Source organism: Chryseobacterium sp. TB1-D10 (assembly GCF_059803555.1).
On sequence record NZ_JAPFHB010000004.1, the window covers coordinates 226,569 to 284,239 of the forward strand.

Annotated in this window: 50 protein-coding genes, 5 tRNA genes and 1 pseudogene (2 of these 56 cut by a window edge); 17 read left to right on the forward strand and 39 right to left on the reverse strand. The window is 36.7% G+C overall.

The features are described from left to right. On the reverse strand, positions 1-396 hold the 5' portion of the coding sequence (locus tag OPU68_RS07575) for a TetR/AcrR family transcriptional regulator (protein ID WP_498473421.1). It extends 198 nt beyond the left edge of the window; the window shows 396 of its 594 coding nt (coding positions 1-396); it begins with the start codon at positions 394-396; the stop codon falls past the left edge of the window. Positions 397-671: 275 nt separating this feature from the next. Between OPU68_RS07575 and OPU68_RS07580 the strand changes: the two genes are divergently transcribed. Beyond that, positions 672-1,877 (forward strand): RsmB/NOP family class I SAM-dependent RNA methyltransferase, encoded by a 1,206-nt coding sequence (locus OPU68_RS07580; protein ID WP_498473422.1) that lies wholly within the window; start codon positions 672-674, stop codon positions 1,875-1,877. Positions 1,878-2,063: 186 nt separating this feature from the next. Here the strand turns inward: OPU68_RS07580 and OPU68_RS07585 are convergent, their stop codons facing one another. After that, on the reverse strand, positions 2,064-5,393 hold the full coding sequence (locus OPU68_RS07585; RefSeq protein WP_498473423.1) for a T9SS type A sorting domain-containing protein: 3,330 nt from the start codon (positions 5,391-5,393) through the stop codon (positions 2,064-2,066). Positions 5,394-5,550: 157 nt separating this feature from the next. Between OPU68_RS07585 and OPU68_RS07590 the strand changes: the two genes are divergently transcribed. After that, the gene (locus OPU68_RS07590) at positions 5,551-6,603 is read left to right on the forward strand and encodes an NAD(P)/FAD-dependent oxidoreductase (protein WP_498473424.1); all 1,053 of its coding nucleotides are present in this window, start codon (positions 5,551-5,553) and stop codon (positions 6,601-6,603) included. Between the two features lie 51 nt (positions 6,604-6,654). Here the strand turns inward: OPU68_RS07590 and OPU68_RS07595 are convergent, their stop codons facing one another. Together OPU68_RS07595 and OPU68_RS07600 are read right to left on the reverse strand one after the other, a co-directional pair. Then, positions 6,655-7,104, reverse strand: coding sequence for a DoxX family protein (locus OPU68_RS07595; RefSeq protein ID WP_498473425.1), 450 nt, complete (start codon positions 7,102-7,104; stop codon positions 6,655-6,657). 52 nt (positions 7,105-7,156) lie between these two features. Beyond that, the gene (locus OPU68_RS07600) at positions 7,157-7,723 is read right to left on the reverse strand and encodes a Crp/Fnr family transcriptional regulator (protein ID WP_498473426.1); all 567 of its coding nucleotides are present in this window, start codon (positions 7,721-7,723) and stop codon (positions 7,157-7,159) included. 55 nt (positions 7,724-7,778) lie between these two features. On the opposite strand from OPU68_RS07600, the gene OPU68_RS07605 reads away from it, so the two are divergent. Further along, entirely contained in the window at positions 7,779-8,111 is a 333-nt protein-coding gene (locus OPU68_RS07605; protein ID WP_498473427.1) for a 2Fe-2S iron-sulfur cluster-binding protein, read from the forward strand. A gap of 86 nt (positions 8,112-8,197) precedes the next feature. On the opposite strand, the gene OPU68_RS07610 is transcribed toward OPU68_RS07605, so the two are convergent. Beyond that, positions 8,198-9,631 (reverse strand): M20/M25/M40 family metallo-hydrolase, encoded by a 1,434-nt coding sequence (locus tag OPU68_RS07610; protein ID WP_498473428.1) that lies wholly within the window; start codon positions 9,629-9,631, stop codon positions 8,198-8,200. A 147-nt stretch (positions 9,632-9,778) separates the two neighbouring features. Here OPU68_RS07610 and OPU68_RS07615 point away from each other — a divergent pair, with 147 nt between their 5' ends. The 4 genes from OPU68_RS07615 (at position 9,779) to OPU68_RS07630 (ending at position 11,800) form a co-directional block, all read left to right on the forward strand. Then, on the forward strand, positions 9,779-10,321 hold the full coding sequence (locus OPU68_RS07615) for a lipocalin family protein (protein WP_498473429.1): 543 nt from the start codon (positions 9,779-9,781) through the stop codon (positions 10,319-10,321). 30 nt (positions 10,322-10,351) lie between these two features. Continuing rightward, positions 10,352-10,480 (forward strand): hypothetical protein, encoded by a 129-nt coding sequence (locus OPU68_RS07620; RefSeq protein WP_498473430.1) that lies wholly within the window; start codon positions 10,352-10,354, stop codon positions 10,478-10,480. A 100-nt stretch (positions 10,481-10,580) separates the two neighbouring features. Further along, positions 10,581-11,492: a DnaJ C-terminal domain-containing protein gene (locus OPU68_RS07625; protein WP_498473431.1), complete on the forward strand. Its 912-nt coding sequence runs from the start codon at positions 10,581-10,583 to the stop codon at positions 11,490-11,492. Positions 11,493-11,494: 2 nt separating this feature from the next. After that, positions 11,495-11,800 carry a chaperone modulator CbpM gene (locus OPU68_RS07630; protein WP_498473432.1) on the forward strand — a complete coding sequence of 102 codons (306 nt, stop codon included), beginning with the start codon at positions 11,495-11,497 and terminating at the stop codon, positions 11,798-11,800. On the opposite strand, the gene OPU68_RS07635 is transcribed toward OPU68_RS07630, so the two are convergent. After that, positions 11,797-12,408 carry a hypothetical protein gene (locus tag OPU68_RS07635; protein WP_498473433.1) on the reverse strand — a complete coding sequence of 204 codons (612 nt, stop codon included), beginning with the start codon at positions 12,406-12,408 and terminating at the stop codon, positions 11,797-11,799. The genes OPU68_RS07630 and OPU68_RS07635 overlap by 4 nt on opposite strands. Positions 12,409-12,474: 66 nt before the next feature. On the opposite strand from OPU68_RS07635, the gene OPU68_RS07640 reads away from it, so the two are divergent. Together OPU68_RS07640 and OPU68_RS07645 are read left to right on the forward strand one after the other, a co-directional pair. Next, on the forward strand, positions 12,475-13,437 hold the full coding sequence (locus tag OPU68_RS07640) for a YpdA family putative bacillithiol disulfide reductase (protein ID WP_498473434.1): 963 nt from the start codon (positions 12,475-12,477) through the stop codon (positions 13,435-13,437). Between the two features lie 115 nt (positions 13,438-13,552). Further along, entirely contained in the window at positions 13,553-14,581 is a 1,029-nt protein-coding gene (locus tag OPU68_RS07645) for a L,D-transpeptidase (RefSeq protein ID WP_498473435.1), read from the forward strand. A 214-nt stretch (positions 14,582-14,795) separates the two neighbouring features. On the opposite strand, the gene OPU68_RS07650 is transcribed toward OPU68_RS07645, so the two are convergent. The 7 genes and pseudogenes from OPU68_RS07650 to OPU68_RS07680 all read right to left on the reverse strand — a co-directional run bounded on the left by OPU68_RS07650 (position 14,796) and on the right by OPU68_RS07680 (position 22,981). Next, complete coding sequence (locus OPU68_RS07650; RefSeq protein WP_498473436.1) at positions 14,796-16,085, reverse strand: aldehyde dehydrogenase family protein; 1,290 nt, start codon at positions 16,083-16,085, stop codon at positions 14,796-14,798. A 345-nt stretch (positions 16,086-16,430) separates the two neighbouring features. Beyond that, positions 16,431-17,027 (reverse strand): hypothetical protein, encoded by a 597-nt coding sequence (locus tag OPU68_RS07655; protein ID WP_498473437.1) that lies wholly within the window; start codon positions 17,025-17,027, stop codon positions 16,431-16,433. A gap of 28 nt (positions 17,028-17,055) precedes the next feature. Next, a complete protein-coding gene (locus OPU68_RS07660; protein WP_498473438.1) occupies positions 17,056-17,700 on the reverse strand; it encodes an HD domain-containing protein in 645 nt (214 codons plus the stop codon). A gap of 36 nt (positions 17,701-17,736) precedes the next feature. Further along, positions 17,737-18,600, reverse strand: a pseudogene (locus OPU68_RS07665) (alpha/beta hydrolase family protein). Positions 18,601-18,656: 56 nt separating this feature from the next. Next, positions 18,657-19,565, reverse strand: a complete 909-nt coding sequence (locus OPU68_RS07670; protein WP_498473439.1) for a PfkB family carbohydrate kinase — start codon at positions 19,563-19,565, stop codon at positions 18,657-18,659. A gap of 74 nt (positions 19,566-19,639) precedes the next feature. Continuing rightward, positions 19,640-20,284 (reverse strand): DUF4241 domain-containing protein, encoded by a 645-nt coding sequence (locus OPU68_RS07675; RefSeq protein WP_498473440.1) that lies wholly within the window; start codon positions 20,282-20,284, stop codon positions 19,640-19,642. A gap of 78 nt (positions 20,285-20,362) precedes the next feature. Further along, a complete protein-coding gene (locus OPU68_RS07680; RefSeq protein ID WP_498473441.1) occupies positions 20,363-22,981 on the reverse strand; it encodes a valine--tRNA ligase in 2,619 nt (872 codons plus the stop codon). Positions 22,982-23,102: 121 nt separating this feature from the next. Between OPU68_RS07680 and OPU68_RS07685 the strand changes: the two genes are divergently transcribed. From OPU68_RS07685 to OPU68_RS07695, 3 genes are all read left to right on the forward strand, one after another. Then, a complete protein-coding gene (locus OPU68_RS07685; RefSeq protein ID WP_498473442.1) occupies positions 23,103-23,597 on the forward strand; it encodes a DUF1573 domain-containing protein in 495 nt (164 codons plus the stop codon). 84 nt (positions 23,598-23,681) lie between these two features. Continuing rightward, complete coding sequence (locus OPU68_RS07690) at positions 23,682-24,560, forward strand: PPK2 family polyphosphate kinase (protein WP_498473443.1); 879 nt, start codon at positions 23,682-23,684, stop codon at positions 24,558-24,560. Positions 24,561-24,647: 87 nt separating this feature from the next. Next, positions 24,648-25,991, forward strand: a complete 1,344-nt coding sequence (locus tag OPU68_RS07695) for a DNA recombination protein RmuC (RefSeq protein WP_498473444.1) — start codon at positions 24,648-24,650, stop codon at positions 25,989-25,991. A 279-nt stretch (positions 25,992-26,270) separates the two neighbouring features. On the opposite strand, the gene hemB is transcribed toward OPU68_RS07695, so the two are convergent. Continuing rightward, the gene (gene hemB, locus OPU68_RS07700; protein WP_498473445.1) at positions 26,271-27,257 is read right to left on the reverse strand and encodes a porphobilinogen synthase; all 987 of its coding nucleotides are present in this window, start codon (positions 27,255-27,257) and stop codon (positions 26,271-26,273) included. 112 nt (positions 27,258-27,369) lie between these two features. Here hemB and OPU68_RS07705 point away from each other — a divergent pair, with 112 nt between their 5' ends. Beyond that, a complete protein-coding gene (locus OPU68_RS07705; protein ID WP_498473446.1) occupies positions 27,370-27,717 on the forward strand; it encodes a T9SS type A sorting domain-containing protein in 348 nt (115 codons plus the stop codon). Positions 27,718-27,811: 94 nt separating this feature from the next. Continuing rightward, on the forward strand, positions 27,812-29,494 hold the full coding sequence (locus tag OPU68_RS07710) for an OmpA family protein (RefSeq protein WP_498473447.1): 1,683 nt from the start codon (positions 27,812-27,814) through the stop codon (positions 29,492-29,494). On the opposite strand, the gene OPU68_RS07715 is transcribed toward OPU68_RS07710, so the two are convergent. Further along, positions 29,481-29,912 carry a VanZ family protein gene (locus tag OPU68_RS07715; RefSeq protein ID WP_498473448.1) on the reverse strand — a complete coding sequence of 144 codons (432 nt, stop codon included), beginning with the start codon at positions 29,910-29,912 and terminating at the stop codon, positions 29,481-29,483. The two genes, OPU68_RS07710 and OPU68_RS07715, sit on opposite strands and share 14 nt — an antisense overlap. A 53-nt stretch (positions 29,913-29,965) precedes the next feature. Here OPU68_RS07715 and OPU68_RS07720 point away from each other — a divergent pair, with 53 nt between their 5' ends. After that, positions 29,966-31,030 carry an NAD(P)-dependent alcohol dehydrogenase gene (locus OPU68_RS07720; RefSeq protein WP_498473449.1) on the forward strand — a complete coding sequence of 355 codons (1,065 nt, stop codon included), beginning with the start codon at positions 29,966-29,968 and terminating at the stop codon, positions 31,028-31,030. Between the two features lie 396 nt (positions 31,031-31,426). Here OPU68_RS07720 and OPU68_RS07725 read toward each other — a convergent pair whose 3' ends face one another. The 10 genes from OPU68_RS07725 to OPU68_RS07770 all read right to left on the reverse strand — a co-directional run bounded on the left by OPU68_RS07725 (position 31,427) and on the right by OPU68_RS07770 (position 48,152). Then, entirely contained in the window at positions 31,427-31,732 is a 306-nt protein-coding gene (locus tag OPU68_RS07725; RefSeq protein WP_498473450.1) for a DUF3467 domain-containing protein, read from the reverse strand. Positions 31,733-31,817: 85 nt separating this feature from the next. Further along, positions 31,818-36,083, reverse strand: a complete 4,266-nt coding sequence (gene rpoC / locus OPU68_RS07730) for a DNA-directed RNA polymerase subunit beta' (protein WP_498473451.1) — start codon at positions 36,081-36,083, stop codon at positions 31,818-31,820. A gap of 110 nt (positions 36,084-36,193) precedes the next feature. Continuing rightward, positions 36,194-40,021: a DNA-directed RNA polymerase subunit beta gene (gene rpoB, locus OPU68_RS07735; protein WP_498473452.1), complete on the reverse strand. Its 3,828-nt coding sequence runs from the start codon at positions 40,019-40,021 to the stop codon at positions 36,194-36,196. A gap of 413 nt (positions 40,022-40,434) precedes the next feature. Beyond that, positions 40,435-40,800 carry a 50S ribosomal protein L7/L12 gene (rplL, locus tag OPU68_RS07740; protein ID WP_063970455.1) on the reverse strand — a complete coding sequence of 122 codons (366 nt, stop codon included), beginning with the start codon at positions 40,798-40,800 and terminating at the stop codon, positions 40,435-40,437. Positions 40,801-40,848: 48 nt separating this feature from the next. Beyond that, complete coding sequence (gene rplJ / locus OPU68_RS07745) at positions 40,849-41,442, reverse strand: 50S ribosomal protein L10 (protein ID WP_498473453.1); 594 nt, start codon at positions 41,440-41,442, stop codon at positions 40,849-40,851. Between the two features lie 17 nt (positions 41,443-41,459). After that, a complete protein-coding gene (gene rplA, locus OPU68_RS07750) occupies positions 41,460-42,152 on the reverse strand; it encodes a 50S ribosomal protein L1 (protein ID WP_498473454.1) in 693 nt (230 codons plus the stop codon). Positions 42,153-42,163: 11 nt separating this feature from the next. Continuing rightward, positions 42,164-42,607 (reverse strand): 50S ribosomal protein L11, encoded by a 444-nt coding sequence (gene rplK / locus OPU68_RS07755; protein ID WP_498473455.1) that lies wholly within the window; start codon positions 42,605-42,607, stop codon positions 42,164-42,166. 397 nt (positions 42,608-43,004) lie between these two features. Further along, positions 43,005-45,434, reverse strand: a complete 2,430-nt coding sequence (locus OPU68_RS07760; RefSeq protein WP_498473456.1) for a TonB-dependent receptor — start codon at positions 45,432-45,434, stop codon at positions 43,005-43,007. Between the two features lie 14 nt (positions 45,435-45,448). Next, a complete protein-coding gene (locus OPU68_RS07765) occupies positions 45,449-46,933 on the reverse strand; it encodes a trehalase family glycosidase (protein WP_498473457.1) in 1,485 nt (494 codons plus the stop codon). Beyond that, positions 46,923-48,152 carry an MFS transporter gene (locus tag OPU68_RS07770; RefSeq protein WP_498473458.1) on the reverse strand — a complete coding sequence of 410 codons (1,230 nt, stop codon included), beginning with the start codon at positions 48,150-48,152 and terminating at the stop codon, positions 46,923-46,925. The genes OPU68_RS07765 and OPU68_RS07770 overlap by 11 nt, the downstream gene beginning before the upstream one ends. Positions 48,153-48,465: 313 nt before the next feature. Here OPU68_RS07770 and OPU68_RS07775 point away from each other — a divergent pair, with 313 nt between their 5' ends. Further along, positions 48,466-49,122, forward strand: coding sequence for a helix-turn-helix domain-containing protein (locus tag OPU68_RS07775; protein ID WP_498473459.1), 657 nt, complete (start codon positions 48,466-48,468; stop codon positions 49,120-49,122). A 55-nt stretch (positions 49,123-49,177) separates the two neighbouring features. On the opposite strand, the gene nusG is transcribed toward OPU68_RS07775, so the two are convergent. The 4 genes from nusG to tuf form a co-directional block, all read right to left on the reverse strand. Next, a complete protein-coding gene (gene nusG / locus OPU68_RS07780; RefSeq protein WP_498473460.1) occupies positions 49,178-49,720 on the reverse strand; it encodes a transcription termination/antitermination protein NusG in 543 nt (180 codons plus the stop codon). Between the two features lie 18 nt (positions 49,721-49,738). Continuing rightward, positions 49,739-49,942 carry a preprotein translocase subunit SecE gene (secE, locus tag OPU68_RS07785; protein WP_498473461.1) on the reverse strand — a complete coding sequence of 68 codons (204 nt, stop codon included), beginning with the start codon at positions 49,940-49,942 and terminating at the stop codon, positions 49,739-49,741. Positions 49,943-49,955: 13 nt separating this feature from the next. Then, positions 49,956-50,026, reverse strand: a tRNA-Trp gene (locus tag OPU68_RS07790). A gap of 54 nt (positions 50,027-50,080) precedes the next feature. Beyond that, the gene (gene tuf, locus OPU68_RS07795) at positions 50,081-51,268 is read right to left on the reverse strand and encodes an elongation factor Tu (protein ID WP_028123380.1); all 1,188 of its coding nucleotides are present in this window, start codon (positions 51,266-51,268) and stop codon (positions 50,081-50,083) included. Between the two features lie 241 nt (positions 51,269-51,509). Between tuf and OPU68_RS07800 the strand changes: the two genes are divergently transcribed. Continuing rightward, complete coding sequence (locus OPU68_RS07800) at positions 51,510-53,024, forward strand: DUF4394 domain-containing protein (protein WP_498473462.1); 1,515 nt, start codon at positions 51,510-51,512, stop codon at positions 53,022-53,024. A gap of 120 nt (positions 53,025-53,144) precedes the next feature. Here OPU68_RS07800 and OPU68_RS07805 read toward each other — a convergent pair. The 10 genes from OPU68_RS07805 to OPU68_RS07850 all read right to left on the reverse strand — a co-directional run. Next, positions 53,145-53,216, reverse strand: a tRNA-Thr gene (locus OPU68_RS07805). Positions 53,217-53,254: 38 nt separating this feature from the next. Beyond that, a tRNA-Gly gene (locus OPU68_RS07810) sits at positions 53,255-53,327 on the reverse strand. 88 nt (positions 53,328-53,415) lie between these two features. Continuing rightward, a tRNA-Tyr gene (locus OPU68_RS07815) sits at positions 53,416-53,496 on the reverse strand. 18 nt (positions 53,497-53,514) lie between these two features. After that, positions 53,515-53,588: transfer RNA gene (locus OPU68_RS07820), tRNA-Thr, on the reverse strand. Positions 53,589-53,709: 121 nt separating this feature from the next. Next, positions 53,710-54,000 (reverse strand): HPF/RaiA family ribosome-associated protein, encoded by a 291-nt coding sequence (locus OPU68_RS07825; RefSeq protein ID WP_498473463.1) that lies wholly within the window; start codon positions 53,998-54,000, stop codon positions 53,710-53,712. Positions 54,001-54,039: 39 nt separating this feature from the next. Next, positions 54,040-54,945 carry a tyrosine-type recombinase/integrase gene (locus OPU68_RS07830; protein ID WP_498473464.1) on the reverse strand — a complete coding sequence of 302 codons (906 nt, stop codon included), beginning with the start codon at positions 54,943-54,945 and terminating at the stop codon, positions 54,040-54,042. Between the two features lie 75 nt (positions 54,946-55,020). Continuing rightward, entirely contained in the window at positions 55,021-55,218 is a 198-nt protein-coding gene (gene rpsU, locus OPU68_RS07835; protein WP_028123384.1) for a 30S ribosomal protein S21, read from the reverse strand. Between the two features lie 475 nt (positions 55,219-55,693). Then, positions 55,694-56,677, reverse strand: coding sequence for a pyruvate dehydrogenase complex E1 component subunit beta (locus tag OPU68_RS07840; protein ID WP_498473465.1), 984 nt, complete (start codon positions 56,675-56,677; stop codon positions 55,694-55,696). A 122-nt stretch (positions 56,678-56,799) separates the two neighbouring features. Beyond that, positions 56,800-57,219, reverse strand: coding sequence for a DUF2147 domain-containing protein (locus OPU68_RS07845; protein WP_498473466.1), 420 nt, complete (start codon positions 57,217-57,219; stop codon positions 56,800-56,802). Between the two features lie 163 nt (positions 57,220-57,382). Further along, positions 57,383-57,671, reverse strand: the 3' portion of a protein-coding gene (locus OPU68_RS07850) for an LTA synthase family protein (protein ID WP_498473467.1). It continues 1,631 nt past the right edge of the window; 289 of the gene's 1,920 nt are visible here — the last part of the coding sequence; its start codon lies off the right edge, out of view; it ends in the stop codon at positions 57,383-57,385.

Sequence of the window (57,671 nt, forward strand, 5' to 3'; positions counted from 1 at the left end):
GTCTTTATATAATATTTCAAGATCTTCTTTTTCTACATCTCTTTTGTGGCAAGTTCCTTTATTAATCTGTGAAACAATGTAAGTTTCCAAATATGGATATTGCAGACTCGTCTGTAAACTACCTTCTATAAAATGTGTTATTTTCTCTTTGAAAGGAAGTTCGGATCGCATTATAATCTCAGACTTTTCCTTTTCTACTTTGTGCGCTTCATCAAAAACTATCTGCACCAAGTTATCTCTGGATCTGAAATAATAATTGATAAGCGTCCTGTTGACACCGGCTTCGTCTGCAATCTCTTGAGTCGTAGCATCAAATCTACCTTGAACAAAGAATAAATTCTTCGTTGTTTCCTTGATTAATTCCTGCGTTTGGTCTTTTTTTTCTTGTTTTGACATTTTTGTTAAACAATTTTGTGCAAATTTATATCAATCATTTGTTTTGACAAAATTGTTAAACAAAATAATTAAACATATTTGAAAAATTTAATACAAATTTAACATAGCCTACCTCACCTGCACTTTTCTTAGGACAAGATCTCGACGATAAAAATTAAATTAAAATCATTAACTTTGCCGATTGAAAAACAGTAATTTTTCTTTTAACATAATGATCAGAAATATTCTGTAAAACTCACATTCTCAAATAGAAATCATAACATTTTATCATCATAATGGAACTTATACACCGTAACCTTCTGATCGGAATTCACGATTGCCTACAGGAAACATTCTTCGAAGACAGAAAATATGCAGATAAAGTCATAGAAAGACTTTTGAAAGCCCACAGAAAATGGGGAAGCGAAGACCGACGCGTAGTTTCCGAGATTTTCTACAACATCATCCGTTGGAAGAAGCGTCTTGAATATTATATGGGCGAAAGTGTAAAGCCGACTAATGTTTATAAAATGATCATTGCATATTTGCTTTGGAGCAAGACGCATTACAAAAAATTCGAGGAATTCGACGGGATCAAAGTCGCTGATATTCTTACTAAATTGAAAAAAGGAACCGTTCCTACAAAAGCTATCGAACATTCAATCCCTGATTGGTTGGCTGAAACTTTGGAAAAAGAATTAGGCAAAAACTGGGAAAAGGAAATGATAGCTCTTAACGAACAAGCGCCAACAGTTCTGCGTGCCAACACCTTGAAAACAACACCAAGAGAATTAATAGCTGATCTGAATGATGAAAACGTAGAAGCTTTCACAATCAAGAATTATCCGGACGCTATTCAATTAGCAGAAAAGAAAAATGTATTCCTAACCTCAGCTTTCAAAGATGGATTCTTTGAAGTGCAGGATGCAAGCTCTCAAAAAATCGGAGAATTATTGGACGTTCAGGAAGGAATGCGTGTTGTAGACGCTTGTGCAGGTGCAGGTGGAAAAACTCTGCATTTGGCAGCTTTGATGAAAAACAAAGGCCAGATTATCGCTCTTGATATTTATGGATGGAAACTGACCGAACTGAAAAGACGTGCAAAAAGAGCAGGCGCTCATAATATAGAAGCCAGGCTAATCTCTGACAACAAAGTCATCAAAAGACTGCACGAGAAAGCTGACAGATTATTGATAGATTCTCCTTGTTCAGGACTTGGTGTTTTGAAAAGAAATCCGGATTCCAAATGGAAAATAGATCAGGCTTTCATAGACAGGATCAAAGGAGAACAGCAGCAGATTTTACAAGATTATTCTAAAATTCTAAAAAAAGGCGGACAGATGATCTATGCAACCTGTTCTATTTTACCATCTGAAAACAATGAACAAGTAGAGAAATTCCTGGAAAACAATCCCGATTTTACGCTTTTGAAAGATCAAAAAATCATGCCTAGCGAAGGCTACGACGGATTCTATATGGCACTCATCAAACGTAATGCATAAAAAAATCCTGACCAATTGCAATAATTGATCAGGATTTAAAAAACACAAATGATGAAGTAGCAAATTTAGATTAAAACGGAAAATAAAATCTTACCAAATGATAAGATTTATTTAAAATAAATTTTTTTCAGCAAAAAAAGTAATCTCAAATCGAGATTGCTTTTTTATCATATGATATACTATATTTTAGTTTTTGATAAATTTAGAATTAATAGTAACCTTATCTGAATATATCTTTATCAGATATAATCCTTTTGAAAGTTCGGAAACTATTATGCTCTTTTCATTTCCAGATTTTGATTTCAAAAGTTTCCCACTTGTATCATAAATCTCAATTTTAGAGATTTTCTGATCTGTTTGGATATTTAGAATATCAGATGTAGGGTTTGGATAAATCACTGTTACAAAAGTTCTGGTTTCCTGATTTCCCAGAACACCGCTTTGTGTAACCACAACAGTTTTTGAATCCACACCACCGTCTCCGCTGATTAAAATATTTGCAGAACGATCATTCCCGGAAGTATTGGTTTGAGCAGCCAGTGTCAGTTTTGCATCACCATTGCCAGAAACTGTGTTCAATCCATTTTTGCCCTGAGATAGTTTAAAAGCTGATAAAGTCAACCAATTTTGATCGCTTGTTGCTGTCCAATTGACATTATTAATCAAATTAAATTCGAATGAATTCGCATTTGCCGGATTGTTCGAAATTGCAGCATTTGTTAAAATCAAATAATTACTCATAGGCGTTAGATATTTCTGATCTAATGTGCCGAAAGTTGCAACATAAAGATTGGTTGCATTTTGATTATTAACTTTATAATTAAGAAAATTATTTTCGGCTGTAAAACCAGACACATTAATCTTGTCGTTTTCAATCACATCTACCAAAGGATAAGAAAGCATTCCTTTATCCGTAGTTTTATAATAAACTAAGTTTCCATTGGTATTTAGTTTCAGTAAAATTTTATTTCCATCTGTTGCATTAAAGGAATATTCTATGGCGTTAATAGTCACTTTATCCTTTACAGAATAATACATATAGATATTTTTATTCTCGTCCAGTCCGAAATTGGCGTAGTTACCAGAATTGCTGTTATTTGATTCCAGGGCTTTTTGCCAGATAACATTTCCACCTGTGCTTACCTTTGAAAAAAATGGCACATACGAATTGACACTTGAATAAGTTTTTGGAATATCTACTAAGTCTAAGCCTAAATATCTTGTGGCACTGGAATCACCATAATAATTACCGGAGACTATAAAATCTGTACCGTCAAAAGCGGCATTATTTGGCCACGCATAAGAAATATTATCGGCAGGCGCATTGGCATAGAAATTCTTTCCAAAAATCACATTTCCTGCATTATCGAATTTCAGCATTAGGTGATCCACACCGTTTATATTGGCAGGCACAGTAACAGAACCAAAAACATAATTTGCATATTCCCCTGTTCCGGCAGAAATGCTGTAAGGCTTGGTAAATACATACAAATTGTTCTGATTATCAAAAACCGGATTAAAAGAATAAAAACCAAACGCTACATTTTTATAATATTTGGAATACATCATATTTCCTGCATTTGAAAATTTGATAACAACAAGAGACAAGCCTCCATCCGCAGGAATATTAAAATTATCCACAGTAAGACTTCCTTCTGTTTGTCCCATCAGATAAATATTCCCTGCAGAATCAGTTGTAACCGCCATTTTGGACAGTCCAGACTGATTGATCTGTTTACTCCAAATCAATTTTCCGTTTTGATCCAATTTGATAAGGACTTTTGAATTGCCTGATGCGGTGTTGAAAGTTGTTGTATTTCCCTGTCCGTCAGAAAAAACGGAAGAGCCTCCTTTAATACCTGCAATGAAATAAAAATTATCGTTATTGTCTGTGCATGCAAAATCCTGGGAAATATTTAATTCGTCAGAATTATTGGCATTACTAAAGTTTGCTGTCCATTTCGTAGTTCCATCTGCGCCGAGTCTAGCAACATATCTTGAGAATACATTCTGACCAAGATTAAATTCATTATTTAAAAATTTACCTTTTCCCTCTGCCAAAGCTGTAAAGAAAATATCAGATTTATTAGATTTTAAATGCTTTTGGAATTGCTTGGAAAAACTACCGCCAATAGAACTGGTTTTCTGCTTTGTCCATAACAAATTGGAGTTATCAGCATTATATTGGGATGTGGTAAAAACCCGGACATTACGATTATCTGTTACCGTATATCCTTTGCTGGAGGCACTCAACCTAAAACCAAGCTTTACCAATTGACTTCCGGAAGAATAATCTCCAACATTATTATAAGACAATAGCGATACGTAATTGAGAATATCTAGCGAAGGAATAGTGGTAGTAGAAGTTCCATTTGGGTTTGTGTAATTGGTAGCAAGCGTAGATCCAACTCTGTTTGTAATATAATTGATTTGTTTAAAGTCGCCGGAATTACCGTAAGAAATTAATTTTGACGAACTCAAATCAGTTCTAATGCTGTAAATTCCTTCCTGGTTAATTGGTGATGATGAACGGAAAAAAGAAACCGCATCCAAATTAAGATCAACCTTTGCTACAAAATCATACAACCTTGTAATGTTATTATAATTTGCATTCGGATTGTAAGTAAAAGAAAAAGTTCCTGTCTCTGTCTTTAGATCAATAGCGCTTCTTGTGTAGAATCCTGTTAATAATAAAGATCCATCTGTAGAAATGGTAATATCCGAAACATCCGAATAGGATTGAAAAGAAGTGCTTTTAGCGGTTCTAAGAGATGACGTAAAATTTGCGTCTTTATCGCCTTTTACAATAAATCCCACAAAACTATCCGTGAAAAACTCTGATCCAAAAACAGCACCTGAACTGGTTGTAGAACCTGCCAAATACAAATCCTGACCTTTTACAGCTATCGTTTTTAATTCAACATTATTGTATAGATTATTATAAATCACACTACCGTCAGCATCATTCAATTTCAGCAGATGATTGCCTCCGTAAACAAAATAGGTATTAGAACCTTCTATTACACACTTTGTTTTGTAAAGAGAATTGTGTACATTTTCAAGATAATTGATCCAGACTGCATTTCCATTGTTATCAATTTTCATCAGAAAGGCATCTGCAGGATTAGCAGAAGTAATTATCTTGCTTCCTACCTTCACATTTCCCTGAAACTGCGCAAAAACATATACATTTTCATTAGTATCTACAAAGACACTTTTTGGACTTATCTTACCTCCATTTCCTGCATCAAAGGTTTTGAACCAGGCATTATTTCCGTTAGAAGCTGCAGATTTTAAAACGAATAGATCATCTAGACCTACATTGGCAGCAGAAAGATTATCAAAGCCAACTTCAGACGAATTAATAGTACCAATATGATAAACAAAACTATCCGTGTTTTCTACAATGGAAAGCCGACTTCCTTTAATTGTATTAAGCTGAATAAATCTAGTATTATCGGGAGCAGTCTGTGCAAATCCTTCATTGAAAAAAATACTGATAAAGAGGAATAACACAAATCTGAAAATTTGCTGAGAATAAAATTTCATGTCATATAATTGTTTTTTTGCAAATATATTTTAATTAAATCCTCGTGACCAAATTAATATCATAATTTCCAATTTATTTAAATAATATATAATCATTAAATTTGCCTCTCCAAATTATATTTCAATGTTTGAAACAGATATCATTATAATAGGTGCTGGTCCAACCGGACTTTTCACTGTTTTCGAAGCCGGATTACTGAAGTTAAGATGTCATTTGATTGATGCACTTCCTCAGCCTGGTGGACAATTGACGGAACTTTATCCTAAAAAGCCAATCTTCGACATTCCTGGATTTCCAAGTGTGGATGCCGGCGTTTTGGTAGATAATCTGATGGAACAAATCAAACAATTTGAACCTCAATTTTCTCTTGCTCAAAAAGCATTAAGTTATGAGAAAACCGAAGACGGACAATTCATCGTGACAACTAGTCGTAACGTCAAAGTAAAAGGAAAAGCGATTGCCATTGCCGGTGGACTAGGAAGTTTTGACCCAAGAAAACCGGAGTTGGAGAATATTGGAAAATTTGAAGAAAATGGTGTTGAATATTTCGTAAGAGACCCGGAAATGTTCCGCGACAAAAAAATCGTAATTGCCGGCGGTGGAGATTCTGCTTTGGACTGGTCGGTTTTCTTGGCAGATGTGGCATCTGACGTGACTTTGATTCACAGAAGAAACGAATTCCGTGGTGCACTGGATTCCGTAGAAAAAGTAACTGAACTGAAACATCAGGGAAGAATCAATCTGATTACACCGGCTGAAGTGACAGGATTGATTGGCGATGATAAATTAACCGGGATTGAAATCCAGAAAGACGGCGAAAAATCACTCTTAGAAACAAATTATCTGATTCCATTATTTGGATTGACGCCTAAGTTAGGTCCATTGTCAGATTGGGGATTGGAAATTGAAAAAAATGCGATCAAAGTGAATAATGCCTTAGATTACCAAACCAATATTGAAGGAATCTATGCAATCGGCGACATCAACACTTATCCGGGAAAATTAAAATTAATTCTTTGCGGTTTCCACGAAGCGACATTAATGGTTCAAAGTGTTTACAACAGAATGAATCCAGGCAAGAAATTTGTCCTGAAATACACCACTGTAAGTGGCGTTGACGGTTTCGACGGAACCAGAAAAGAAGCTGAAAAAGCGGTTGTAAAATCGATCGATTAAAATTAAAAATCATCAATATATTAAAAAGAGAATCCATTGTGATTCTCTTTTTTATTTGACCACAAAAAAATAAGTCCAAACTATCAGCAATATCTGAAAAGGTATTCTAAACCAAAGATAAGATAATCCGTTTCCTCCCAATTCTCCGGTGCGATAATCAATGCCTTTCCACGAAGCATAAATATTGGCAGGAAGCAACATTATAAAAAAAGCTATCAACAGGAAGCCTGCGACGAAACGCAGAGTAGGAAAAAAAACCGCAATAGCTGCCAATATCTCCAAAAGCCCAGTCAAATAAACCAACTCTACACGAAAAGGAACAAAACCAGGAAGCATCATCGCCATTCCTTTTGTGAAAATAAAATGCCCGACTGCCGTGAAAATAAGCATTCCAGCTAAAGCAATCTTTCCCGAAAGTTTATAATCAAAATATCCGTAAAAGAATCTGGTAAAGGCAAGAGCCGGGATGAAAATACAGATCAGAATCAATAAAGGTTTCATATTTTTTTATGCAAATTTATCTTCATTAAGACTGCAAAACAATGAACAAATGTTACTTAATCTGTTTCCGGATTCTGCTTAGCGACTGCGGTTTGATACCGATATAAGAAGCAATATATTTGAGCGGAATATTTTGGATGAGCTGTGGCTGTTGTTTCACAAGGTCTTCGTATTTTTTCTGAGCATTATCCTGCAACAGAGACAACTCTCTTTTCATTTTTTTGACGTAGAGGTCCTCCGCAATCATACGTCCTATTTTCTCTCCAACAGTCGTATTATCATAAATAAAACGCAAATCATCGTGAGAAATCTGCCAGAGAACACTATCCGTAATTGCTTCTATATTGTACCCGGAAGGCTGCCTGGAAAGGAAAGAATCATAACCGCTGACAAAGGAACCGGAAAATGCAAAACCAAATGTAAAATCATAATCTTCTTTTGGAATATTGAAGCGGACTATTCCTTCTTCTATAAAAGACAAAAAATTCTCCTGTTTCCCTATCTCTAGAATTACAGATTTTTTGCTGAATTCTTTTCGATTAAGCTTCGAAATGAACAAATCTGAATCTTCATCTGAGATATCAACTAAGGTCTTAAAATAGTTTTTGATATTTATCATTTAGTTTTAAAACAAATTTAAATAAAGTTTTGTATCAATCTCTTATCTTTGCACTATGTCAGACGTTAATATTACAATCATAGACAGAGACGGCGTTTCTCACACAATTCCCGCACCAACAGATATGGCGATGAGCCTGATGGAAATCGTTCGCGCCTACGAATTGGCACCGGAAGGAACTATCGGAATCTGTGGCGGAATGGCCATGTGTGCTTCGTGCCAATGTTATATCTTGAGTGAAAATGTTCCTCTGCCGGAAATGCTGCCGGACGAAGAAGCAATGCTGGATGAAGCTTACAATGTGAAACCTAACAGCCGACTGGGCTGTCAGATTCCTGTGACAGAAGAATTAGAAGGTTTGATTGTAGAACTTGCACCGGAAGCTTAATTTGAAATTACATTACATCAATAAAAAATAAAGCGAGAACAAAATTAATCTGTTCTCGCTTTATTTTTATTCAATTTAAAAATATATTATTCCAGAATAAATTTCTTAGTAATCACTTTCCCGGATTTGGTTTTGAAAACAGCTAAATAAAAACCAGCGTTAATTTTATTCAAATCGATTTTCCCGACAGAAAGAAGGTTTTTTGATTCCAATAATTGTTTTCCACTCGCATCTACAATGATTACAGAATCCACAGTTTCTTTTCCTAATCTGTAATTCAAAGCTTTGTCTTTCACAAAAATATCTATTGAATTATTTGTAACGTTTGATACAGCCAATACAGAACCTTTTGCAGTTTCGATAATGAATTCCAAACCGAGTTTTGCAAATTTTGCTGCGTGATTTGCACTGCTTCCCATATTGGAAAGTTTGTCATTTGTAGTATGAATGTTTGGATTATACTGTGAAAATGATGCTTCGAAAGGGAAAGCCGCATCGTAGCCATTATCTGCCCAGCTGAAATGGTCAGAACAACCGTAATTGCAGATCGTATTTCCGTAGGTGAAGGCATGTGTTCCTGTTTTGTTGTAATGCTCCATCAATTCTATCAAAAATAAATTAAGATCATTACTGTTATAGGGATCTGTCGTCAAATAAATATCTCTTGGAGAACCTTTGTAATTTGTCATATCAAACTGAACAAACGAAACCACATTTTTGCCATTCAGCGCATAATCCTGTGCAATTTCCGACGAGCCAACCAATCCTATTTCTTCCGCTGCAAAGGCCATAAACTCAACAGTTTTTGCTGGTTTATAATTTACATTCAAAAGAACTCGTATCATCTCTGTGATCGTTGCGACGCCAGATGCATCATCGTCCGCACCTGGTGCAATGGCAGTATTGTTGGTAATAGAATCCATATGCGCACCCACGATGATGAAATCTGCAGGAGCAGTGGATCCGTTAATTGTAAAAACCAAAGAAGGCATCGGTGTTCCAATGTGATTCACGATTCTTACTGAAACATCTGTTCTTCCGGAAGCGGTAATCAAACCCTGCCATTTTGTTTTCAAATCCTGAACTGCAGTCTGAGCTTTTGCACTGGTATGAAAACGGGTTCCATAATTTTCCAAAACCTGAATATGCATTTTGATATTATCCGCACTTACTTTCGCAATTGCAGAATTGACAGCAGCATTTTGGTCGATCGTAAAAGATAGAACTTTATTGGATTTTTTAGCTTTATTAATGGCAGATAACGCTTCTTCTTTTGAAGATTTGTAAACATAACCAGGGCCGTGCGTGACAACATTATGATGAAGAAACTCTGCCGCTTTTTCAGTAAGGAAAATGGCGGATTGATTTCCTGTCGCACCGATAATTTCAATTTCTTCGGGAAATTTTGCTTTCAGCTCTTTTGCATTTTCAGAATCTGTAGTGGCGTAGAACTTATCCGTCTGGGCAAAAGCCTGACTAAACACAACCATAGAAAATATAGAAAGTAGTTTTAATTTCATTGTTGATTAATTCTTTAACTTTTATTTCAGTAAAAATAATCAAATTCTTCAACAAAATACTGAAATTGTTATCATTTCGATTTCGGAGTATCCAATGACGTTATTTTGATGGAATCATTTTTGAATTGGTTCTGTAAATTATGATCTATGAAAAATCCATTCTTAAAAATAGCGGTTCCGATTTCATTAGGAATCTTGGGCATTTTGATTTTAAAATCCTGTTCAGTGGGAATTCCCGAGAAAGCGAATGCTGTCCAAAATTTCGATTCGGAAAAGTATCTGGGAAAATGGTACGAGATTGCAAGATTTGATTTTAAATTCGAAAAAAATATGAATCAGGTCACAGCAACCTATTCCAAAAATGAAGATGGAACTATCAAAGTTGACAACAAAGGTTACGATTACATAAAAAAAGAATGGAAGCAGAGCATTGGCGAAGCCAAATTCATAAATACAGAAAATGAAGCCAGACTGAAAGTTTCTTTTTTCAAACCTTTCTGGGCAGGATACAATGTGATCGATTTGGATCCAGATTACAAATATGCTTTGGTAGCAGGAAAAAATCTGGATTATCTTTGGATTCTCTCTCGTGAAAAAACCATTCCCGAAAATATCAAAACCCGATTTCTGAAGAAAGCAAAATATATAGGTTATGATACTTCTGAATTGATCTGGGTAGAACAGAATTAAAAGATACAAGGCAAAAGAAAAAAGAGTCAAGTGAAAAGAAGTACAAAACGTGAATTTAGCCCCGATTGCAGCGGCATCCTTTTTTTGCTTTGGCTTGAAAAAGGTGTTGGAGAAAAAAGATACAGCGGAAAGCGGGTTGGAAAAGTGAAAAGAAACTGAGAGGTATTGCTCCTAAAAATCATACTTCAGAATGTAGTTTTTTGCCTGAAAATTCACTAACTTTAGATTTGAAAAACGGAACACAAAACTAATTGATCTTATGGCATTTGTAGACTATTATAAAATTCTTGGGCTGGAGAAAAATGCATCTGCGGATGACATCAAAAAAGCTTATAGAAAACTTGCCCGGAAATATCATCCGGATATGAATCCCAACGATAAAGAATCTGAGAAAAAATTCAAGGAACTGAATGAAGCTAACGAAGTTCTGAGCAATCCGGAGAATCGCACCAAGTACGACAAATACGGCGAAAACTGGAAACACGGCGAAGAATATGAGCGTGCACAACAACAGCAAAGACAACAATATTCGGCAAATTCCGGAGGTGGATTTTCGGGAGCTGACTTTGGTGAAGGTGAAGATTTTTCGGATTTTTTCCAGTCGATGTTTGGCGGAGCTGGCGGCGGTTTTGGTAGAAATGCACGAGGAAGTGCGAACGGAAAATTCAAAGGTCAGGATGTTTCAGCTGAATTGAATCTTAATCTGAAAGACGCTGCACAGACACATCAGCAAACCTTTGACATTAATGGTAAAAAAGTAAGAATCACGATTCCGGCTGGTGTTTACGATGGTCAGCAAATCAAACTGAAAGGTCACGGAAATCCGGGAATGAACGGCGGTCCGAACGGTGATCTTTATATTACTTTTAATATCTCTGAGGATAAAGATTTTAAACGTGACGGCGATAATTTGAGAACTTCAGTTGAAATCGACCTCTACACAGCGGTTTTGGGTGGCGATGCGAACATTGAAACGCTGGACGGTTCTGTAAAACTGAAAGTGAAACCAGAAACGCAAAACGGAACAACAGTCAGACTAAAAGGCAAAGGTTTTCCTGTTTATAAAAAAGAAGATGAGTTTGGAGATTTATATGTGACTTACAACGTAAAAATCCCAGCAAACCTGACTGACAAGCAAAAAGAACTATTCCAACAACTTCAAAATTCCTAAAGATGAGCGAGAGAATATCCATTAAAGAAATCATCGAGATCTATAAAATTGATGACCATTTTCTGAACGAATTGATAGCTTCGGAACTGCTGCATCCTGAAACGGAAAATAGCATCCAGTATATTATTTATGAAGAATTGCCTCACTTGGAAAGATTTACCAACTGGCATTATGATTTGGAAATCAATCTTCCGGGAATCGAAATCATTCATAAACTTCTGAATCAAATGGAAGATTTGAGAACTGAAAACAGACGATTGTCAAAAATCTCGCAAGACCTTACAAATTGGGAAGATGCGGAATTCTAAACGGTCCACTGGTTATTAGCAATTGCAATTAGATAATATTGATTTTCAACCTTTTCTAAAACCAAAATCAGACTATTCCAATCCATATAAGAATACTCCACTGTCCCGGCTAAGTAATTTTCCACAGTTACCGCGTTGGGATATTTTTCTTTGATGTTGTTCAGGCTATTTCCTTTGCCTTCAAAATTTTCATAATTAATTTTAGCCTTCGTGAAATCCTTTTTAAAAGTCCAATTTTTCAAATAATCTTTTAGTGAGATAATGTAAATCGCACCGGAACCATCTTTGTGACCAAAGGTGAATTTTTCTTCAGAATCAATATACTTTTCAAATTCTGGTTTTGAAAAACTTTTATCTGCATCCGAGATGAAACTGTACATAGAAAACCGAAGTCCTTTTTCTGGATGAATGTAAGCTGCAAGTTTATTAAACTCGTTATTTTTCAAAAGGTTTAGAATTTCATTATTGAGACTGACAACCGCTTTTTCCTCTGAATTCTTATTTTCAGCAGAAAGTTTTGTTTTAGGTTTTGGGATAATTGCGTTATTCGGATCCACTTTATTACATCCAATTAAAGCAATGATGAATATTAATGCAATGATTTTCATAATTAATTTTTATCAAAAGAATTGCCCTAAAGATACAATCAAAATTTAATCTTCGTAAATTTGGGTATGGAATTATACGATGTTCTTATTGTTGGCGGCGGTCCAATCGGCTTAGCAAGCGCTCTGGAAGCGAAGAAAAATAATTTGAAATATATCATTATAGAGAAAGGAACTGTGGCAAACAGCCTCTACAACTATCCTTTGTATATGACTTTTTTCTCGTCGGCTGACCGTTTGGAGATTGATGAAATCCCTTTTATCACAACCAAACCAAAACCCGGAAGACAGGATGCCTTGGAATATTATCAGGGAATTGCGCGTCAAAAAGAACTCAACATAAGACCTTACGAGAAAGTTCTGAAGATTGAGAAATCTACTTTTTTCCAGGTTGAAACAACCAAGCAAATCTACTTCGCCAAAAACGTCATTATTGCCACAGGTTTTTACGATATTCCAAATATGATGGATATTCCTGGCGAAGATTTGCCTAAAGTAAAACATTATTACACAGAACCTTATCCTTACGCATTTCAAAATGTTGTCGTTATAGGCTCCAGCAATTCTTCAGTAGACGCGGCTTTGGAAATCTACAGAAAAGGTGGGAACGTGACAATGATTATCCGAAAAAACGAAATCTCAAAAAGCGTAAAATATTGGGTAAAACCTGACATAGAAAACCGAATCAAAGAAGGAAGCATCAAAGCATTCTTCGGAGCAGAACTGCTGGAAGTGAAAGAAAACACCGTCATCTTCCGAACTGAAACTGGCGAAATCAAAGAAATAGAAAATGATTTCGTCCTTGCAATGACAGGCTATTTACCTGATTTTGAATTTCTTAAAAACATTGGAATTGATCTGAAAGGCGATTGTCTTAATCCTGCATACAATCCTCAAACAATGGAAAGCAACATCGAAGGAATTTATCTCGCCGGCGTTGTTTGTGGTGGAAAGGACACACATCTTTGGTTTATCGAAAATTCCAGAATCCACGCAAAACAAATCATCAAAAATATTATTAATAAGCAATAAATGATTATTGATATTGATGATGAAATAATTATCAATTCCTTCCTAATAATCTTTTTTCTTTCCAAATGGTATTCTTTTTGTTTATATTCAGGCTGAAAAAAACACTTGTAGTCCCATGAAATTTAAAACCTTACTTCTTTTATTTATCGCTTCCACCTTATTTCTTGTCCAATGTAAAAAGGACGAAAATGTTCCTTCCGAGAAAAAAGACAACCCCATCACTGACATTTTGGGATCTGATGACAAGAAAGAGGAAGAGAAGAAACAAGACGAGAAACCAAAAGTGCCGGATGTTGTTATTCCCAGAAAAGATTTTGGATTTTTCCCTTGGGTTTACAAAAATACAGACTCCGTTTCACAAAAAAACAAAAAAGAATTTACAGGAAAAGCACTTTATACAATCCTTGCTCTCAATCGTCTGGACAGATCCAACATCGGAGCCGCAGACACATTGGTAGTTCCTGCAAAAATCGAAGATGATTTCCTGATATACTCTCCTTTTCCCGGCCATGTGACAAGTCTGGAAAATGTGAAAAAATTCGTGTTTTTCTCGTACCCGATTCAGGCTTACGGCGTCTATGAATACGGCAATATCGTAAAATGGGGACCAACAAGTATGGGTAAAAAAGCAACGAAAACCAAAACAGGTTTGATGTTCGCCAACTGGAAAAAAGAAGTCGCCATCTCCACAGTCAGCGATGAATGGAAACTACGTTGGAATGTCAACGTTGCCAATTTCGACGGCATTGGTTGGCACCAGTACGCAATGCCTGGTTATCCCGCTTCGCACTCTTGCCTTAGAATGCTGGAGGAAGATGCCAAATGGATGTACTCCTGGGTTGACACCTGGGTACTGAACAAAGGCGGCGTGAGCACCAGAGCCAAAGGAACACCACTGATTGTTTACGGTGATTATCCGTGGGGTAAAAGACGTCCTTGGAAAAAACTTCTGGATTCACCGGAAGCAAACAATATTTCCGAAGACGAAATGAACAAAATCATAGAACCTCATCTTGCAACGATTATGAAAGAGCAGGAAAACAGAGACATTGTCATCCAACAGGTTGAAGCAGAAAAAAAAGCAAAAGCAGATTCTTTGGCAGCCATCAGCAGCCAAAATCAACTTTCAGCAAACGTCAAGTAAGTTTTTTAGGAGCTATTTCCCGCTATCCGCTATATCTTTTTTGTCTTACGAATTTTTGTTATTAATTATAAATTTATCACAAAGACAAAAAGGATGCCGCTTCTATCGGGGCTATGGGATTGGTCTTCAATACAATATTTGTCATTCAATAAAACATAAACCCTTTCAAAGATGATTTGAAAGGGTTTATTATTATAAAAAGAATTTGCAATTTTTAAATGTTTCCTACCACGGTTTTTATTTGTGTGAATTCCTTAATCGCATGCAGAGACAACTCAACGCCGTAGCCCGAGGATTTTGCACCACCAAAAGGAAGTCTTGCGTCGGAACTTGTAGATTTGTTGATGGAAACCGTTCCAGATTCCAGATTTTCAATAAAGAACTGCGCTCGTTTTTTATCTTTCGTCCAGACAGAATTTCCTAAACCAAACGGAATATCATTTGCCAATTTCAAAATTTCCTCATCATCTTTTCCAACCATCAGCATTGCCAAAGGACCGAATAATTCCTCCTGAAGAATCGGATTGCCTTCTTTCACCAATATGATTCCCGGGCGAAACTCGCTTTCCGAAATACGTTCCAAGGCTAAAACAACTTCTGCCCCGTTTTTAAGTGCTTTTTTATATTGACTTTCCAATTCGTCTGCCAAATCCGGTCTTGCCATTTTGCTGAGCTTTGTTTCCATTTTGAAAGGGTCAGCCGGCTGATAAGAATTATATTCTTCTATAAATTTCGGAACAAAATCTTTCTCTACTTTATAATGAACGATGAAACGTTTTGCGGCATTACAAACCTGACCTGTATTTTGAAGTTTTCCGCTTGGTGCTTCTATAGCAGCCTTTTCCACATCCGCATCGTCTAGTACAATATAAGCATCACTTCCGCCCAATTCCAAAACAGATTTTTTGATGTTTTTTCCCGCCAAAGCTGCGACGTTGGCTCCTGCTTTTTCACTTCCTGTCAGACTTACGCCTCTCACGAAAGGATTTTCAAGAATTTCTTCGATTTCTTCGTGACCAATTCTGAGATTCTGGAAAATGTAATTGGGAAAACCTGCATCTTTGAAGACTTTTTCGATCGCTTCACCGCTTTCGAAGCAGATGGAAGCGTGTTTGAGCAAGATCACATTTCCTGCAAGAATTGCAGGAACCGCAAATCTTAGGACTTGCCAGAACGGAAAATTCCAAGGCATCACACCAAGAATAATTCCCAACGCATCGTAATGAACTTCAGAAACATCAAATTCGGTTTTTATTTTTTCTGGCTTCAGAACGTTTTCCGCGTTTGCATAATATCTGATCATTCCTGCACTTTTTTCGATTTCCGCAATAGATTGAGAAATTGGTTTGTGCATTTCTGTCGTGATGAGTTTTGCGAATTTGTCTTTGTCTTTTTCCAGAACTTCAGCAAGTTTTAAAAGTAATTTTTGTCTTTCTGTGAAAGGTATTTTTTTCCATTCTAAGAAAGTTTTCTGTGCTGAGTTTATGTTGTTTTTAAGATTCATTTTGAATTATTTTTTGTCTTTTTAGATTACAGTAATTATACTATTACCGGATTGCTAAATGTACAAAGTTGCGAATAAACCGAAAGCTAAATTTTATGCTTTTTATAAATTTTACTGTTAATTTTTATAAATAATTAAATTGGACTTTTAAAAGAATACTTCGATTATGCTCAGCGTGACATTATTAAAATGTGTAATTTTTGGTTTAGACTTTGTGAATTGAAAAACCGTCATTGAAACAGCGAATCATTGCAGCCCGACTTGAACGGAGCTCATTTTTTTGTGGCCGGAAAAGCAAAGGCTAAAAAATAGCGGGAGTGGAAGGCGGATAAAGCTGCCCAAATTCTATCTTTTCTTATTAGTCCTGAAAAGCAAAACCGAATTCAGAAAGATCAGCAGCAAATCCAGAGTTACCCAAATGCTTAGTTTGATGTTTTCGTATTTCAGTTCTTCTACCTTTTCTGTAGCTATGGCAGAGAGTTTCAGACTGTGGTTGATGTAATTGCGGACCTCGATGATTTTGTCTTCGTTTTTGTTCGGAACGGCGACTTGTGAAAAATAAACGAGATTTCCTTTCCCGATGTAACCAACAACCCAAAACTCGTCGGATTTCTGCATATTAAGATACTCAATCCTGAAATATTCCGGACGAATCTGACCTACGTGTTTGGAACTGAACTTTTGATTTTCCGGAACCTGATCCTGAATTCTGATGATATAAAAATCAACAGGCTGAGGTAAATAATTGATGACCTGGATTGCCAAAGAATTTTCCAAAAACTGTGAAACACTCTTTTCAACGAACCAAAAAGTGAAGTAAGCGGTCGCTGAAATGGTAATAATTGTGCGGAGAAGTTTGTTCCAAAAATTCCATTTTTCTCCACGGACAGCCGAAAGAAAAATAGCAAACACGAGTAAAATGAAAAATAGAAATATGATCATCTTAGCAAAGATAACGGTTTCTCTTTAATTAAAAAGTAACATTCCACTCTTTGTAAAACTGATCCAGAAACTGAAGCATAAACTGGTGCCTTTGCTCAGCGATTTCTTTCGCCGTTTTTGTATTGAGAAGATCTTTCAGCAACAAGAGTTTCTCGTAAAAATGATTGATCGTAGTTCCGTTTGACTTCTTATAATCTTCCTTGGATTGATTGAGTTTTGGCTGGATGTCCGGATGGTACATCAGGTTATTTTTGTAACCTCCAAAGTTGAAAGTTCTTGCAATCCCGATGGCGCCGATTGCGTCTAATCTGTCTGCATCCTGAACGATTTTGAGTTCCAAAGGAAGCTCTTTTGGCGCATCGTTTCTATTTTTGAATGACATATTTTCTATGATGAAAATGACTTTATCAATGGTTTCGCCATCTACTTTTTGTCCCGTGAGAAATTCGGTTACGATTTTTGTCGCTACGGTTTCGTCTCCGTTGTGGAATTTTGGATCGGCAATATCGTGCAGCAATGCAGCTAATTCGATAACTAATTTGTCGCCGCCCTCTTTTTCCTGAATATGCAAACTTAGCTTCCAGACGCGTTCTATGTGAAACCAGTCGTGACCGGATTCTGTGCCTTCAAGTTTTTCTTTTACTAATTCTATTGTTTTATTGATTAATTCCATAATTTTTTAAAATGCGAAGTATGCAAGGTTTTATTATTAATATTCTGACTTCGGGCCTACAACTTCCAGCTCTTTATGAACTATATTCCAAAGATTCTTGTTATAACTTCTGAAAAAATTGATGTGTCCGATTTCATTCTTTTCAGATTCGGAAGTTTTTATTAATCTGTAAGTCGGTTTCATATTCGGATACGTATTTTCAAGAAGCGACCGCACACCTTTTTCTGTAAGCCAGGGATCATCTTCCGCTCTGATAACGAAAACTTTTTGCGTCAGGTTTTTGGAAAAATCCTGTACTTTTTCAAGCAATTTATTCGTTGACTTTTTATTAAGGATCAAAACCCGCCAATCGAATGCACTTCCAGACGGCAAAGTTTCTCCCAAACCAAACCAATTTCCAGGGAAATATCCTAAAAGCACCGTCAATAATGGCTGTACAATTCCAAAACCAAGATAGGCTTCTACCTTTGTTTTGAACTTCAGATTTCCGACGTACGCATTTTGAGTTCCGACGAAGATAAATTCTTCAAACATCTCAGAATCTTTGTTCATTCCTAAAATCAAGGCACCCAGTGAATGACCGAGACAAAATTTCTGATGATCCTGAAAATTGGTTTTAATATAATCTGTAACGGCTTAATAATCCTTAGTTCCCCAAATCCTCATTGAAGCATTAAATCCTTTCATCTTTTCAGGCTTTGAAAGTCCAATTCCTCTGTAATCATAAGTGACAACGGAAAAACCCTGATCAGCAAAAAACTGTGCGAATGAGAAATAAACCTGCTGTTTGACACCAGTTGCAGAATTAATCAATAATAATTTATTTACAGAATTTTTTGGCTCAAAAATATGGGCAGACAAAATGCAATTGTCCTCGGTTACAACATCGATACTTTTCATGAAAAGCGATTAGATTTCAGTAAAAGTAAAAAAAATTGTCCTGCTAATTTGAGATATTAATATGCGTGGGATATAAGTTCTTTCATCTCTTCCAAAAACGGCAAGCCCTTCTGGGAACCTCTGTAATCGGCAGCTTTCAATGAAACTTCATTCCCGAATTTAACACAATCCTCGATAGAATTTCCATGCAGCAAAGCAATAGAAAACCCTGATGTAAAAGCGTCTCCCAATCCCATACTGTGGGCTTCTGTACTTGGGTTTTTCCGAAAATATTTCATTTCGGAACCGTCAAAGTAGCTTGTACTGTTGGCACCGTCCCTCACGAATAATTTATTCGGAAGATGCATCATAATTTCATCGTGATTGCCTTCGCCAAAAATGGTTTCCAAATCTGTGCTTTTTGCAACTATGAAACTTGCATAATCAATCACCTGGTCCGAAAGTCTGCTGGCAGGAGCGGCATAGATTCCGATTTTCTTATTCAGTTTTTTTGCTTTTTTGAAAAGATACTCTACGGTTTGCAAAGGAATTTCTAGCTGAGTGAGAATCAAATCGGCATTACTGATATATTTCTCAGCCTCATCAATATCAGCTGGCGCAAGATTATAATTAGCAGCCGGAACTACTGTGATTGCGTTCCCTTCATCAGAAGCTGTAACGTATGCAGTTCCTGTATCTTGATTTTCATCTTCTACAACGTAAGTTACGTTCACTTCTTCATCGTCCAGATTCCTTAGAACCTGCTGTCCGTAAGGATCCATCCCTACGCGGCTTATCAGAGAAGTCTGTGCTCCCAGACGAGAAGTGGCGATGGCCTGATTGGCACCCTTCCCGCCCAAAAAACTTTTCAAATTCTCGGCAAGAACGGTGTTATTGGCTGTGGGAATTTTGGAGGTTTTGAGAACCAGATCTATAGAAGAACTTCCTACAACTACTATTTGCGGTTTTGTATTACTTAGTTTCATTTGTTAACATTCAATGTTTTCAAAGGTCAAATGAAATCGATAATTGTGATTTCAGTACAGGCTAAAGTAATAATTTAATCCATTCCAATTTCTATAAATTCCGAAATTAATTTAACTGGCTGATTTTCTTTGGAATACCCAATATATGTTGCATAAAATCCTTCGCCATAGCCGGTTTCGAAAGCTGCAATGTTTTCCTTTTTACAATCGTACGGTTTCAAGATGGAAAACTGATCGATTGCTCCGTTTTCGTCAAAAAAATGGGAATGGAAAAACTCTTCATAAATTCCTAAAAAGTCAGCTCCTTTTTTATGAAAAAGTTCTTTCTCCAATTGGTTGAGAAGATTCTGAGCATCTTTGTCCATAAAGCTCCCCATACCGGATTCTACAAGATAGCCGTAGATTTCTTCGTCTTTCAAATCTTTGAGGTTTTGATTATCGCACAGAGCCAGTTTCCAATTTTCAGCTATATTATTTTTATCAAAAACAATCTCAGCATAAGCGATACAGTTGGATTCTCTTTCTTTATGAAGTAGAATCGGAAAATCGCCTTTCGGAAATTCCTGATTGAATGCAGAATGGTCCGGCGAAATCAAAGGATCGCTAGCCACGATGAAACCGGAAGAAATATGAATTTCTCCAGCATCATACGTTTCCAAAAGCGGGTTTTCTACAAAATTTTTGGAGAATAATTTTTTTATGTTTTCGATGTGTGTCATTTGTTGATAGATGTTTGATGATGGAAGATGGATGTTTCGGAAAACTGTAAAAACCTCCCACATCTGGCTTCCAACAGCCTACAATGTTTTTAGTTTTTCTTCTAAAAGAACAATTTTATCCTGAGCGTCTTTTTGCTTTTTACGTTCGATTTCTACAACTTCTGGTTTTGCGTTGGCTACAAATTTCTCATTTGAAAGCTTTTTGTCAACAGAGATTAAGAAACCTTTCAGATATTTAATTTCTTCTTCGGTTTTGATTTTCTCTTCACCAAGGTCAAGATTTTCACTCAAAGGAATTGAGAATTCATTAGAACCAACCAAGAATGTGAAACTTGGTTTATCCGTTTTCTGACCAAAATTAATTTCTGAAATGTTTGATAATTTCTGAATTACCTCAGCATCTTTCAATTCTGTTGCATTTGTGAAAACTTCCACAGATTCTCTTGGCGAGATTCCTTTTGACTGACGGTAATTTCTAACGCCGGAAATCACTTCTTTAGCAAAATCAAAATCTTTTATCGTCTGCTCATTATAACTTTCAGATTTTTTCTGTTGAGTAATGATCAAAGCTTCATCAATTTTTCTGTCCGAAATCGATTGCCAAAGTTCCTCCGATAAGAAAGGCATAAATGGATGCAACAATTTCATTAATTCTTCAAAATAAGCAATCGTTTTTTGGTAAACTTCTTCACTGATTGCTTCCCCGAAATTCGGTTTTACAGCTTCCAGATACCATGAACAGAAATCATCCCAGATGAGTTTATAAACCAAATGCAAGCCGTCCGAAATCCTGAATTTCGAGAATTGATCTTCAATCTCGCCAACCGTTTTATTCAATTGCTCTCCGAACCATTCAATTGTTTGTAGGTCGTGGTTTTGCGCTTTAATAGATTCGTCACGTTTCCAACCTTGAATTAATTTGTAAGCATTCCAGATTTTAGTTGCGAAATTCCGTCCCTGCAACATCAGATCTTCATCAAACAAAAGATCGTTTCCTGCAGCAGAACTCAACAAACTTCCTACACGAACGCCGTCTGCACCATATTTTTCGATCAAATCAATTGGATCTGGTGAGTTTCCAAGTTGCTTGGACATTTTTCGTCTTTGCTTATCTCTTACAATTCCTGTAAAATAAACATTTTTGAAAGGTACTTCCTTGCGATATTCCAATCCAGCCATAATCATTCTGGCAACCCAGAAGAAAATAATATCCGGACCTGTTACCAAATCCGCAGTTGGATAATAATAGTTGATGTCCTTATTTTCCGGATCTAAAATTCCTTCAAAAACAGACATTGGCCACAACCAAGATGAGAACCAAGTATCAAGTGCGTCTTCATCTTGTTTTAAGTTGTCGGTTGTCAGTTGTTGGTTATTGGTTTTTTCTTTTGCTAAAACCAAAGCATCTTCGATATTTTCAGCAACTACAAAATCATTTTCGCCGGTTCCATAATAGAAAGCCGGAATCTGCTGTCCCCACCAAAGCTGACGAGAAATGTTCCAATCGTGGACATTCTCCATCCAATGGCGATAGGTATTTTTGAATTTCTCAGGATGGAATTTAATTTTATCATCCATCACAACATCCAAAGCAGGTTTTGCCAGTTCGGACATTTTCAGGAACCATTGAACAGAGATTTTAGGTTCAATAACTGCACCGGTTCTTTCTGAAGTTCCAACCTTATTAACATAATCTTCCGCTTTTAGAAGAAGGTCATTTTTTTCTAATTCTTTTGCAATTTCTTTTCTTACCGTGAATCTTCCCATTCCCTGATAATGCATTCCGTGTTCGTTAAGAACGGCGTCATTATCCATAGAATCTATGATTGGCAAATTATGTCTTTGCCCGATTTCGTAATCATTAATATCGTGAGCCGGTGTAATTTTCAGTGCTCCGGTTCCGAATTCGATATCAACATAATCATCCTCGATAATTGGAACTACTCTGTTTACGATTGGAACAATTACGTTTTTGCCTTTTAAATGAGAATATCTCTCGTCATTTGGATTTACACAAACCGCTACATCACCAAAAATAGTTTCAGGGCGCGTGGTTGCAACAGTTAAGAAATCTTCTGAACCTTCGATTTTATATTTTAAATAGAATAATTTTCCATTTTGCTCTTTGAAAATCACCTCTTCATCAGAAATATTGGTTTGAGCTTCCGGATCCCAATTGATAACTTTGTAGCCACGATAAATCAATCCTTTGTTATAAAGGTCGACAAAAACCTTGATCACAGATTTGGAAAGATTCTCCTCCATCGTAAATCTCGTTCTATCCCAATCGCAAGAACAACCTAATTTTTTCAGCTGTTCCAAGATTGTTCCTCCGTATTTTTCTTTCCACTCCCAGGCGTGTTTTAGGAATTCTTCTCTGGTGATATCTTTTTTGTTGATACCTTCAGCCTTCAATTTCGCTACAACTTTCGCTTCTGTTGCGATGGACGCGTGATCCGTTCCCGGAACCCAACAAGCGTTGAAGCCTTGCATTCTTGCTCTTCTGACCAATACATCCTGAATGGTGTTGTTCAACATATGACCCATATGGAGAATTCCCGTTACATTTGGTGGCGGAATTACAATTGTGTAAGGAGGTCTGTCGTCTGGTGTAGAATGAAAAAATTTGTTTTCTAACCAGAAGTCGTACCATTTTTGCTCAGTTTCCTGCGGATTATATTTGTCTGCGATTTGCATTTTGAAATTGATTTTAACTTAATAAGTTGCAAAAATAAGATAATGTAAAAAAATTAACATCACATATTTAAATTATTTATAACTTTGTTCTTTAAAATTTAATTCATTAAAACAAAAAAATATGAAAAAGATTCTTGCAGGATTATTTATGACTGGAGCTTTGGCTTTTGCATCCGCACAAACAATCTCATTTGACAAAACAACTTTTGATTACGGAAATGTAAAAGCTGGGGCAGACGGTCACAGATTTTTCACAGTTAAAAATACAGGAGACAAACCTCTAATCATCAGTGAAGTAAAACCTTCTTGCGGATGTACAACACCTGAATGGAGCAAAGATCCAATCTTACCTGGAAAAACAGCTCAAATCAAAGTTGGATATAACACAGGAATTAAAGGTGCTTTTAATAAATTGATTGAAGTTTATTCTAATGATCCGGCAAATAACAGATCTGTTCTTTACATCAAAGGAAATGTAGAAGATATTGCTGGAGCAACTGCTGCTGCACCTCAAGAAGCTAAACTGGTTGCTGCACCTGCAGAAAAGTTCACTGCAAAAGCTGCACCTGCAAAAGCTGCTAAAAAAATGGCTACAAAAGCAGAAGCTGCTAAATAATAAAAATTTACACATTTATATAAAAACCGTCTTGTTTTTCGAAACGACACGGTTTTTTTATCTTTACATTAAATCAACATTCTCATGGACTACAATTTTTCAGACGACTTTTTGATTAAAGAAAACTCAAAATTCGAGATCAAAAAACATAATACCAGATACGAAGGCAAAATCAATAAAGATGAAGCAAAACAGCTTTTGGAAATCGAAAAAGAAAAGCTTCATCTGCTTCAGGAGAAATTATATGCAGACGGAAGTCAGTCTTTATTAATCATTCTTCAGGCGATGGATGCAGCGGGAAAAGACAGTTTGATAGAGCACGTTTTCAGCGGTGTGAATCCACAGGGCTGCGAGGTGACCAGCTTCAAAACACCAGGCTCCAAAGACTATTCCCACGATTTTATCTGGAGGCATTATTTGGCGTTGCCTGAGAAAGGTAAAATCGGTATTTTCAACCGTTCGCATTACGAAAGTGTCTTGGTTTGCAAAGTACATCCCGAATATAACCTCAGCGAAAAAACATGGCAAGATGTCGAGCAATTTGATGACAAATTCTGGGAAAACAGATACGAAAGCATTCGGAATTTTGAGAAACATCTGGCAAATAACGGAACCAAAATTATCAAGATTTTTCTGAACGTTTCCAAAGAAGAACAAAAAGAAAGATTTCTCGACAGAATCGCAGAAGACGACAAAAACTGGAAATTTTCTGCTGCAGATATTACCGAAAGAGGATTTTGGGAAGATTACCAAAAGGCTTACGAACAAGCCATAAAAGAAACTTCCACAGATTCTGCGCCTTGGTTTGTGATCCCGGCAGATCAGAAATGGTTTTCCAGAGTTGCTGCGATTCAGATTATTATTGATAAACTGGAAGAAATGGATCTTCAATTTCCTGAACTTTCCGGGAAAGAAAAAAAATCTCTGTCTGAATCTAAAGTAAAATTGGAAAATGAAAAATAATTTTTCATCATCAATAAAGTTTACGGAAAACCTTAATTTTATAAGTAAAAGTTATTTTATTATTGTTAAAAATAACTAAGCATTAAAATGGAAATCATTTATTTATTTTTAGGATTAATTATTGGCGCAATATTAATTTTCGTTGTAATGAAAGCAACCTCTGTCAGCAAGAAAATTTTTGATGAAGCGAATGAAAAATTAATTCGGTTGCAGGAAAACGAACTTAATTATCAAGAGAAAATCGAGGAATTAAGGCTTTCAAATAATAATTTGACGAACGATATTTCTTCTATTCAAAAAAGTAAAGAAGAACTGCTATTTACCAATGCTGAATTAACTGCTGATTTCAAAAATCTTCATGAAAACCTTAATCATCAAAAAGAAGAATTCCTGAAACTTCAGGAAACGACTCGTTTGCAATTTGAGAAAACAGCAAATCAAATCCTGGAAGAAAAGTCTGAAAAGTTTTCTCAACTCAACCAAAATCAGTTGAAATTAATATTAGAACCTTTTCAGGAAAAGATCAATGAGCTGAAAAATACAGTGAACGAAACTTACGACAAAGAATCCAAAGAACGTTTCTCTCTCGGCGAAAAAGTACGTGAACTGAAAGACCTCAATCAACAGATTTCTGAAGATGCAAAAAAGCTGACTCGTGCTTTGAAAGGCGAAAGCAAAACGCAGGGAAACTGGGGTGAAATGATTTTGGAAAGTATTCTTGAAAAATCTGGTCTTAGAAAAAATCAGGAATATTTTATGGAGCACGAACTCCGGGACGAAAATAACAAGGCGATTTTCTCTGAATTTTCCGGTAAAAAAATGCGTCCTGACGCCGTCGTGAAATATCCGGACAATAGAAATGTGATCATCGACAGCAAAGTGTCCCTCACTGCTTTTGTGGAAATGACAGACGAAACTGATCCTGAAATTTTTGTGATCAAACAGAATCAACATTTGCAATCTGTCAAGAATCACATTTTGCAATTGAGCCAAAAAGCATACGATGATTTTGATAAATCTTTGGATTTCGTTATGATGTTTGTTCCGAGTGAAGCCGCCTATATGACAGCTTTGCAAATAGGCCCTAATCTTTGGAATTTTGCTTACGACAAGAGGATTTTATTACTGAGCCCAACCAATCTGATTACCTCTTTGAAACTGATTCAGGATCTTTGGAAACGTGAACATCAAAACCGAAATGCGATGGAAATTGCTGACAGAGGTGCAAAATTGTACGATAAATTTGTAGGTTTTGTAGATAATCTGGAACGCATTGGGAAGAATATTGATCAGGCTAAAAATTCTTACAATGATGCCTTCAAACAATTGAGTTCCGGAAATGATAACCTGATTACCCAGACGCAGAAGTTGAAAAGCCTTGGGATTAAGAATAAAAAAAATCTTCCTCAAGGTTTGATTGAGGAAGATTGATTTTTTTTCAGATTTGTTGTTTTTTAATGTCTGATTTTACAGGCCGCTACTAGGGAGCTTTGCTATCTTACATCTATTCTTTATTAACAGGTCGCCACTCTGTGGGTTTCTTTCATAAGATATAAAATATTGAACAAATCAATATCTGGATGACAAAACCCATAGCCCCGATAGTAGCGGCATCCTTTTTTTGTTTTTTGCTGAAAATTTGTTTTGATGACAAAACTGGATAAAACAAAAAAAAGATATATCGGATAGCGGGATTAAGCTCCTAAAAAATCACCTATTTAAAAGTTTTGCTACTTCTGGTGCTGCATACGTGAAAATCATATCTGCACCGGCTCTTTTGATGGAAGTCAGGCTTTCTATGAGAACTTTGTCGTTGTCCAGCCAGCCATTTTGAGCGGCCGCTTTCAGCATCGCATATTCTCCACTTACCTGATAAACGGCAATGGGCTGCGTGATGAGTTCTCGGATCTTGGAAACAATGTCCAGATAAGGCATTCCGGGTTTTATCATAATGATATCGGCGCCTTCTTCTACGTCTTTTAAAGCTTCGTCTATGGCTTCTCGGGAATTGTGGAAATCCATTTGATAGGTTTTTTTATCAGCAGGAATTTCTGCGTTATCTACTGGCGCACTGTCCAAAGCACTTCTGAATGGACCATAAAAAGCACTTGCATATTTAGCGGCGTAGGACAAAATCCCAACATCTGTGAATCCGTTTTCTTCCAGACCTTGGCGCATTGCCAGAACTCTACCATCCATCATATCGCTTGGTGCTAAAATGTCAGCGCCTGCTTCTGCGTGGGAAATTCCCATTTTCACAAGCGCGTCCACTGTAGAATCATTATCAATTTTTCCATTTTTGATGATGCCGTCGTGACCGTAAATTGAGTATGGATCCAAGGCAACATCCGGCATAATAATGATTCCGGGAACGGCATCTTTGATAGCTTTTATGGTATTCTGCATCAATCCATTATGATTCCAGGCTTCTTTTCCGGTATTATCCTTCAGGTTGTCAGAAACCTTCATATAAAGATTGATGGCTTTTATTCCGAGGTCATAATTTTCTTTTACCGTCTTGACTGTAAGATCCAAACTTTGGCGAAAAACGCCGGGCATAGAAGAAATGGCTTCTTTTTTGTTTGCTCCTTCTGTAACAAACATTGGCAGCACCAAATCGTTTGTTGTAAGGATAGTTTCACGGACAAGATTGCGTATAGAATCGTTGGTTCTGAGTCTTCTGTTTCTTGAGATCATCTTTAGAAAAAATATTTGTGCAAATTTAATTATACTTTTATTGTTAGACTATTGCATAATTAATTTATTTAAAATATATTTGTTGTACTTGTTATATAATAGACTTAAGCGAATGAAAAAACTTTTATTCTTTATCATATTTACGGTAGTATCACTAGGATTTTCGGGAGAAATGAAAGCACAGACTGCACGTACAATTGCTAACCAGAGAACTGATGATGGTGTTTTGGTAGCTTACCCTAATCCAACTAAGGATGTTTTGTTGCTTAAATCAAAGGATACTTCTGTTAAAATAAAAACGGTAACATTCTTCTCAATTTTGGGAGCTCAAGTTGCTGAATATAATATCAACAGTAATAATGCAGAGTTGAGACTAGACAAACTACGTCCCGGAAAATATCTGATGAGGTATACTTTGGATGACAATACTCAGAAAATTACACAGATCATCAAACAGTAGATAATTTGATTTATAACATACAATGCCGGTTGATAGCCGGCATTTTTTATTGAATTAATTCTGTAAATTTGCTCTAACCTAGAAAGCTAAACTAATGAGAAAATCTGTACTTCTTCTCTTCTTGATTGTTGCTCAGTCTCTTAATTCACAATTCAGAAATTCACTTTACGATGAAAATCAGATCAATTTGTCTTTGAGAGGCGGATTGGATTTTCCATCTTATGATAACCAAACAAAATTTATCGATTACAAACCCAACTTAAATCTAGGAATTTCTGCGGATTATTATTTCAGTTGGATTGGGTTGGGAATAGATGCCGATTACCTTTCTAACAAGCCAAAAAGTTCTTATCCTAATGAGAATCTGTATTTAGGAACCATAAAACTATCTGATCCTGCATTAAGTGAAAATAAAATCCAGCGTTACTTCTTCGGAATTGGACCAAATTTCCGATGGGTTATTAATGATGATATGGGATTGATCCTTAAACTAAAAGGCGGAATAGCTAATATCAAAGGTGGAGAAACATCATTAATTTCAAATAATGGTACTACCAATTACAATCTTAATTTTCACAATGGCTATGATGAGAAAAATGTTTTTTCCGGCAAAGGTCAATTAGAGTTCAATTGGTTTTTCTCTGAGAATATCGGACTGAATGTTGGCGGTTATTATCTACAGCATTTTAAAACGAAAGACGTTGTACAAAACGGAAATACTAATGGATACATTCCTTTTACCACAAATGACGACCAAAATATAATCTCTCCGGCAAATACTGAAATAAGAACATCTGCTTTGGATCACGAGATCCATTCGGTTGGATTTTTTGCAGGTCTTACTTTCAGATTTTCCTCAAAAGACTCGAGTCCGAATTATGGCTTGTCTGTGGTTGCAAGAGATAAAGAAACAGGACTGATCTTGCCAGACACTTTTGTAGAACTTTATAAAAACGGTAAGCGGGTTTCATTTACTAAAACAAATTCTCAGGGTGTTGCTTTTTTTAAAAATATAAAACCAGAGAATTACGAAATCAAAGGAAGTCTTTATAATATTAATCTTATTCCGTCAAAAGCCAACAAGACTGAATTTGTAAAAAACTCGATGCTGAAAAAAGAAATTTCGACAGAAGCAGAAACATTCTTCGTGAAAGGACAAGTCAATATCTGTAATTCCAAAAACCCTTTGAGAGATGTAACGGTTGTCATCAAAAATAATGAGACAGACGTCTATCACGAAATAAAAACAAATATTGAAGGGAAATTCTACTTCAAAGCAGACAAAAATACAACTTATAACATCTATGGTAAAAAAGGAAATTACTTCTCCCAAACCGAAACTGTAACTTCTAAAAATGTAGACAGAAGCAACACACTTTTCCTAAATCTTCAGGTGTGTATGGAGGAAACGACCTGTGGAAAACCAATTAACCTAAAGAACATACACTACGATCTTGATAAATATTTTATCCGTGAAGATGCAAAAGCTGAGCTGAATAAAATGGTTCAGTTTATGAAAGATAATCCTAATGTAAAGGTAGAACTGGCTTCGCACACAGACTCGCGCGCTTCGGATGATTACAACAAAACTTTGTCCCAAAATAGGGCGAACGCCGCTGTGGATTATTTGGTTTCGAAAGGAGTATTAAAATCAAGACTTACACCAATTGGATACGGCGAAACTCAGTTACTAAACAAATGCAACAACGATGTAGATTGCACGGAAACCCAACATCAGATCAACAGACGGACGGAGATGAAGGTCATCTGTCTTTAATAAAGAAAAACTTTTTGTAAATAAAAAATCCCAGAACAGTACCCAAAGTATTCAGGATAACGTCATCAATATCTGCCATCCCCTTTTTAAAATAAAACTGAGAAAACTCAATGATATTGATGAGAATAAAAAAAGTGAATATCAATAATGTAAACTTATTAAGCTGAGGATAAAGAATCCCTAAAAATCCATAAGGGATAAAAAGGATAATGTTTCCAAATACATTTTTGAAAGCCTCCGTTTTGTCCCACAAAATAACTTTTGTTGAATATTCATTTATAGTTTCAAACGGCACTGTTTTTATTTCAAAAAGTATGGTTGGAGAATCACGGAAGGTTGCAAAAAAAAGGAGATACAACATCCAAACGGTATATATATTGATAAGTGCAGGGTAAACCCGGTAAAGCAGTTTCGTCATCAAATAGAAGAATAGATAATTAATAATAATTTGAAGTAAAAATATTCAAAATAATGCACACACACAAAGTAAAAGCCTTCGGAACAGACGCTCCAGAGAATGATTTGGAACTAATGACCATCGAAAGAAGAGAGATCCAACCAAAAGATGTAGAAATCGACATCTTATATTGCGGCGTTTGCCACTCAGATCTTCACACGGCAAGGAATGATTGGGGCGGATCTGTTTACCCTGCAGTTCCCGGCCACGAGATCGTCGGGAGAATTACCGGCGTTGGAAGTGAGGTTTCAAAATTCAAAGTTGGCGATCTGGCTGCGGTGGGCTGTATGGTTGACTCTTGCAGAACTTGCAGCAGCTGTGCTCAGGATCTTGAACAATTCTGTGAAAACGGATTTACCGGAACTTACAACGGAAAAGATAAATATATCGAAAATCAAAGAACATATGGTGGTTACTCGGAATCTGTGGTTGTAGATGAGCATTTTGTTTTGAGAGTTCCGGAAAACTTAGACTTGGCTGCAGTTGCACCACTTCTTTGTGCTGGGATCACGACCTGGTCACCTTTGAAACATTGGAATGTAAATGAAAACTCCAAAGTTGCAGTTGTAGGTCTTGGCGGATTAGGACACATGGCCATTAAATTGGCAAAAGGTCTTGGTGCGCACGTTTCACTATTCTCAAGAAGCGAAGGAAAAACTGATGATGCGAAGAAATTAGGTGCTGATCAGGTTATTATTTCAACTGATGAAGATGAGATGAAAGCTGCTCTGAATAAGTTCGATCTGATTATTGACACTGTTCCTTACGAGCACGACATCAACCCTTATATGCAGACATTGGCTGTAAACGGAACTTTAGTTTTGGTAGGATTTATTGGCGAATTTGAGAATGATTTTGTAAGTACCAAGCCTATGATCTACAAAAGACGTTCTGTTGCAGGATCATTGATTGGCGGCATCAAAGAAACTCAGGAAATGCTTGATTTCTGTGGTAAAAAGAATATCGTTTCTGACATCGAAATTATCAAGATGCAAGACATCAATGAAGCGTATGAAAGAATGCTGAAGAGCGATGTGAAGTACAGATTCGTGATCGATATGAAGAGTTTGAAAGATTAAACCTCTTAGGCAAAAGTTTTAGAAGACTTTAATTAAATTAAAAAAGGGAAACGCAGATTTGTGTTTCCCTTTTTTTTTGATGGTAGTGTGAGATTAAGTTTAGATAAGAATAACTTCATTTTATAAAAACTCTTGTGAGTTTCATTTAAAAGACACGTGTGTTTTCATCAAAACTCTCGTGTCTTTTTATCAAAACTCTCGTGTCTTTTATAGTACCTCTGTAACAGTCCTATCCATAGGGCTTGCAGGAGGTCATTTTTTGATTAATATCAATCTAAAAACTTACCTGAGAAATAATGGTTTTAGGGTAGATCTATATTATTTTCCATCTGTTTTTTTAAACAAAAAATCCCGATTCTTATTCAGAACCGGGATCATGTATGTTAAGAAAAAATCTTAAGCTTGTACGTTGTTACCTCCAACTACGAAAGGCTCCAATTCTTTGATTTCTCCGAATTGCTGCTCATAGTTAGTGATGTTTTGCTGAAGTGCAGCCAAAACTCTCTTTGCGTGAAGTGGTGCAAGAATTATTCTTGAACGCACGTTCGCCTGCTGTACACCTGGCATCAACTGGATGAAATCCAATACGAATTCTGATGGAGAATGGTTTACTAAAGCTAAGTTTACATATACTCCAGCTGCGATCACCTCGTTAAGTTGGATATTGATGTTGTTTGGATCTTGATTTTGGTTGTTGTCCATTTTGGTTTTGTTATTTTTTATTTAAAATTTGAGGTTGTGAAAATATAAAAAATAATTCCAAACCTCAAATTTCATTTGATTAATTTTAGTTGATGTCTTCGAATTCTTTTCTGGAACCAACGATCACATTTTGGTAATCTTTAAGACCTGTACCTGCAGGTATTCTGTGTCCTACAATTACATTTTCTTTAAGACCTGTCAGGAAGTCGATTTTACCAGACACTGCTGCTTCGTTTAGAACCTTAGTCGTTTCCTGGAACGATGCTGCAGACATAAATGATTTGGTTTGAAGTGCCGCTCTTGTAATACCTTGTAGTACAGAAGTTGCAGTTGCAGGTAATGCTTCTCTTACTTCTACCAAAGCCTGATCCTCACGTCTCAGTTTCGAATTCTCATCTCTAAGTTCTCTGGCTGTGATCATCTGCCCTGGTTTGAAGACTTTAGAATCTCCGGCTTCTATTACTACTTTAAGACCAAATACTCTGTTGTTCTCTTGCAAGAAGTCGTATTTGTGCTCCAAAGCACCTTCCAGGAACTGAGTATCTCCTCCATCCACAATCGATACTTTTGTCATCATCTGACGAACAATAATTTCGAAGTGTTTGTCATCGATTTTTACCCCTTGAAGACGGTAAACCTCCTGAATTTCATTAACCAAATATTCCTGAACCGCAGTTGGACCTTTGATTTTCAAGATATCGTCTGGTGTTACAGAACCGTCGGAAAGTGCGCCTCCTGCGTACACGAAGTCATTTTCCTGAACTAAGATCTGGTTGGATAATTTAACCAAATATTTCTTGATCTCTCCAGTTTTAGCCTCCACGATAAGCTCACGGTTACCTCTTTTTATTTTACCATAAGAAACTACACCATCAATCTCCGTAACAACCGCTGGGTTGGAAGGATTTCTAGCTTCGAATAACTCGGTAACTCTCGGAAGACCTCCGGTGATATCCCCTGCTTTCGCAGATTTTCTTGGGATCTTGATTAAGACCTTACCAGCCTTGATTTTCTCACCATCGTTTACCATAATGTGGGCTCCAACCGGTAAGTTGTAACCTTTTTGCTCTACACCTTTTGAGTCAACAACTTTCAAGGTAGGAACGGCTTTTTTATTTCTGGATTCAGAGATTACTTTCTCTTCGAAACCTGTCTGCTCATCAATTTCCAATACGAAAGAAACCCCTTGGATGATATCTTCATACTCAACCTTACCAGAGTTCTCTGCAATGATTACCGCGTTATAAGCATCCCACTTCGCAATCATATCTCCTTTTTTCACTTTATCCCCTGGCTGTACAAACAACTCGGATCCATAAGGAACGTTGGCGATCATAATCGGTGTTCTAGCTTCGTTGTCTGCTACCAAACGGAATTCAGTTGAACGGGAAACAACGATATCTGCTGATTCTCCATTTTCACCTTCCGATTTAATAGTTCTAACCTCATCCATTTCAACAATACCATCACGTTTTGCAACGATGCTTGGATTTTCTGAAATGTTATTTGAAACCCCACCTTGGTGGAAAGTTCTCAATGTCAACTGAGTTCCCGGCTCACCAATAGACTGTGCAGCGATTACACCAACAGCTTCTCCCATGTGGATGCCTTTACCTGTTGCAAGGTTACGACCGTAACATTTTGCACAGATACCTTTCTTAGCCTCACAAGTCAATGGAGAACGAACTTCGACAGCTTCGATTCCAGCTTCCTCGATTTGCTTAGCAACCGCTTCAACGATCAACTCGTCAGCTTGTGCCAAAACTTCATCCGTTTCCGGGTGATAGATATTATGAAGAGAAACTCTACCAAGAATTCTCTCAGCGATTTTTTCTACGATATCATCGTTTTTCTTAAGTGCAGTAATTTCTGTACCTCTAAGCGTTCCACAGTCTTGTTCTGTAATGATAACATCCTGTGCAACATCCACCAATCTTCTGGTCAAGTAACCAGCATCGGCAGTTTTAAGAGCGGTATCCGCAAGACCCTTACGAGCACCGTGGGTAGAGATAAAGTATTCCAAAATCGACAAACCTTCTTTAAAGTTTGCGAGAATCGGGTTTTCAATAATCTCAGCACCAACAGAACCTGCTTTTTGTGGTTTTGCCATCAATCCCCTCATACCAGATAACTGACGGATCTGTTCCTTAGAACCCCTCGCACCAGAATCAAGCATCATATATACAGAGTTGAATCCACCTTGATCTACTTTCATTCTGCTCATAATCATTTCGGTAAGGCTGGCGTTGGTATTAGTCCAAACGTCAATTACCTGATTATAACGCTCTGTATCTGTGATAAGACCCATGTTATAGTTGGCCTTGATCTCATCTACAGTTTCGATAGAAGTAGCGATCATTTTCTTTTTCTCAACCGGGATCACGATATCTCCAAGACTAAATGAAAGTCCACCTTTGAATGCGTTTGCATATCCAAGATCTTTCATATCATCCAGGAACTTCACGGTAGTTGGGAAATCCGTATCTGCCAATACCTGACCAATTACATTTCTAAGAGATTTCTTAGTCAATAATTCATCGATATAACCAGATTCTTTCGGTACGATTTGGTTGAATAAAATTCTACCAACTGTCGTAGGGAATAACTTAGTTGTAATGACACCATTCTCTTTGATTGGAAGACGACATCTTACTTTTGCATTAAGAGAAACCTGTCCCTCAGCATAAGCGATCTCTACTTCTTCCGGAGAATAGAAAGCAAGACCTTCGCCTTTTACTTTCATTGTATCGGTAGAATCCAATTGTTTGGTCATAAAATACAGACCCAAAACCATATCCTGAGATGGTACCGTGATAGGAGAACCATTTGCAGGGTTGAGGATATTCTGAGAACCCAACATCAATAGTTGTGCTTCCAAAATAGCTTCCGGACCTAGAGGTAAATGTACCGCCATCTGATCCCCATCGAAATCGGCGTTGAAAGCCGTCGTTACCAATGGGTGAAGTTGGATTGCTTTACCTTCGATCATCTTCGGCTGGAATGCCTGGATACCAAGTCTGTGCAAGGTAGGTGCTCTGTTCAATAGTACAGGGTGACCTTTCATTACACCTTCCAGAATATCATAAACTACAGGCTCTTTTCTGTCGATGATTCTTTTAGCTGATTTTACAGTTTTTACAATTCCTCTCTCAATCAGTTTTCTGATGATGAATGGTTTGTAAAGCTCTGCAGCCATATCTTTCGGAATACCACACTCGTGAAGTTGAAGACTAGGTCCTACAACAATTACCGAACGCGCGGAGTAATCTACCCTCTTACCAAGTAAGTTCTGACGGAAACGACCTTGTTTACCTTTCAATGAGTCAGAAAGGGATTTCAATGGTCTGTTTGATTCAGATTTTACTGCAGAAGATTTTCTTGTATTATCGAATAATGAATCTACAGATTCCTGAAGCATACGCTTCTCATTTCTCAAAATCACTTCCGGAGCCTTGATCTCCAATAGTCTTTTCAGACGGTTGTTTCTGATGATTACTCTTCTGTAAAGATCATTCAAATCAGAAGTTGCGAAACGTCCTCCATCCAATGGAACCAATGGTCTCAATTCCGGTGGTATAACAGGAAGCACACGCATAATCATCCACTCAGGCTTGTTGATCATTCTTGTATTAGCACCTCTAAGAGCTTCTACAACATTTAATCTTTTAAGAGCCTCAGTTCTTCTTTGTTTAGAAGATTCGTTGTGCGCTTTGTGTCTTAGATCGAATGATAAAGAATCAAGGTCGATTCTCTTCAACAATTCTTCAACCGCTTCTGCTCCCATTTTCGCAAGGAATTTGTTCGGATCAGAATCATCAAGATATTGATTTTCTACTGGAAGCGTTTCCAAAACGTCCAGATATTCTTCTTCTGTAAGGAATTCTTTGTCATCAAAGTCAGAACCGTCTGCTTTCTTAGCAATACCTTGCTGGATCACGACATATCTTTCGTAATAGATGATCATATCCAATTTCTTGGAAGGAATACCTAGTAAATAACCGATTTTGTTTGGTAAAGAACGGAAATACCAGATGTGCGCTACAGGAACAACCAGACCGATGTGTCCGATTCTTTCTCTACGTACTTTTTTCTCTGTTACTTCTACCCCACATCTATCACAAACGATTCCTTTGTAACGGATACGTTTGTATTTTCCACAAGCACACTCGTAATCCTTTACAGGACCAAAGATCTTCTCGCAGAACAATCCATCTCTTTCCGGCTTGTGTGTACGATAGTTAATCGTTTCTGGTTTTAAGACCTCTCCTCTCGATTCCTGAAGAATGGATTCCGGTGAAGCTAAACCAATAGTGATTTTAGTAAATCTACTTGTTTTATTTTTATTTGACATTTTTTATTTTGATTAAAAGATTAAAAGATTGAAAGATTTAAAAATTACTTTCGTTCTTGTAGTCTCGGAGTTAATTAATGTTTTAATTTTTTAATAATTAATCTTTTAATTTACTCTTCCAATCTTACATCAAGTCCAAGACCCTGTAACTCGTGAAGTAATACGTTGAAAGATTCCGGAATACCTGGTTCAGGCATTGCTTCTCCTTTCGCAATAGCTTCGTAAGTTTTTGCTCTACCAATCACGTCATCTGACTTCACAGTCAGGATCTCTCTCAAGATATTGGATGCTCCAAAAGCTTCCAGAGCCCAAACCTCCATCTCTCCAAATCTCTGACCTCCAAATTGCGCTTTACCTCCTAGTGGTTGCTGCGTAATCAATGAGTATGGTCCGATAGAACGTGCGTGCATTTTGTCATCTACCATGTGTCCCAGTTTCAACATATAGATCACACCTACCGTTGCAGGCTGCGTAAATCTCTCTCCGGTTCCACCATCATAAAGATAAGTGCTACCATATTTCGGAACGCCAGCTTGTTCTGTGTATTCTGTGATCTGCTCTAAAGTTGCACCATCAAAGATTGGTGTTGCGAACTTAAGTCCCAGTTTGGTACCAGCCCATCCAAGAACAGTTTCGTAGATCTGACCAATGTTCATACGGGAAGGTACCCCAAGTGGATTCAATACGATATCTACCGGTGTTCCGTCTTCCAGGAATGGCATATCTTCTTCACGAACGATTCTTGAAACGATACCTTTATTACCGTGACGACCAGCCATTTTATCTCCAACATTCAATTTACGTTTCTTAGCGATGTAAACTTTAGCCAGTTTGATAATCCCTGCAGGTAACTCATCTCCGATAGACAATGCAAATTTCTCACGGTTTTTAACACCTGCAAGATCGTTGTATTTGATCTTGTAGTTGTGAACCAATTGTTTGATCAATTCATTCTTGTCAGAATCAACGGTCCAGTCTGCACCACTGATATTGTTATAATCTTCAACATTTTGAAGTAATCTCAATGTGAATTTAGTTCCTTTACTGATCACTTCTTCTTCAAGATCGTTTTGTACACCTTGAGAAGTTTTCCCGGAAACTAGAGTATTCAATTTGTCAATCAAAGTATTTCTTAGACCATCGAACTTAGCTTTGTAAGTATTTTCGATCTCTTCCAATTTGATTTTCTCTTCGCTTCTTTTCTTTTTGTCCTTGATATTTCTGGAGAACAATTTTTTGTTGATCACAACTCCTCTCAATGAAGAATCTGCTTTCAATGAAGCATCTTTCACGTCACCAGCTTTGTCTCCGAAGATCGCTCTAAGAAGTTTTTCCTCTGGTGTTGGATCAGATTCACCTTTTGGCGTGATCTTTCCGATAAGGATATCACCAGGTTTCACTTCTGCTCCGATTCTGATCATACCATTCTCATCAAGATCTTTGGTAGCTTCTTCAGAAACGTTAGGAATATCTGCTGTCAATTCTTCCATACCTAATTTGGTATCACGAACTTCAAGAGAATATTCGTCTACGTGAATAGATGTAAACCAGTCCTCACGAACTACTTTTTCATTGATTACGATCGCATCCTCAAAGTTGTAACCTTTCCAAGGCATGAAGGCTACCACTAGGTTTCTACCCAATGCCAACTCTCCGTTTTCAGTCGCATAACCGTCGCAAAGCACTTGTCCTTTTTCCACTACATCACCTACTCTTACGTTTGGTCTTAGTGTAATCGTTGTACTCTGGTTGGTTTTTCTGAATTTGGTCAGTTTATAAGTTTTAGTCGCAGAATCGAAGTTAACCAAGTCGTCTTCCTCACTTCTTTCGTACTTAATGATAATTTTCTCAGCATCCACATATTCTACAACTCCAGTTCCTTCTGCATTGATCAAAACTCTAGAGTCTCTGGCTACTTGTTTTTCCAAACCTGTACCTACAACTGGTGCCTGAGGATTCAACAATGGAACGGCCTGACGCATCATATTCGATCCCATCAAGGCTCTGTTCGCATCATCATGCTCCAAGAACGGAATCAATGAAGCAGAAATACCAGAGATCTGGTTTGGCGCAACATCAATCAAATCAACTTGTTGAGGTTCAACTACAGGATAATCCCCATCAAGACGAGCAATGATTCTGTCTGTTTGGAAAACACCATTATCATCCAACTCAACGTTTGCCTGAGCAATTACTTTGTATTCCTCATCCTCAGCATTAAGATAAGTTGGAGCCGCTTGTAGATCTACTTTACCGTCTTCAACTTTTCTGTAAGGTGTCTCGATGAAACCAAGCGTGTTGATTTTCGAATACATCCCTAAAGAAGAGATCAAACCAATGTTTGGTCCCTCCGGCGTTTCGATCGGACAGATACGGCCATAGTGAGTATGGTGAACGTCACGAACCTCGAAACCCGCTCTTTCTCTTGATAAACCACCAGGTCCAAGGGCAGAAAGTCTACGCTTGTGCGTGATTTCTGATAGAGGATTGGTCTGGTCCATAAACTGAGAAAGCTGGTTGGTACCAAAGAATGAATTAATAACAGACGTCAAAGTCTTAGCATTTACCAAGTCAACTGGTGTAAAGATCTCGTTATCTCTAACGTTCATTCTTTCTTTGATCGTTCTGGCAATTCTAGAAAGACCTACGCCAAATTGTCCAGACAATTGCTCTCCAACAGTCTTGATTCTTCTGTTTGACAAGTGATCGATATCATCTACCTCAGCTTTTGAGTTTACCAATTCGATCAAGTGTTTTACGATAGAGATGATGTCTTCTCTCGTCAATACCTGATTTTCCTGAGAGATATTAAGACCTAATTTTTTATTAAGTCTGTAACGACCTACTTCACCTAATGAATATCTCTGCTCTGAGAAGAATAATTTTTCGATAATTCCTCTTGCAGTTTCCTCATCCGGAGCATCAGCATTTCTCAACTGACGGTAGATATATTCAACCGCTTCTTTTTCGGAATTGGTTGGATCTTTTTGTAAAGTATTCTGAATAATAGAGAACTCGCTGCTATTTTCTTTGTGGATCAAGATCGACTTAACGCCAGAATCCAAAATAACATCAAGGTGTTCTTTTTCAAGAATCGTCTCTCTGTCTAGGATGATCTCGTTTCTTTCGATAGAAACTACCTCACCTGTATCTTCGTCTACGAAATCTTCGAACCAAGTGTTCAAAACTCTCGCAGCCAATGTTCTTCCTTCTACTTTTTTAAGCGCAGCTTTGGAAACTTTCACTTCCTCTGCAAGGTCGAAAATCTGAAGAATCTCTTTATCAGATTCAAAACCGATCGCTCTTAATAATGTAGTTAAAGGTAATTTTTTCTTACGGTCGATATACGCATACATTACGTTATTGATATCCGTAGTAAACTCCATCCAAGATCCTTTGAAAGGGATAATTCTTGAATAATAAAGTTTGGTACCATTTGCGTGATAAGTCTGTCCGAAGAATACACCCGGAGACCTGTGCAACTGAGTTACGATAACACGTTCTGCACCATTGATGATGAATGAACCAGAAGGTGTCATATAAGGGACGGGACCTAAATACACATCCTGTACAACAGTCTGGAAATCTTCGTGTTCCGGATCTGTACAGTATAGTTTAAGTCTGGCTTTTAGAGGAACGTTGTACGTCAAACCTCTCTCAACGCACTCATCTATAGAGTAACGAGGAGAATCTACCAGATAATCCAGGAATTCCAAAACGAATTGGTTTCTGGAGTCTGTAATTGGGAAATTTTCCTGGAACGTTTTGTAAAGTGATTCGTTCAAACGTTGCTCAGGAAGCGTGTCTAGCTGGAAAAACTCCTTGAAAGACTGGATTTGGATGTCCAAAAAGTCAGGGGTGTCGATTCTACCTTTCGCAGTGGAAAAGTTGATTCTTTCCGTTCCTTTCACTTTTTGTGTGGCCTGTGTTTTACTCATAAAATTATAAGAAAAAATGGGTTAAAAAATATTTTGATTCACAAAAAATATCAGATGACCAAGAGTCAAGAAAAAAGTAAAAAGAATAAAGGAAATAACTTTGGCGCGTTAAATGACTTTTCTTTTGCCTTGTTTCTTGTGTCTTAACACCTAAGAGCAACACCGGTATATCTTTTCACGGTGTAGTGCAAAATATTTTATTTTTTTATTTGGTTTGAATTAATGATATCATTAAACAGAAAATGCCCTTCCATTACTATGAAAGAGTTGTTTTTATTTAAAATGATATAGTAAGTCGCGCCAAATGATTTTGCAAATATACAAATTTATTCTACAGTTTGCAAATTAGAATCATAACACAAAAAAACTCCCAAACCTAAGCTTGGGAGTTTATATTTGGATGTAAACCAGAATTATTTCAATTCTACTTCAGCACCAGCTTCTTCTAATTGTTTTTTCAAAGCTTCTGCTTCGTCTTTAGAAACCGCTTGTTTGATTGCAGTTGGAGCACCATCTACCATATCTTTAGCTTCTTTAAGACCTGCACCAGTTAAATCTTTTACCAATTTAACAACTGCTAATTTAGAAGCACCTGCCGCTTTAAGAATTACGTCGAATTCTGTTTTTTCTTCAGCAGCTTCTCCACCACCTGCAGCAACTACTACCGCAGCAGCAGCTGGCTCAATTCCGTACTCATCCTTAAGGATAGTAGCTAATTCGTTTACGTCTTTTACTGTTAAGTTTACTAGCGTTTCAGCTAAATTTTTTAAATCTGACATTGTTGTAATGTTTTTTGTTGATTATTGATTGATTTTTTTGAGTTCTAATTATTCAGCAGCTGGAGTTTCCTCAGTGCTCTCTGCAGTTGGAGCTTCTGGAGCCGCCTCAGCAGGAGTTTCTTCTACAGCAGGAGCAGCTTCTTCAGCTTTAGCTTCTACAGTTTCAGATTTGTTTTGAAGAGCAGAAACAACTCTTTGGATTGGAGACTGAAGTAATCCGATGATTTCACCGATCATTTCTTCTCTAGACTTGATGCTTACTAATGCGTCAAGATTCTCATCACCAACATAGAAAGTTTCTTGTACGAAAGCAGATTTAAGAGCTGGTTTCTCTTCTTTCTTTCTGAAATCTTTGATCAATTTTGCTGGTGCGTTAGCCGTTTCAGCAATCATCAATGCAGAGTTTCCTTTGAAAGTTTCGAACATCTCAGCGTAATCCACACCTTCGATCTGTTCCATTGCTTTTTGAAGCAATGTATTCTTCACAACTTTTACTTTGATATTTTGTTTAAAAGCCTGTCTTCTGAAGTCAGAAGATTTTGCAGCGTTCAAACCTTGTAGATCTGCTACATAAACTACTTTTGCATCCTGAAGCAAGTCTTTGATCTCTTGTATTGCTACAACTTTTTGGTCTTTTGTCATTGTCTTAAGGATTATAATTAGTTAACAGATTTTGTATCAATTGCAATTCCAGGACTCATTGTAGAAGACATATAGATGCTTTTTACATAAGTTCCTTTTGCAGCAGTTGGTTTCAACTTAATTAATGTTGAGATTAATTCAGCAGCATTTTCTTTAAGTTTAGCAGCATCAAAAGATACTTTACCAATACCAGCGTGGATGATACCATATTTATCTACTTTGAAATCGATTTTACCAGCTTTCACCTCAGCTACAGCTTTTCCGATGTCCATAGTTACAGTACCAGACTTAGGGTTTGGCATAAGACCTCTTGGTCCTAAAACTCTACCCAATGGTCCTAATTTACCCATAACTGCAGGCATAGTCACGATAACGTCAACATCTGTCCAACCGTTTTTGATCTTAGTCAAATACTCGTCAAGACCTACATAGTCTGCACCAGCTTCTTTAGCTTCTGCTTCTTTATCCGGAGTTACCAAAGCCAAAACTTTGATATCTTTACCAGTTCCGTGAGGAAGAGATACAACACCTCTTACCATTTGGTTTGCTTTTCTTGGATCTACACCCAATCTTACAGCGATATCTACAGATGCGTCAAATTTTGCAAAATTCACTTCTTTTACCAAAGCAGATGCCTCGTCAAGATTGTAAATTTTATTTTTTTCCACTTTGCTTAAAGCTTCTTTTTGCTTTTTTGTCAATTTTGCCATTTCTTTAAGTTTTAAGCGTTAGTTGGTTTAGTTCCAGTTACTCTCAATCCCATAGATCTAGCAGTACCAGCTACCATAGAAAGTGCAGGTTCAACTGAGAAACAGTTAAGATCTCCCATTTTGTCCTCTGCAATTTTCTGAACCTGAGCCCAAGATACAGCACCTACTTTGTTTCTGTTAGGTTCTCCAGAACCACTTTTCAGTTTTGCAGCTTCCAATAATTGGATTGCAACTGGTGGTGTTTTGATGATGAATTCAAAAGACTTGTCTTCATACACCGTGATAACTACCGGAAGAACTTGACCAGGTTTATCCTGAGTTCTACCGTTGAATTGTTTACAAAACTCCATGATGTTCACACCTGCAGAACCCAATGCTGGACCTACTGGTGGAGAAGGGTTGGCAGCGCCACCTTTCACCTGAAGTTTTACCATTTTAAAGACTTTTTTAGCCATTTTAATGTTTTGATTTGATTAATAAATAATTGAATGTGGAAGCATTAATTATTCGATATAAGTCACTTCGCATAAAAGAAGACCTATATTTCGGATTGCAAAAGTATAAATAATTTTTGAAATAGCAAACGGAATGTGTTGATTTTTAGAAAGATTTGTAAAAATAAAAATTACAGCAGAGATTTTATCGCAAAATCATAAAAATATTGATTTTAGTAATGTATAATAAGTTGTAAAACATTTAAAAAGCAAATATCTCTTTGTGCTATTTTTGATAATATTAATAAGTTTTACACATTCTTTATATTTCTTCGAGAAACTAAATTAACTTTTATAAAAAAATCCATCCCAGAACTAAATCTGGGATGAATTACAATTAACTATGAAAAATTCTAATCTAAAATTCTAAAGTAATAGAACCTCTTACCGCAGCGCCCATAATTGGTCTTGCCATAATAGTTCCGTCTCCGGTTGGAGATCCTGACCTTGGATCGCCTTCGGTAATTCCTATTGTGTTGAAAACATTGGTTGCATCAATGCCAAAACGCACTTTTCCTAACTGATATGATGTCCCGGCTCCAACTTCGCCAAATGAAGGTAAAGTCTGTACATTCAGCTCATCCTGAAAACGCTTTCCGTAATAATTATAACTTACATAAGTTCTCCATTCTTTAGTAATATTGACTGCCGGAGTCACATTGAAATATAATTTCGGCATTCTTCTCACGGTGTTTCCTTCCAAAACACTGCTTCCTGCCAACCCTGAATATTTAGGATTTTGGAAAGTTCCGTTGAATGTCAGATCCAAAATATTATTGAAGAGTCTTGCATTACCTTCGATCTCAACACCATAATTTTTGGTATCAGCAAAAGTATTTTCGGAACTTCCGTCTGAGAAAACATCAGTAAAGGAAAGATCTTTCAATATTGAATAAAAAGGAATCACGCCGATACTGAAATTACTTGTATAATATTTATAACCAACTTCAATCTGATTCGTCGTTACCGGTTCTAAAGCCTGAGTCTGGTTAGCAGCTGAGAAGTAATTGTAATATGCTTCTTCGTTCGGCGATCTGAATCCGTGTGAGAAGCGTCCGTAAACTGCATTATTAGTATTAATTTTATAATTCGCAGCAGCCGTGTAAGACAATTTATCGATATCATATCTCCAATAAGTGTATTGATTTCCTAACACGCTCATTCCGTCATCAGCAGTCGTCATTGAGAAACCGTGAACGCCATCTGTCGTCAAACCGGAATTATCAAGATTTCCGGAAGTTGTATTGGCAAAAAATCCTCTGTAAATATCTTTGCTGTAACGTGCGCCAACATTGATGTTCAAATCATCAGTTACATTATAATCGAAGTTTGCGTAGATATCATTAAGGCTTCCTTGCGTCTGGGTATTTCTTTGCAGGAATGACATCTGCGTAACGCCGTTGTAAGTCTTGGAATAACCGACATCATTTGGACTAAGTGAAGTATCAACTAAATTAAGTAACTGAGGCTTGTCTGTTGCCGTTGTCAAGATGTTACTCCAGTTCCAATATTGGTTGGATGTCCAATTGGATTTATAAAAACCAGCCGTCACATTTCCTTTTTCCAATTTATAACTGAATTGCAAATCATTTACGGAATTATTCATTTTCTTATCAATTGCCCAGAATCCTAATTTTTGTACATAAGCAGGATTTACAATTTGACCACTTCCTACCAAAGAATATTGAGAATTATTTGCTGCAACTCCATATTTATCCAGTGCAAAACCATCACCAGTTTCTGGTCCGCCAGAAGGGAAAATCCCTGTATAATTCAAATCGATATTGGTATATCTTGTCTTATTCAAAACAGAGAAATTATTACCTAAATCATATTTGAATTCCGCACCGATTGCATCTACTTTCGGATGAATTCCATCCTGAAGGTTTCTTTTAAAATAACCGCCGCCAGCCTGTGGAATATTCAACTGGCTGATAGAACTGTAGCTGTAAGTCCCGTAATTCGGATCAAAACCAGCGAATTCTTTGATATCATTTCCGTTTTGAGTCAATGGAATCGGTAAGAAGAATGTATTTCTGTCGTCCAGTTTTTTGTAATACACTTTCGCGTATCCTTTGTCGAAAACATATTTCAAATTCATTCTGATCTGTCCGCCATTATTAGCTTTGAAACCAGTTTTTCTGATTCCGTCATCAGTTCTGTAAAAACCACCAACGTTGAAGAATAATTTATCCTCGATCAAAGCACCACCAAGATTGATATCAGTACGCATCAATCCATAACTACTGGTTTCCAATTTTGCAATACCTTTTAAAGTATTAGTCCCTTCTTTCGAAATAAAGTTGATAAGTCCACCTGGAGAATTGGTTGCAAAGATAGAACCTGAACCACCTCTCAAAGCTTCCAGTCTTCCTGTTGTATTATCAACTCGAAAAAAATTATCAGCATTTGCAAACTGTAAAGCACCATCTTCGAAAACAGGCAATCCATCTTCCTGAACCTGCACAAATTCATAACCTCCGGCAGAAGGAATACCTCTTGAGAACAGGTTATTACCCACTTCTCCACCGGAAGATTCTACCGCAAAACCCGGAACTCTCTGCAACAATGCAGCAGCACTGATTGGGTTTACTTTCATAATTTCCTTGGCACTGAAAGTAGAAATCGCCGTACTGGATTCTATTTTCTGCTTTGGACGGGAGTTTCCTGTAATGACGACCTGATCTATGTCATTGGTTTTTACTGAATCTTTAACTTCCTGTGCATAGGCATTTTGGAAGTACATCGTTGCAATACCTGCAACCAGGATGAGCGATTTTCTTGTCATGTTTTTAAGTTTATTTAATAGTTGTTTTTTAATTTTATATAAACTCCATTGGTCCATCCAAAACCGTCCTGGTTTGGATATTCCCCACCTCCTGCAATACTTGTGGTGTCAATCGCATTGTACTTCTCCATCAATTTTCCCGTATTATTGTAAATCCTGTCTACGTTGGAACACCAGTTATTTTTAATAGTTTCTGCCAAATCATCAAACCCATAATTCTTCATTGCCAAAAATCCCAACCATTGATAAGGCGCCCAGGCATTTGGAGAATCCCATTGCTGTCCGGAATCTTTGGTTGTTGTAATCAGTCCTCCTTTTTTCAGAAATTTTTCAGTGATAGTTTCTGAAACTGCTTTTGCCTGATCTGTATTTGATAATTTCAAAAACAAGGGATAAAGCATTGCTATATGTTCTGATGAAGTTTGAGTTTGTGATTTGATGTTATAATCCTTATAGATTTTGTCTTCTTCGCTCCAGAAATATTTATCAATAGCAATTTTTCTGGCTTTAGCTTTTTTGCTGTAATAGTTATTTTTGTCTTCAAAATTTTGAAGTTCTGAAGCTTTTGCCAAAGTATTTTCTAAATGCCACAAAAGACAATTGAGATCAACCTGAGCAAGATTTAAAGTTTCAATAGTTTGAATTGAATTTCCGTCTGCAAACCATCTGCTTGAAAAATCCCACCCTGATTCACAAGCTGCTCGTACATTTCTATAAAATTCTGGATTTGCAGAAGTTTCAGCATCTTCCACATCGATCATATAACTTTCCGGACGCGGATTATTTTCATCATCGAAATATCGGTTCAGAAAATCACCATCTTGAGTTTTGACAACTCGTCTGTAATTATTTCCATTTTCCAGATAATCTGCTCCATCCATCCAAAACTGATATTCCTTTTCTAATGTTTCAAAATATTGAGAATAGATTTTTTCATCATTTGTACTCTCAAAGATTAAATCCAACATCAAAGAAAAATACGGAGGTTGGGAACGAGTGAGAAAATAAGTTCTGCTGGCATTTGGCACAAATCCGAATTCATTAATCAGATAAGCACAGTTATCCAAGATATTTTTCATCATCTCGATTCTACCGGAAACCTGCAAACCAAGCATCACAAAATAACTGTCCCAATAAAAAAATTCATTAAATCGTCCGCCAGGAACAATGTAAGATTTTGGAAGTTTCAGCAATGTTCCTTTTTCTTCAGAAGCAGTTCTCGTCAATTCATCCCAAAGTTTTTCAATATGATCTTCTATTGGTAATTTTTCTTCTCTTTGAATGGATGATTCAGGCTGATCAAATTTGAAATGTTTAAGAACAAATTCTTTCAGATCAAATCCTTCGTTATCTTTTTCCAATTCATAATTTTCATTAATTTCAGAAAGTGAAAACATCGGTATTGCATCTGCCATATCTTTCTGATCTTCAAAAACCTTAGACTTCTGAACGGCATCAAACAAATCAAAAATTTCTTCTATGTATAAATTAGGCTGCATTTAATTTTGATTTATTGTTAAGTTTATTAATGAAATAGATAACGATGATCAGCACTGTCATCGGAATTAATGAAAAGTAGAACGCTTTGTGTCCACCAACATTCTGAAAAAGATATCCTATAATTACAGATCCGCAAGTCCCGCCAAATGCTGAAAAAAATGTAAGAATTCCCGCAACCGAACTATGAGATTGTTTCTTAGTCGCGCTCAAAATTGTTGAATTGATCAAAGGATAAATCGGCGCTAAAAACAATCCAATCAGTGGAAAAACAAAACCAATCAATGGAACATCGCTTAGATTTTTAATTTCTGTAACGGCAAGATCAGAAGCCATCGGAAGAACGAAAATCACAAGACAAGCTGCAAAAACTAAACAAACAGTTAAGTAAATATACCAATGGATTTTTTTGACAATAATTCCGGAAATAAATCTTCCAAAAGCAATTGAAAGCATTAAAATAACTGCCATTTGACCAGCTAATTTTTCACTTAGATGCAAAACTTTCTGGTTGAAAGTCGGCAACCACGACATAATTCCCTGTTCTGTCATCACATACATAAATGCAAAGACTGCAAACAAAATCAGCAATGGTCTTCTCATCAGCTGTATCATATCTTTGAAATCATCCGCTACTGATTTTGTAGTTTCTGCCTTTGGTAAATCGAATTTGGAAAACAAGACAAATATGAAAACAAAGGCAATCAAACTTGCCAAAATAAGATAGACATTCAGCCAAGCATTAGGGTCTGTTTCGCTGTAGAACATTGGGAAAATCACGTAAGCAAAAACAATCCCGAGCATAAAGACGCTTTCTATGTAACTCATAAATGATTTATGATCGCTTTCGTTATCAGCTACGACGCCTATTAATGCCATTACAGACACTTTGATGATTGCAAAAGAAAATCCAGTGCAAGCGAATAGTAAAATCACACTCCAAAATGAGTTTCCGAAATACATAATGAAGCAACCCAAAAACACAATCGCATAGCTGATCAGCATTCCCTTTTTGTAACCTAATTTTGGTAAAAAGGATCCAATTAAAAATGCAACTAATGCAATTGTCAAATCTTTTGCAGGTTCTAGCAGACTTGCCTTGGACTCAGTAATTCCGTAGACATTTTGAGACTTTTGGATGAGAAGCCCAACACTGTTTAGCAATGCTGCAAAAACAAAGTAATTGATGAAAAGCGCTAATTTAATTCCCAGATTTTTCATTCGATGTATTGAATGATGCAAATCTATTAATGTTTAGTTTACGTTAATTTAACATAGTAAATCATTATTTTCACTGTATTAATATAAAATGTTATATTTATTACATATTTACATTAAATCAATGAGAGTTAGCTACGAAACCATAATTCCTGACAAAAACTCATCTTTCTGCACACTTCATTTTAAAGTTCCGATCAAGGAACACCGTTGGGAATATCATTATCATTAAGAAATAGAACTCGTCTGCGTCGTTTCGGGAAACGGTACACGTCACGTTGGTTATCATAAGAGTAATTATACAAATGGAGATCTGGTGCTGATTGGAGCTAATATTCCGCATTCGGGATTTGGTCTAAATTCTCTGGATCCGCACGAAGAGATAGTATTACAATTCAAGGAGGAGATTATACGTTTCCCCCAAGAAGTAGAAGAAATGGCTTCATTGGATCGGTTAATTTCGAAAGCGCAATTTGGCATTTTATTTAGTCAGAAAGTAAAGCGGAAAATTTTACCGAAGCTTTATGAAATGGTGGAAGCAGAAAATCATTTGAGATATTTTATGCTGCTCAAAATACTTTTTGAATTAGCTGAGACCAAGGATTATATTTTGCTGAATAAAGAAGTAATGCCGCATACTGTAATCTCAAAAAATAAAGAAAGACTGCAAACGATTTTTACATTTGTAGAAAAAAATTATGATAAAGAAATCGATATTCATTCTATTGCTGATCTTGTCAACTTGACGCTGCCGGCTTTCTGTAATTTTTTTAAGAAAACAACTAAAATTACATTTACAGATTTTATCAATCAGTATAGAATAGACAAAGCCTGTAATCTTATAGCACAGGGAAAAAGCGTCTCAGAATCCTGCTATGAGACCGGTTACAACAGCATCTCTTACTTTAGCAGAACCTTTAAAAAGTATATGGGAAAAACGCCAACTGAGTTTAATAATGAATTGGTAAAATAAAAAAACCATCTCATGCAAAAGGATGAGATGGTTTATATTTTATAAGTAATGTAATTTATACTTTTTCTACTTGCATAAAGCTAAGTTCCATTGGTGTTTTTCTTCCGAAGATCAAAACAGAAACTTCAACTTTTTTCTTGTCTTCCAATATTTTTTCTATTGTTCCGTTGAATCCATTGAAAGGACCATCGATCACTTTTACGTTTTCTCCAACAACAAAAGGAATTTCTACATCTGTAGCAAATTCTGAAAGTTCATCCATTCTTCCGAGCATTCTGTTAACTTCAGATTTTCTCATTGGAACTGGATCTCCTCCTTTGGTTAGGCTCAAGAAAGAAATTACACCAGGAATATTTTTGATAACGTGAGGAACCTCTCCAATCAGATCAGCTTCCACCATTAGATATCCAGGATAGTAAGGCTTTTCTTTAGGAACTTTTTTACCATTTCTGATTTGGATAACCTTTTCCATAGGAATCACTACCTGAGTCACGTATGCTTCCATGTTCAATCGCTGGATTTCGTTCTCAATATAGTTTTTAACCTTATTTTCCTGTCCGCTAATAGCTTTCAGCACATACCATTTCGATTCGCTCATGAGGAAAGTTATTTGGAATTAGTTAAATAAATTAATAAATGTCGCTACAAAATTCTTAATCGTAATACTGAATAAAGAATCGACTCCAAATGTAAACAAAGCAAGGATGACAGTAGTTACAGAAACAACAACTGTTGAAGACTGCAAGTCAGCCCATTTTGGCCATTCTACCTTATCTTTAAATTCTGTGTAAGAACCTTTTAAAAATTCTACTAAGCTCATTATTTTCTTTTTGCACGGGCACTAGGATTCGAACCCAGATCAACGGTTTTGGAGACCGGTATCCTACCATTGGACGATGCCCGTAGATTAAAAAAGTTCCGTAAGTTTCCTTACGAAACTTTTTATATATTTAGATGATTAGTCTGTGATTTCAGTAACCTGACCTGCACCTACTGTTCTACCTCCTTCTCTGATTGCAAATCTAAGACCTACGTTAAGAGCAATTGGTTGCAACAATTCTACAGTAATAGTTAAGTTATCACCAGGCATTACCATTTCTACACCTTCTGGTAAGAAGATCTCACCTGTAACGTCAGTTGTTCTAACGTAGAACTGAGGTCTGTATTTGTTATGGAATGGCGTGTGACGACCACCTTCTTCTTTAGAAAGGATATAAACCTCAGCTTTGAAGCTTTTGTGTGGTTTAACAGAATCTTTCTTAGCGATAACCATACCTCTCTTGATGTCAGTTTTTTCAATACCTCTCAACAATAGACCTACGTTATCTCCAGCTTCACCTCTGTCAAGGATTTTTCTGAACATCTCAACACCAGTGATAGTAGAAGTTAATTTCTCATCACCCATACCTACGATATCAACAGGATCTCCTGTGTTGATTACACCTGATTCAATTCTACCGGTTGCAACAGTACCTCTACCTGTAATAGAGAATACGTCTTCGATTGGCATCAAGAATGGTTTATCCTGATCTCTAACTGGAAGTTCGATCCAAGTATCAACAGCATCCATCAATTCTTCGATTTTTCCTACCCATTTAGCATCTCCATTCAATCCTCCTAAAGCAGAACCTTGGATGATTGGAGCGTTGTCTCCGTCATATTCGTAAGAAGATAAAAGATCTCTGATCTCTAATTCTACTAATTCTAATAATTCTTCATCATCTACCATATCTACTTTGTTCATGAAAACAAGTACGTTAGGTACGTTTACCTGACGGCAAAGCAAAATGTGCTCTCTAGTTTGAGGCATTGGTCCGTCTGTAGCAGCTACTACTAGGATAGCTCCATCCATTTGAGCAGCACCAGTTACCATGTTCTTCACGTAATCCGCGTGACCTGGACAGTCAACGTGTGCGTAGTGTCTGTTTGCAGTTTCGTACTCGATGTGAGCAGTATTGATAGTGATACCTCTTTCTTTTTCTTCTGGTGCAGAATCGATAGAAGAGAAATCTCTTGCAGTTCCGAATCCTTTATCAGATAACACTTTACTGATTGCAGCTGTAAGTGTAGTTTTACCATGGTCAACGTGACCAATAGTACCAATGTTCAAGTGGGGTTTGTTACGATTAAACGTTTCCTTTGCCATGATTTAATATTTATTAATTAATTATTTATTTTTTTCGGTTTGCAAATATAACGATTTTTTGAATATCAAAAATATTTTTATTAAAAATTTCGATATTCAAATCCAAAAACTGCAAACCAACAAATTTTTGTCTTTTGACGTTGCAAATTTACATAAAAAAATCAATTAAAAAAAGCGGATTAAATCCAAGATTAGTTTTGTCTCGTATATGCTTATTGAAACTCTAAAAAAAATAAGCTTTATGAAAAAATTATTCAACCTTTGTCTGGCAACATTTGCCGTAGTCTCGGTAATCTCTTGTGATAATGATGATAACATCAGTGGAATGCCGGAAGAACCAACTGTAACTGTAGGTCCAAACCTGATAGCTTATGGCCTTACCGAAAACAATGAACTGGTAGCCTTCAATGCCAATAACCCAAATATGTTCAGTTCAAAAACTGCCATCTCAGGTATCATGGCCGGAGAAAAATTATTAAGTATTGATTTCCGACCAGCTACAGGAGAACTTTATGCATTATCAAATGCAAGTAAACTTTACATTATTAACACTGCTACAGCAACAAGCAGAACGGTAAGCACAACAGCTTTCACACCCGCAATCTCCGGCGCTATCGCTTCGATTGATTTTAATCCAACTGTGGATCGTATCAGACTCGTTACAAATACAGGTCAAAATCTCCGCCTTAATCCTGAAAACGGAGCGGTTGCAGCAACCGATGGAAGCATTGCTACAACATCGTCCATTACTGGTATTGCTTATACAAACAGTAAGTCAGGTGCATCCACTACAACTTTGTATGATCTAGATATGACTTCAGGAAAATTATTCAAACAGGATCCGCCGAACAACGGAACCTTGGTAGAAGTTGGAAGTTTGGGAATTACTTTTACAGGTCAGTCCGCATTTGACATCAATCCTGACAACAGCGTTGCACTAATTGCAGCCACTAAAGATTCCAAAAACAATCTTTATACACTGGATCTTACGAATGGTAAAACTACCAACGTAGGAATGTTGCCACAGAAAGTTATCGACCTTGCTATTCCAACAGACGCTGTCGCTTATGCTATAGATGCTTCGAATATGCTACAGATCTTTAATCCGAACAAACCAGAACCAGTTTCGAAAGCGATCACAGGATTACAAAATGGAGAAGGAATTTTAGGTATTGATTTCAGACCTTTGAACGGACAACTTTATGCTTTGGGAAGCTCAAGCAGAATTTATACAATTAATCTTGGAACCGGTGCGGCAACTCAGGTTGGATCCGGAGCACTCTCCACACCGCTTATCGGTACAGAATTTGGTTTTGATTTCAATCCAACAGTTGACAGGATAAGAGTCGTGAGTGATATGGGACAAAATCTTAGATTAAATCCAATTGACGGAGCTGTTGCAGCTGTAGATGGTATAATCAATCCCGGAACGCCTGCACTGAGTGCTGCGGCTTATACAGACAACTTCGCCGGAGCAACAACTACATCACTGTTTGTTATCGATCACAATACGGATAAATTATATCTTCAAAATCCGCCAAACGCAGGAACATTGGTAGAAAGAGGTGCTTTGGGAATCAACATCACATCAAACAATGGATTTGATATCGGAAGTACAAGCCAGAAAGCTTATCTGGTAGCTACTGTCGGAACTGAAACTAAAATATATACTGTTAACACAACCAGCGGAGCCGCAACCGCTGTTGCAAATTACCCAAATATGGTGAAGGGATTTGCAGTAGGATTAGGATTCTAAAAACACAATTTTGAATTTCACAAAGAAGCCCGGAATAGCATTTATTCCGGGCTTCTTAACAACATTACTTAATTTTTTTTTAAAACTAAAAATCCCGAATCGAGTTCGGGATTTTTTGTGAGCCAACTACGGGATTTGAACCCGTGACCTCTTCCTTACCAAGGAAGCACTCTACCACTGAGCTAAGTCGGCGTAAAAAAAAATCACATTCCGTAAGGTTTGTGATTTTGAGCGAAAGACGGGGGTCGAACCCGCGACATTCAGCTTGGAAGGCTGACGCTCTACCAACTGAGCTACTTTCGCAATTTTTGTTTCCAAAAAAGGTTGGTTAACGGTGTGCAAATCTAAAAATAAATTTCTTAATCTGCAAAAAACTTTTTTATAAAAAAAGTGGGGAGAGCAGGATTCGAACCTACGTAGCCGAAGCAGCTGAGTTACAGTCAGCCCCATTTGACCGCTCTGGTATCTCCCCAAAATTTTTCTATAAATGAGCCTCCAGAGGGACTCGAACCCACGACCTGCTGATTACAAATCAGCTGCTCTAGCCAACTGAGCTATGGAGGCAAATAGATTTCAAAAAAAGAACTCTGTTTCTGCTCCGCGGTTGTTACCGTTTTGCGAGTGCAAATATGAGACACTTTTTTGAAATCTACAAATATTTTTAAAACTTTTTTTAATTATTTTTTTAAGCTAATTCTTTTTTCTTGATTAACAGTTTCTTAGCTGTATCAACAGATTCGTCTAAACTTTCCTCAAAAGTAGCACATGTCTTTTTTACGACAATATCGTCACCGGGAACTTTCACAACAAGCTCTGTCGTTTTATTTAGCTTTTCAGTAGTATTTTCAACTTTAAGGTAAACTGTCGCCTCTACAATCTTATCATAAAAAGTCTCCAGCTTGCCTAATTTTTTTTCAATTCTTTCTTTTAATGGTTCGTGCGGTGTTACACCTGCAGTCTGAATTGTAATTTTCATAACGTCTTTTTTAAATGGTTAAACAATAAAATGTAAAAATCATTCCATATTATCTTTTTTATCAGTTTTATTTTGCTCTCTTGGGTGTGCGTTTTTATAAACCTCTTTCAGTTTCTCTATATTCGCACTTGTATATACTTGCGTGCTTGCTAAACTGGAATGTCCCAGTAATTTCTGAACCTTCGATATCTCTGCACCCTCGTTAAGAATGTGAGTAGCAAAGGTATGCCTCAGGATGTGCGGACTCTTTTTTTGCTTAGAAGTGACATTACTAAAGTACCGATTAACGACTACATAAACAAACTTTTCGCCCAGTTTTTTTCCTTTTTTATTAATGAAAAAATATTGCTGGTTTTCGGAATCTGGAAGTCTTGTAGCAAGATACGTCTGATAATCGGAAAGCAATTCGTCCGCAATTGGGATGATTCTGGCTTTGTTTCCTTTTCCGATGACCAAGATTTCTTTTTTCGAAAAATCGACGTTATTCAGCAGGAGATTGCAGAGTTCTGCTTTTCTGATTCCTGTTTGGTAGAGCGTTTCTATGATGAGTTTCTCCAGAAGCGTCATTTGCCCCTTCTCCTCTACTTCTGTCTTCATAGTGTCCATTTCTTCCACAGAGAACGGAATGCGCTTTTCTGCGTAGAATTTGAGCGAATCTATAGTTTCCATTGGCGAGACCTTGATCTCTTCTAAACGGAGCATAAACATATAGAAACTGCGAAGTGATGAAAGCTTTCTATTGATGCTTCTTTTGCTAAGTCCTGAATTGCTGAGTTCTACTATAAAGTTTTTGATTACTTTTTTGTGAACATGAACGACATCTTCAGTGGCTTCTGTTTTCAAAACGAAAGCTGAAAAGTCTGAGAGATCTTTTTTGTAATTGGTAAGCGTGTGTGGAGAATATCTTTTTTCTACTGCGATGTAATCCAGGAATCTTTCTATCATAGGTCTATAAATGCAAAATCACTTCCAAATATAGAAATTTGAAAGTGATTTTTCTTATGTTTTGCAAAAAAGAACTTAAGCTTGTTCTTCGATGCTTGCGTTTCTTTGTTTGTAAGCTGCTTTAAGTTTTGATTGTCTCAAAGTTACAGAAGGCTTGATAAATTGTTGTCTTGATCTAAGTTCTCTTACAACTCTTGTTTTATCAAATTTTCTCTTATACTTTTTTAAAGCTCTGTCGATAGACTCTCCGTCTTTTACTGGAATTATTAACATATATTACATCTCATTTTGGATTGCAAAAATATGAATTATTTATTAATTCGCAAATTTTTTATGTCTTATTTTAAGAAAATTAACTCACTACTTTATAAAAATAATAATAAATGCAAGACCGGAAAGATTTTTTGATATTATTGAAAATATTTTAAGGTTCGCAAAGACGTAAAACTCATCAAAGAAATAAGTCAAAGTTAGTTTTCCATTGCGTAAGAATCCCGACAACCTAGATTGATTTTACCGAACCATTTTGTTAGGTTTCCTACGGAATGACAATCTTGTGTTTTATTTGTCTTATTGATTGGATGACCAAATCCCTAGCCCCGATTGCAGTGGAAATCCTTTTTTGCACGGAATCCGGTTCAACCTAGAGGACAATTGTCTGCAAAAAAGATTGCAGCGGAAAGCGGGAAACAGCTCCTAAAATATTATATCAAATAAAAAACTCCCGAATGAATCCGGGAGTTTTGTTTTATGCTTTGATGTAAAGAGCGTTTTTGATCTCTTCTTTTACTTTTTCCACTTTCGGGAACCACTCTGCAAACAATGGCGCTGAATATGGCGCTGATGCATCTGGTGTCGTAATTCTCTTGATCGGCGCATCCAAATAGTCGAACGCTTTCTGCTGAACCATATAAGTGATCTCGGTTGAGATGCTTGCAAATGGCCAAGATTCTTCAAGAATTACCAATCTATTGGTTTTCTTAACAGACTCAAGAATGGTGTCGTAATCCAAAGGACGGATCGTTCTAAGGTCGATCACTTCTACAGAAATCCCTTCTTTTTCCAAATCTTCTGCAGCTTGCAAAGCTACTTTCATAATTTTACCCCAAGAAACCAAAGTCACATCTTTTCCTTCTTTCTTGATGTCTGCTTTTCCAATCGGGATGTAATATTCTTCTTCTGGAATTTCCATTTTGTCACCATACATCTGCTCAGACTCCATAAAGATAACTGGATCATTGTCCTGGATCGCAGATTTCAAAAGTCCTTTTGCATCGTAAGGATTGGAAGGAATGATCACTTTAAGACCCGGACAGTTGGCGTACCAGCTTTCGAAAGCCTGAGAGTGCGTTGCTCCCAACTGACCTGCTGAACCTGTAGGACCACGGAAAACGATGGGGATATTCCATTGTCCACCAGTCATTTGGTACATTTTCGCAGCGTTGTTGATGATCTGATCAATCGCAACCAAAGAGAAATTGAAAGTCATATATTCTACAATCGGACGATTCCCATTCATTGCAGCGCCTACAGCGATTCCTGTAAAACCAAGTTCTGCAATTGGTGCATCTATGATTCTTTTTTCTCCAAACTCGTCCAGCATACCTTTGGAAGCTTTGTACGCTCCATTGTATTCTGCAACTTCTTCTCCTACAAGAAAAATGGATTCGTCTTTACGCATTTCTTCGCTCATAGCCTGAGCAATTACTTCACGAAATGTATATTCTTTCATTATGATAATTAATTATGAAAATGTTCTTTGTTAAATTTCGAAATACAAAAGTATTAATTTTTTTATTATCTGCATAACAAAAAAGGCTTCCTGATGGAAGCCTGTCATTTATCATAAAGTGATTAGTCAACTTTAAGCCAAGTCTGATCTCTGCCTAACAAAGAAATTCCCAAATAGCCCCTTACATTCAGCTTATCTCCTGATCTTGTGATGGTACACTTATAAGTTTTGCCTTTTTTAGGATCTGTAATAGTTCCATCTGTAAACTCGTCGCCATCTTTTTTCAGACCACGGATAATTTCTAAGCCAATTAATGGTTTGTTCTTGCGGTCATCTTTACATGCCACACAATTTGCATTTTCCGGTTTTGCAAGCAACTGGGAAATTTTTCCATAATATTTACCATCTGGTTTTTTCCAGATCTCTACGATGGATTTTGCTTTTCCTGTTTCATCATCGATGGTTTTCCATTTTCCTTCGATCTGAGCGAATGAAAGAACGCCGATGAATAATAAGGCAAATGATAATAATAACTTTTTCATTTATTTTATTTTTAGTTTGTTTGTTGTTTGATGAGCTTGCGTTGTTAACGTTAAATTAATATTGATAAAAATATAAATTAATTTTAAACAAACAAGAATTATTTGCTATCCAGAGCATAAATAATGCAGATTCACAGAAATTTTAAATATTAAACACCGTTATTTAATACAGTTTTCTATTGATCACACGATCCATATAATCCTGATACCAAGCTTTTGTTTTTTCGATGCCAAGCTTTTGTTCCGGATTAAGATTTTTACTAATTAAATTTTTTGATAAAGCTAAATCAGATTTGTCATAAATTCCTGTCACAGACTTTCCATCGAAGATATAAATATAATTTCCGATGATCATCTGCTCATTAATGGCGTCTGAATGAATAATCATATAATCTTTATCCTGGTTTGAAACCAAACTTCTGCCCCAACTTCTAATCTTTTTATTATAACCA

Coding starts and splice junctions, on each gene's coding strand:
- OPU68_RS07660 (WP_498473438.1), bottom strand. CDS start 17,700: ATGGAATTAATCAATAAAACAATAGAATTAGTAAAAGAAAAACTTGAA.
- rpoC (WP_498473451.1), bottom strand. CDS start 36,083: ATGTCAAATAAAAATAAAACAAGTAGATTTACTAAAATCACTATTGGT.
- OPU68_RS07605 (WP_498473427.1), top strand. CDS start 7,779: ATGTCAGACGTTAATATTACAATCATAGACAGAGACGGCGTTTCTCAC.
- OPU68_RS07830 (WP_498473464.1), bottom strand. CDS start 54,945: ATGATAGAAAGATTCCTGGATTACATCGCAGTAGAAAAAAGATATTCT.
- OPU68_RS07595 (WP_498473425.1), bottom strand. CDS start 7,104: ATGAAACCTTTATTGATTCTGATCTGTATTTTCATCCCGGCTCTTGCC.
- secE (WP_498473461.1), bottom strand. CDS start 49,942: ATGAGCTTAGTAGAATTTTTAAAAGGTTCTTACACAGAATTTAAAGAT.
- OPU68_RS07635 (WP_498473433.1), bottom strand. CDS start 12,408: ATGAAAATCATTGCATTAATATTCATCATTGCTTTAATTGGATGTAAT.
- OPU68_RS07800 (WP_498473462.1), top strand. CDS start 51,510: ATGAAAAAATTATTCAACCTTTGTCTGGCAACATTTGCCGTAGTCTCG.
- OPU68_RS07645 (WP_498473435.1), top strand. CDS start 13,553: ATGAAATTTAAAACCTTACTTCTTTTATTTATCGCTTCCACCTTATTT.
- OPU68_RS07655 (WP_498473437.1), bottom strand. CDS start 17,027: ATGATCATATTTCTATTTTTCATTTTACTCGTGTTTGCTATTTTTCTT.
- OPU68_RS07710 (WP_498473447.1), top strand. CDS start 27,812: ATGAGAAAATCTGTACTTCTTCTCTTCTTGATTGTTGCTCAGTCTCTT.
- OPU68_RS07680 (WP_498473441.1), bottom strand. CDS start 22,981: ATGCAAATCGCAGACAAATATAATCCGCAGGAAACTGAGCAAAAATGG.
- OPU68_RS07685 (WP_498473442.1), top strand. CDS start 23,103: ATGAAAAAGATTCTTGCAGGATTATTTATGACTGGAGCTTTGGCTTTT.
- OPU68_RS07725 (WP_498473450.1), bottom strand. CDS start 31,732: ATGGACAACAACCAAAATCAAGATCCAAACAACATCAATATCCAACTT.
- OPU68_RS07630 (WP_498473432.1), top strand. CDS start 11,495: ATGAGCGAGAGAATATCCATTAAAGAAATCATCGAGATCTATAAAATT.
- OPU68_RS07690 (WP_498473443.1), top strand. CDS start 23,682: ATGGACTACAATTTTTCAGACGACTTTTTGATTAAAGAAAACTCAAAA.
- OPU68_RS07580 (WP_498473422.1), top strand. CDS start 672: ATGGAACTTATACACCGTAACCTTCTGATCGGAATTCACGATTGCCTA.
- OPU68_RS07625 (WP_498473431.1), top strand. CDS start 10,581: ATGGCATTTGTAGACTATTATAAAATTCTTGGGCTGGAGAAAAATGCA.
- OPU68_RS07765 (WP_498473457.1), bottom strand. CDS start 46,933: ATGCAGCCTAATTTATACATAGAAGAAATTTTTGATTTGTTTGATGCC.
- OPU68_RS07675 (WP_498473440.1), bottom strand. CDS start 20,284: ATGACACACATCGAAAACATAAAAAAATTATTCTCCAAAAATTTTGTA.
- OPU68_RS07600 (WP_498473426.1), bottom strand. CDS start 7,723: ATGATAAATATCAAAAACTATTTTAAGACCTTAGTTGATATCTCAGAT.
- OPU68_RS07720 (WP_498473449.1), top strand. CDS start 29,966: ATGCACACACACAAAGTAAAAGCCTTCGGAACAGACGCTCCAGAGAAT.
- OPU68_RS07840 (WP_498473465.1), bottom strand. CDS start 56,677: ATGAAAGAATATACATTTCGTGAAGTAATTGCTCAGGCTATGAGCGAA.
- rplK (WP_498473455.1), bottom strand. CDS start 42,607: ATGGCTAAAAAAGTCTTTAAAATGGTAAAACTTCAGGTGAAAGGTGGC.
- OPU68_RS07770 (WP_498473458.1), bottom strand. CDS start 48,152: ATGAAAAATCTGGGAATTAAATTAGCGCTTTTCATCAATTACTTTGTT.
- OPU68_RS07590 (WP_498473424.1), top strand. CDS start 5,551: ATGTTTGAAACAGATATCATTATAATAGGTGCTGGTCCAACCGGACTT.
- nusG (WP_498473460.1), bottom strand. CDS start 49,720: ATGAGCGAATCGAAATGGTATGTGCTGAAAGCTATTAGCGGACAGGAA.
- OPU68_RS07640 (WP_498473434.1), top strand. CDS start 12,475: ATGGAATTATACGATGTTCTTATTGTTGGCGGCGGTCCAATCGGCTTA.
- rplL (WP_063970455.1), bottom strand. CDS start 40,800: ATGTCAGATTTAAAAAATTTAGCTGAAACGCTAGTAAACTTAACAGTA.
- OPU68_RS07760 (WP_498473456.1), bottom strand. CDS start 45,434: ATGACAAGAAAATCGCTCATCCTGGTTGCAGGTATTGCAACGATGTAC.
- rpsU (WP_028123384.1), bottom strand. CDS start 55,218: ATGTTAATAATTCCAGTAAAAGACGGAGAGTCTATCGACAGAGCTTTA.
- OPU68_RS07845 (WP_498473466.1), bottom strand. CDS start 57,219: ATGAAAAAGTTATTATTATCATTTGCCTTATTATTCATCGGCGTTCTT.
- OPU68_RS07695 (WP_498473444.1), top strand. CDS start 24,648: ATGGAAATCATTTATTTATTTTTAGGATTAATTATTGGCGCAATATTA.
- OPU68_RS07825 (WP_498473463.1), bottom strand. CDS start 54,000: ATGAAAATTACAATTCAGACTGCAGGTGTAACACCGCACGAACCATTA.
- OPU68_RS07610 (WP_498473428.1), bottom strand. CDS start 9,631: ATGAAATTAAAACTACTTTCTATATTTTCTATGGTTGTGTTTAGTCAG.
- hemB (WP_498473445.1), bottom strand. CDS start 27,257: ATGATCTCAAGAAACAGAAGACTCAGAACCAACGATTCTATACGCAAT.
- OPU68_RS07615 (WP_498473429.1), top strand. CDS start 9,779: ATGAAAAATCCATTCTTAAAAATAGCGGTTCCGATTTCATTAGGAATC.
- rpoB (WP_498473452.1), bottom strand. CDS start 40,021: ATGAGTAAAACACAGGCCACACAAAAAGTGAAAGGAACGGAAAGAATC.
- rplA (WP_498473454.1), bottom strand. CDS start 42,152: ATGGCAAAATTGACAAAAAAGCAAAAAGAAGCTTTAAGCAAAGTGGAA.
- rplJ (WP_498473453.1), bottom strand. CDS start 41,442: ATGACAAAAGACCAAAAAGTTGTAGCAATACAAGAGATCAAAGACTTG.
- OPU68_RS07650 (WP_498473436.1), bottom strand. CDS start 16,085: ATGAATCTTAAAAACAACATAAACTCAGCACAGAAAACTTTCTTAGAA.
- OPU68_RS07715 (WP_498473448.1), bottom strand. CDS start 29,912: ATGACGAAACTGCTTTACCGGGTTTACCCTGCACTTATCAATATATAT.
- OPU68_RS07670 (WP_498473439.1), bottom strand. CDS start 19,565: ATGAAACTAAGTAATACAAAACCGCAAATAGTAGTTGTAGGAAGTTCT.
- OPU68_RS07705 (WP_498473446.1), top strand. CDS start 27,370: ATGAAAAAACTTTTATTCTTTATCATATTTACGGTAGTATCACTAGGA.
- tuf (WP_028123380.1), bottom strand. CDS start 51,268: ATGGCAAAGGAAACGTTTAATCGTAACAAACCCCACTTGAACATTGGT.